This window comes from Rhodanobacter sp. FW106-PBR-R2A-1-15 (genome assembly GCF_058789735.1).
In genome coordinates, this window is the sequence record NZ_JBYTEM010000011.1 from 1 (window position 1) to 54,595 (window position 54,595).

58 protein-coding genes (1 of these 58 cut by a window edge) are annotated in these 54,595 nt (G+C 64.8%); 14 read left to right on the forward strand and 44 right to left on the reverse strand.

The features are described 5' to 3' along the window. Nucleotides 1-85: 85 nt before the first annotated feature. The 23 genes from AC3WTD_RS07725 to AC3WTD_RS07835 all read right to left on the reverse strand — a co-directional run bounded on the left by AC3WTD_RS07725 (nt 86) and on the right by AC3WTD_RS07835 (nt 24,184). A complete protein-coding gene (locus AC3WTD_RS07725; protein ID WP_492613434.1) occupies nt 86-481 on the reverse strand; it encodes a DUF3320 domain-containing protein in 396 nt (131 codons plus the stop codon). A 189-nt stretch (nt 482-670) separates the two neighbouring features. Further along, on the reverse strand, nt 671-1,507 hold the full coding sequence (locus AC3WTD_RS07730; protein ID WP_492613435.1) for a C1 family peptidase: 837 nt from the start codon (nt 1,505-1,507) through the stop codon (nt 671-673). Next, complete coding sequence (locus AC3WTD_RS07735; protein ID WP_492613436.1) at nt 1,504-3,057, reverse strand: HlyD family secretion protein; 1,554 nt, start codon at nt 3,055-3,057, stop codon at nt 1,504-1,506. Before AC3WTD_RS07735 ends, AC3WTD_RS07730 begins: the two co-directional genes overlap by 4 nt. Nucleotides 3,058-3,841: 784 nt before the next feature. After that, the gene (locus AC3WTD_RS07740) at nt 3,842-4,432 is read right to left on the reverse strand and encodes a 2-hydroxychromene-2-carboxylate isomerase (protein WP_027492000.1); all 591 of its coding nucleotides are present in this window, start codon (nt 4,430-4,432) and stop codon (nt 3,842-3,844) included. 257 nt (nt 4,433-4,689) lie between these two features. Further along, entirely contained in the window at nt 4,690-6,048 is a 1,359-nt protein-coding gene (locus AC3WTD_RS07745; RefSeq protein WP_492613437.1) for a DUF1329 domain-containing protein, read from the reverse strand. 46 nt (nt 6,049-6,094) lie between these two features. Then, nucleotides 6,095-8,131, reverse strand: a complete 2,037-nt coding sequence (locus AC3WTD_RS07750; protein WP_492613438.1) for a DUF1302 family protein — start codon at nt 8,129-8,131, stop codon at nt 6,095-6,097. A gap of 70 nt (nt 8,132-8,201) precedes the next feature. Further along, nucleotides 8,202-10,655: an efflux RND transporter permease subunit gene (locus tag AC3WTD_RS07755; RefSeq protein WP_492613439.1), complete on the reverse strand. Its 2,454-nt coding sequence runs from the start codon at nt 10,653-10,655 to the stop codon at nt 8,202-8,204. An 11-nt stretch (nt 10,656-10,666) separates the two neighbouring features. Then, a complete protein-coding gene (locus AC3WTD_RS07760; protein WP_492613440.1) occupies nt 10,667-11,638 on the reverse strand; it encodes a WD40/YVTN/BNR-like repeat-containing protein in 972 nt (323 codons plus the stop codon). Nucleotides 11,639-11,730: 92 nt separating this feature from the next. Then, complete coding sequence (gene dmpG, locus AC3WTD_RS07765) at nt 11,731-12,777, reverse strand: 4-hydroxy-2-oxovalerate aldolase (protein WP_492613441.1); 1,047 nt, start codon at nt 12,775-12,777, stop codon at nt 11,731-11,733. A gap of 10 nt (nt 12,778-12,787) precedes the next feature. Further along, complete coding sequence (locus tag AC3WTD_RS07770; RefSeq protein WP_492613442.1) at nt 12,788-13,693, reverse strand: acetaldehyde dehydrogenase (acetylating); 906 nt, start codon at nt 13,691-13,693, stop codon at nt 12,788-12,790. 21 nt (nt 13,694-13,714) lie between these two features. Beyond that, nucleotides 13,715-14,503 carry a 2-oxo-3-hexenedioate decarboxylase gene (gene dmpH / locus AC3WTD_RS07775; protein WP_492613443.1) on the reverse strand — a complete coding sequence of 263 codons (789 nt, stop codon included), beginning with the start codon at nt 14,501-14,503 and terminating at the stop codon, nt 13,715-13,717. Nucleotides 14,504-14,516: 13 nt separating this feature from the next. Continuing rightward, the gene (gene dmpE / locus AC3WTD_RS07780) at nt 14,517-15,305 is read right to left on the reverse strand and encodes a 2-oxopent-4-enoate hydratase (protein ID WP_492613444.1); all 789 of its coding nucleotides are present in this window, start codon (nt 15,303-15,305) and stop codon (nt 14,517-14,519) included. 4 nt (nt 15,306-15,309) lie between these two features. Continuing rightward, the gene (locus AC3WTD_RS07785) at nt 15,310-16,152 is read right to left on the reverse strand and encodes an alpha/beta fold hydrolase (protein WP_492613445.1); all 843 of its coding nucleotides are present in this window, start codon (nt 16,150-16,152) and stop codon (nt 15,310-15,312) included. A gap of 20 nt (nt 16,153-16,172) precedes the next feature. Further along, nucleotides 16,173-17,630, reverse strand: a complete 1,458-nt coding sequence (locus tag AC3WTD_RS07790) for a 2-hydroxymuconic semialdehyde dehydrogenase (protein WP_492613446.1) — start codon at nt 17,628-17,630, stop codon at nt 16,173-16,175. Further along, nucleotides 17,627-18,103 carry a GlcG/HbpS family heme-binding protein gene (locus AC3WTD_RS07795; RefSeq protein WP_027491991.1) on the reverse strand — a complete coding sequence of 159 codons (477 nt, stop codon included), beginning with the start codon at nt 18,101-18,103 and terminating at the stop codon, nt 17,627-17,629. Before AC3WTD_RS07795 ends, AC3WTD_RS07790 begins: the two co-directional genes overlap by 4 nt. 11 nt (nt 18,104-18,114) lie before the next feature. Continuing rightward, complete coding sequence (locus AC3WTD_RS07800; RefSeq protein ID WP_492613447.1) at nt 18,115-19,050, reverse strand: catechol 2,3-dioxygenase; 936 nt, start codon at nt 19,048-19,050, stop codon at nt 18,115-18,117. 5 nt (nt 19,051-19,055) lie between these two features. Beyond that, nucleotides 19,056-19,481, reverse strand: coding sequence for a 2Fe-2S iron-sulfur cluster-binding protein (locus AC3WTD_RS07805; protein ID WP_492613448.1), 426 nt, complete (start codon nt 19,479-19,481; stop codon nt 19,056-19,058). 9 nt (nt 19,482-19,490) lie between these two features. Beyond that, the gene (locus AC3WTD_RS07810; protein ID WP_492613449.1) at nt 19,491-20,567 is read right to left on the reverse strand and encodes an NADH:ubiquinone reductase (Na(+)-transporting) subunit F; all 1,077 of its coding nucleotides are present in this window, start codon (nt 20,565-20,567) and stop codon (nt 19,491-19,493) included. 11 nt (nt 20,568-20,578) lie between these two features. Beyond that, entirely contained in the window at nt 20,579-20,941 is a 363-nt protein-coding gene (locus AC3WTD_RS07815; RefSeq protein ID WP_492613450.1) for a phenol hydroxylase subunit P4, read from the reverse strand. Nucleotides 20,942-20,975: 34 nt separating this feature from the next. After that, nucleotides 20,976-22,538: an aromatic/alkene/methane monooxygenase hydroxylase/oxygenase subunit alpha gene (locus AC3WTD_RS07820; RefSeq protein ID WP_492613451.1), complete on the reverse strand. Its 1,563-nt coding sequence runs from the start codon at nt 22,536-22,538 to the stop codon at nt 20,976-20,978. Nucleotides 22,539-22,577: 39 nt separating this feature from the next. Next, nucleotides 22,578-22,847 (reverse strand): MmoB/DmpM family protein, encoded by a 270-nt coding sequence (locus AC3WTD_RS07825; protein WP_027491973.1) that lies wholly within the window; start codon nt 22,845-22,847, stop codon nt 22,578-22,580. Beyond that, nucleotides 22,844-23,881 (reverse strand): aromatic/alkene monooxygenase hydroxylase subunit beta, encoded by a 1,038-nt coding sequence (locus AC3WTD_RS07830; RefSeq protein ID WP_492613452.1) that lies wholly within the window; start codon nt 23,879-23,881, stop codon nt 22,844-22,846. Before AC3WTD_RS07830 ends, AC3WTD_RS07825 begins: the two co-directional genes overlap by 4 nt. 45 nt (nt 23,882-23,926) lie before the next feature. Next, entirely contained in the window at nt 23,927-24,184 is a 258-nt protein-coding gene (locus tag AC3WTD_RS07835; RefSeq protein WP_027491971.1) for a phenol hydroxylase subunit, read from the reverse strand. Between AC3WTD_RS07835 and AC3WTD_RS07840 the strand changes: the two genes are divergently transcribed. Next, complete coding sequence (locus AC3WTD_RS07840; protein ID WP_221174180.1) at nt 24,129-26,144, forward strand: sigma-54-dependent Fis family transcriptional regulator; 2,016 nt, start codon at nt 24,129-24,131, stop codon at nt 26,142-26,144. The genes AC3WTD_RS07835 and AC3WTD_RS07840 overlap by 56 nt on opposite strands. 409 nt (nt 26,145-26,553) lie before the next feature. Further along, complete coding sequence (locus AC3WTD_RS07845) at nt 26,554-27,075, forward strand: ester cyclase (protein WP_221174179.1); 522 nt, start codon at nt 26,554-26,556, stop codon at nt 27,073-27,075. A gap of 203 nt (nt 27,076-27,278) precedes the next feature. On the opposite strand, the gene AC3WTD_RS07850 is transcribed toward AC3WTD_RS07845, so the two are convergent. The 3 genes from AC3WTD_RS07850 to AC3WTD_RS07860 are packed head-to-tail and all read right to left on the reverse strand — an operon-like array spanning nt 27,279 to nt 29,587. Next, nucleotides 27,279-27,884 (reverse strand): YncE family protein, encoded by a 606-nt coding sequence (locus tag AC3WTD_RS07850; RefSeq protein WP_492613453.1) that lies wholly within the window; start codon nt 27,882-27,884, stop codon nt 27,279-27,281. Further along, nucleotides 27,818-28,309, reverse strand: coding sequence for a YncE family protein (locus AC3WTD_RS07855; protein WP_492613454.1), 492 nt, complete (start codon nt 28,307-28,309; stop codon nt 27,818-27,820). Before AC3WTD_RS07855 ends, AC3WTD_RS07850 begins: the two co-directional genes overlap by 67 nt. Nucleotides 28,310-28,366: 57 nt before the next feature. Next, the gene (locus AC3WTD_RS07860) at nt 28,367-29,587 is read right to left on the reverse strand and encodes an MFS transporter (protein ID WP_492613455.1); all 1,221 of its coding nucleotides are present in this window, start codon (nt 29,585-29,587) and stop codon (nt 28,367-28,369) included. A gap of 52 nt (nt 29,588-29,639) precedes the next feature. Here AC3WTD_RS07860 and AC3WTD_RS07865 point away from each other — a divergent pair, with 52 nt between their 5' ends. From AC3WTD_RS07865 to AC3WTD_RS07875, 3 genes are all read left to right on the forward strand, one after another. Further along, a complete protein-coding gene (locus AC3WTD_RS07865; protein WP_492613456.1) occupies nt 29,640-30,611 on the forward strand; it encodes a chromate resistance protein ChrB domain-containing protein in 972 nt (323 codons plus the stop codon). Beyond that, nucleotides 30,608-31,534, forward strand: a complete 927-nt coding sequence (locus tag AC3WTD_RS07870) for a DUF1259 domain-containing protein (RefSeq protein WP_492613457.1) — start codon at nt 30,608-30,610, stop codon at nt 31,532-31,534. Before AC3WTD_RS07865 ends, AC3WTD_RS07870 begins: the two co-directional genes overlap by 4 nt. A gap of 181 nt (nt 31,535-31,715) precedes the next feature. Beyond that, nucleotides 31,716-31,874 carry a hypothetical protein gene (locus tag AC3WTD_RS07875; RefSeq protein WP_492613458.1) on the forward strand — a complete coding sequence of 53 codons (159 nt, stop codon included), beginning with the start codon at nt 31,716-31,718 and terminating at the stop codon, nt 31,872-31,874. A gap of 391 nt (nt 31,875-32,265) precedes the next feature. On the opposite strand, the gene AC3WTD_RS07880 is transcribed toward AC3WTD_RS07875, so the two are convergent. The 12 genes from AC3WTD_RS07880 to AC3WTD_RS07935 all read right to left on the reverse strand — a co-directional run bounded on the left by AC3WTD_RS07880 (nt 32,266) and on the right by AC3WTD_RS07935 (nt 43,421). After that, complete coding sequence (locus tag AC3WTD_RS07880) at nt 32,266-32,991, reverse strand: DUF6969 family protein (RefSeq protein WP_492613497.1); 726 nt, start codon at nt 32,989-32,991, stop codon at nt 32,266-32,268. 414 nt (nt 32,992-33,405) lie between these two features. Then, entirely contained in the window at nt 33,406-34,497 is a 1,092-nt protein-coding gene (locus AC3WTD_RS07885) for an inorganic phosphate transporter (protein WP_492613459.1), read from the reverse strand. 85 nt (nt 34,498-34,582) lie between these two features. Next, nucleotides 34,583-35,290: a TIGR04282 family arsenosugar biosynthesis glycosyltransferase gene (locus AC3WTD_RS07890; RefSeq protein WP_037089023.1), complete on the reverse strand. Its 708-nt coding sequence runs from the start codon at nt 35,288-35,290 to the stop codon at nt 34,583-34,585. Beyond that, nucleotides 35,260-35,946: a TIGR04283 family arsenosugar biosynthesis glycosyltransferase gene (locus AC3WTD_RS07895; protein ID WP_037089004.1), complete on the reverse strand. Its 687-nt coding sequence runs from the start codon at nt 35,944-35,946 to the stop codon at nt 35,260-35,262. Before AC3WTD_RS07895 ends, AC3WTD_RS07890 begins: the two co-directional genes overlap by 31 nt. A 1-nt stretch (nt 35,947) precedes the next feature. Further along, on the reverse strand, nt 35,948-37,027 hold the full coding sequence (locus AC3WTD_RS07900; protein ID WP_492613460.1) for a methyltransferase domain-containing protein: 1,080 nt from the start codon (nt 37,025-37,027) through the stop codon (nt 35,948-35,950). Then, nucleotides 37,024-38,004: an arsenosugar biosynthesis radical SAM (seleno)protein ArsS gene (gene arsS / locus AC3WTD_RS07905; RefSeq protein ID WP_492613461.1), complete on the reverse strand. Its 981-nt coding sequence runs from the start codon at nt 38,002-38,004 to the stop codon at nt 37,024-37,026. Before arsS ends, AC3WTD_RS07900 begins: the two co-directional genes overlap by 4 nt. 174 nt (nt 38,005-38,178) lie before the next feature. Then, nucleotides 38,179-40,320, reverse strand: coding sequence for a dihydrolipoyl dehydrogenase family protein (locus AC3WTD_RS07910; protein WP_492613462.1), 2,142 nt, complete (start codon nt 40,318-40,320; stop codon nt 38,179-38,181). Between the two features lie 25 nt (nt 40,321-40,345). Continuing rightward, nucleotides 40,346-40,855 carry an RNA polymerase sigma factor gene (locus AC3WTD_RS07915; RefSeq protein WP_492613463.1) on the reverse strand — a complete coding sequence of 170 codons (510 nt, stop codon included), beginning with the start codon at nt 40,853-40,855 and terminating at the stop codon, nt 40,346-40,348. Between the two features lie 115 nt (nt 40,856-40,970). After that, nucleotides 40,971-41,492, reverse strand: coding sequence for a DoxX family protein (locus tag AC3WTD_RS07920; protein ID WP_492613464.1), 522 nt, complete (start codon nt 41,490-41,492; stop codon nt 40,971-40,973). Beyond that, nucleotides 41,489-42,274: an HvfC/BufC family peptide modification chaperone gene (locus AC3WTD_RS07925; RefSeq protein WP_492613465.1), complete on the reverse strand. Its 786-nt coding sequence runs from the start codon at nt 42,272-42,274 to the stop codon at nt 41,489-41,491. The genes AC3WTD_RS07920 and AC3WTD_RS07925 overlap by 4 nt, the downstream gene beginning before the upstream one ends. Next, on the reverse strand, nt 42,249-43,115 hold the full coding sequence (bufB, locus tag AC3WTD_RS07930; protein WP_492613466.1) for an MNIO family bufferin maturase: 867 nt from the start codon (nt 43,113-43,115) through the stop codon (nt 42,249-42,251). Before bufB ends, AC3WTD_RS07925 begins: the two co-directional genes overlap by 26 nt. A gap of 9 nt (nt 43,116-43,124) precedes the next feature. Beyond that, entirely contained in the window at nt 43,125-43,421 is a 297-nt protein-coding gene (locus AC3WTD_RS07935; protein ID WP_027491753.1) for a BufA1 family periplasmic bufferin-type metallophore, read from the reverse strand. 248 nt (nt 43,422-43,669) lie between these two features. Here AC3WTD_RS07935 and AC3WTD_RS07940 point away from each other — a divergent pair, with 248 nt between their 5' ends. Further along, a complete protein-coding gene (locus tag AC3WTD_RS07940) occupies nt 43,670-44,092 on the forward strand; it encodes a hypothetical protein (protein WP_492613467.1) in 423 nt (140 codons plus the stop codon). A gap of 106 nt (nt 44,093-44,198) precedes the next feature. Here AC3WTD_RS07940 and AC3WTD_RS07945 read toward each other — a convergent pair whose 3' ends face one another. From AC3WTD_RS07945 to AC3WTD_RS07960, 4 genes are all read right to left on the reverse strand, one after another. Beyond that, on the reverse strand, nt 44,199-45,677 hold the full coding sequence (locus tag AC3WTD_RS07945; protein ID WP_037089002.1) for a patatin-like phospholipase family protein: 1,479 nt from the start codon (nt 45,675-45,677) through the stop codon (nt 44,199-44,201). Between the two features lie 25 nt (nt 45,678-45,702). Then, nucleotides 45,703-46,125, reverse strand: a complete 423-nt coding sequence (locus AC3WTD_RS07950) for a DUF427 domain-containing protein (protein ID WP_235642035.1) — start codon at nt 46,123-46,125, stop codon at nt 45,703-45,705. Between the two features lie 216 nt (nt 46,126-46,341). Then, a complete protein-coding gene (locus tag AC3WTD_RS07955) occupies nt 46,342-46,878 on the reverse strand; it encodes a CBS domain-containing protein (RefSeq protein WP_492613468.1) in 537 nt (178 codons plus the stop codon). Between the two features lie 313 nt (nt 46,879-47,191). Further along, nucleotides 47,192-48,046 (reverse strand): AraC family transcriptional regulator, encoded by an 855-nt coding sequence (locus AC3WTD_RS07960; protein WP_027491749.1) that lies wholly within the window; start codon nt 48,044-48,046, stop codon nt 47,192-47,194. Between the two features lie 140 nt (nt 48,047-48,186). Between AC3WTD_RS07960 and AC3WTD_RS07965 the strand changes: the two genes are divergently transcribed. From AC3WTD_RS07965 to AC3WTD_RS08000, 8 genes are all read left to right on the forward strand, one after another. Then, on the forward strand, nt 48,187-48,744 hold the full coding sequence (locus AC3WTD_RS07965; RefSeq protein ID WP_492613469.1) for a carboxymuconolactone decarboxylase family protein: 558 nt from the start codon (nt 48,187-48,189) through the stop codon (nt 48,742-48,744). 169 nt (nt 48,745-48,913) lie between these two features. After that, the gene (locus AC3WTD_RS07970; protein ID WP_027491747.1) at nt 48,914-49,567 is read left to right on the forward strand and encodes a cysteine hydrolase family protein; all 654 of its coding nucleotides are present in this window, start codon (nt 48,914-48,916) and stop codon (nt 49,565-49,567) included. Between the two features lie 355 nt (nt 49,568-49,922). Next, nucleotides 49,923-50,243: an EthD family reductase gene (locus tag AC3WTD_RS07975; RefSeq protein ID WP_027491746.1), complete on the forward strand. Its 321-nt coding sequence runs from the start codon at nt 49,923-49,925 to the stop codon at nt 50,241-50,243. An 83-nt stretch (nt 50,244-50,326) separates the two neighbouring features. Continuing rightward, a complete protein-coding gene (locus AC3WTD_RS07980) occupies nt 50,327-50,764 on the forward strand; it encodes a hypothetical protein (protein WP_027491745.1) in 438 nt (145 codons plus the stop codon). A gap of 33 nt (nt 50,765-50,797) precedes the next feature. Then, nucleotides 50,798-51,511 (forward strand): haloacid dehalogenase type II, encoded by a 714-nt coding sequence (locus AC3WTD_RS07985; RefSeq protein ID WP_492613470.1) that lies wholly within the window; start codon nt 50,798-50,800, stop codon nt 51,509-51,511. Further along, a complete protein-coding gene (locus AC3WTD_RS07990) occupies nt 51,511-52,068 on the forward strand; it encodes a peroxidase-related enzyme (protein ID WP_027491743.1) in 558 nt (185 codons plus the stop codon). Before AC3WTD_RS07985 ends, AC3WTD_RS07990 begins: the two co-directional genes overlap by 1 nt. Before the next feature lie 204 nt (nt 52,069-52,272). Beyond that, a complete protein-coding gene (locus AC3WTD_RS07995) occupies nt 52,273-52,518 on the forward strand; it encodes a hypothetical protein (protein WP_492613471.1) in 246 nt (81 codons plus the stop codon). Between the two features lie 44 nt (nt 52,519-52,562). Then, nucleotides 52,563-53,405 (forward strand): sterol desaturase family protein, encoded by an 843-nt coding sequence (locus tag AC3WTD_RS08000; protein WP_492613472.1) that lies wholly within the window; start codon nt 52,563-52,565, stop codon nt 53,403-53,405. 111 nt (nt 53,406-53,516) lie between these two features. Here the strand turns inward: AC3WTD_RS08000 and AC3WTD_RS08005 are convergent, their stop codons facing one another. After that, nucleotides 53,517-54,512 (reverse strand): NHL repeat-containing protein, encoded by a 996-nt coding sequence (locus AC3WTD_RS08005; RefSeq protein WP_492613473.1) that lies wholly within the window; start codon nt 54,510-54,512, stop codon nt 53,517-53,519. Continuing rightward, nucleotides 54,509-54,595, reverse strand: partial view of a heavy-metal-associated domain-containing protein gene (locus AC3WTD_RS08010; protein ID WP_492613474.1) — the end only. It continues 261 nt past the right edge of the window; only the last 87 of its 348 coding nucleotides appear in the window; its start codon lies off the right edge, out of view — the gene reads right to left on this strand; the stop codon is at nt 54,509-54,511. Before AC3WTD_RS08010 ends, AC3WTD_RS08005 begins: the two co-directional genes overlap by 4 nt.

Consider the following 54,595-nt stretch of genomic DNA (forward strand, 5'->3'; position numbering starts at 1 on the left):
TCCCCGATGGACTCCTGTAAACGTCAAACTTCTACTGCCTCCCCGGCAGAGCCGGGGGGACTCCCTCGTTGGTCTAGTGCGTGAGCTAACTCTCAGCGCCTGAGCCCAGCACCCTCACGAGGCGGCCTCTGGCTGCGGCGGAAAGCCTGCGGATTCCGAAAACCCTCGCAATTTCAACGACGGCATCATTGGTCTGGATTGATCTTGCGGCAGCGACAATTTCCTCAGGCGCCAGCTCCTCGATGAAGCGAACGTCTTCCTCTCGCTCCGGTACACGATAAATATTCCAACGATCAGGATCGTCAGCGGCTAGCCACACGAAATGTCCGTGTTCCGGCTCTGGATCGGGCTGAAAGTGGTAGTGGCGCTCAGCCAAGTCGAGGACACGCTCGCAAATAAGGCGGCCGGACCGTTTGAAACCATGCGCACGTGCGACCCGATCAACAAGCACTTTGTCCAGAATCGGGGCCTCTTGTTCCAAAACTTCGCGGAGCTACTCTGATCCGTGGAGTAAGCCACTCAACCAAATCCTGCGGCCGCCAGTGCTTGGCGGCGCCTGGCCCCAACGAGGGCCGTCCGACGCGTGCGAACCCCGTTCAACCGGCGCACCCTCAGCGTGCGCCTTGCCATCCCAAAGCGTCATTTGGCTACCACTGCTCCGCCGACCACTTCATAACGTCAAAAAGTAAGCGTCAAGTCCTGGCGAGCCGTCGGGTAATGCCATGCCGAATAAGCCACATGTACCGTAGGCTGCGGTGCCGTGGCCCGTTCCGTCCCCCCAATCTGGGCCAAGGCTATTTCGAATTATCCATCCGCTCTCGTTGAAACCAATCACGCAGATGCAATGCAGGTAGCTTTGCTTGTTATTTGGGCTTGGCGAATATGCGGGTGATACTGCCGTCGTGTACCTAAAGAAGTCTTCGCCGATCTGCATGTTTGCAATCAATGGGCCGGATAGCAATTGTTGCTTTGGCGAAACCGTAGCGGTCACTTCGGTGACTGCAGAGAGGTGGCGCGTCACGGTGAATGTGCTACAGGCACCAGGAGAGCATGGATAAGGAGAGGGTCCTGTTGCGTAGCCCTGATCGCGCATCGCGCAGAGCAGTCTTTTTGCATCGACCGGGGTTTGGCAAATGGTTTGGGGATCGGAAACCTCGTCTTGACCTATGCATGTATGGAGGTAACCAGGCGACACGACGATGGGATGGGATGGATCCGCTATTAGAGATGCGATCTGCGCTGCCCCCGAAACGGCGAAACTTGTGCACGTGTAACAGTTTTTCTGGAATTCAACCTCAGGCATCACAATTTTGTCGCGCCAGTCAAATTCTTTGTCTGAAGGGGGATTGATTGCCAGAATGACGCGCGACAAAAATCTCTGCGTCAGAGATCGCTGGACGCGACGCCACTGATGGCGCGGAAAGCTCAAATATGCCTTCTCCAGCGTTTCAGCCCGCTGCTCGACCAATGCGATTTGCGCTGCGGTTGGACGCCCATCCGTTCTCATGGCGAACCTCCCAAAGGAATGATCATTTGGGCCTTGGCCCGTGCGGCCTCAGCATTTATCAGTGCTGATTGCGCATTGATCAACGTGGCTTGGGCGCTTAAAGCACCCGTTTGATTCACAACGGCGGCATTCTGCTGTGCGTTTACTAATGCAGCCTGCGCATTAAGTACCGCCGTTTGCGCCGTGAGTGTACTGGATTGCTGCTGCAGGCCAGAAAGCCCCGCATTTAGCTTGGCGGTTGCGAGCGAATTTTGTGCATTGACGAGAGCCGCGGTGGCAGTCGTTACGTTGGTTTGACTCTGAGCGCTTGAAGTCAGTTGCGCAGAGGACAGCGCTACATTGGCGTTAATTTGGTTCGTTTCCGCCTGAGTCTTCGCTAGTTCGGCCGCCCTTACGCTGGCCGGCAGCGCTGCCAGTTGAGTGGCAGAGTCCTTCAATGATCCCGACAAGGCCGCAGCCGCAGCCACTTTCTCGCTGGTTTCAAGGGTTACCGGATTTCCATTGGCATCCAGCGAAATCGTCACAGACTCCGACCGGAATATGCCGCCTGAAGCAGGAAGCAAAAAGACGGTGCCTAGTTGGAGAACTCGGACATCCGCCACAGTCATCCCGTCGGGGAGTACAGAGCGCGGATCGATCTTATCCGGGCAATTTGCAGCCGCTGTGACAGGGTTATTATTTTCGTCTTTCTTCGTACTGGAAGCACAAATCAATAGACGAGATGGTTGCGCCACTCTAACCGGCAGGCCGTCCTTGACTTGAATACTGGCGCTGGGCGGCGTACTTGGGGGTATCCACAAGCGCGAGGCGGCGTCCCAGGTGTAGAGAGCCAACGCGACGTCAAAAGCATGTTGAAATTTGCTTGCAGCACTTTCCGCCGTCCATTTTTCCCAGACGCTATCTGGTAAGCCGAAGTTGCTTGTCGTGCGAAACTCGTTTCCGCTTAAAGGCCACATCACCACCTGTGTATCAGTCGTGACCTTAAGGTTGTCAGCTAGCGATTTTTTAGCTTTCGTGAGCGTTCGCTGTGCCGCGTCTTGTGCGAAAAGGGCCTTGGCAAGATCTTTCTTTAGGCCTTTCCCTGCAGCATTTTCGGCAGCGAGAAGGTTCACCCTGGCTGTCGCTTCGGCAAGTTGGGCGGAATCGTCGTCCACGACGTCTTGAAGCTTTTTCCCTTTTGGCGGGTAAAGCACGGCAATTGCCTTGGTCACGTCCTTGCTGCAAAGGTCGACTACGGGCTGGGCGGCAGCGGTACCGGTACCGGGCGCCCCTGCCGCAGCGCCTATGGCGATTTGCGCTACCGTGCCAATTACGTTTGAAATCACGGTCGCAGTGGCGTCCGCTGATTGTGCATTCAGGCTGCTGCTGAAGCCGGCGGCCGTCAACGACGAGGAGATGTCAGAGGTCGCAAACCATCCGTTGGATGTAAGCAGATATTGTTGATCAGGATCGAGAATCAGTGAAGACGAAGCGACAGTTTCCACCGTTCCATAAACATTAGGATTACAGCTGGTTATATGGCGAGTAATGGTCAAGGTGAACCGTGTCATCGGGAGATTCCACGGAACACCCTTGCGCAGACCGGGGTTCCCCGATGCCTTTGTGACTTTGATTCCGGCACAACCCGTACAGCCCGCGCCCACGAGCAGACAAAGAGCACTTAAGATTAAGCGCACTGCCCTCTCCTCCAGATGGCGTTAAACAACTTAAGTCTTTCGTAGAAGCTATCTTGGCCCTGGCACCGATTAGGTCGTGAAATAGCTGGTTGGCGTCAGCTAAGACTTGGTACACGCGCCGCGTTCAAAACGACTTTCCACCCCTGATAAGACGCCTTCTACGCGCGAGATAGTGAGCACGTGTCCCGTGAAGACGGAGTGAGGAAGATCCTTCGTCGAGCGCAAAGCCGCAGGCTGGCCGATCCGAGGTCCCGTAGCATTGGGTTCATATCTGTAAGCCATCCGGCAATGACGTGGCATGTCGTCCGCTACCTGCAAAATTCCTTCAATGCTTAGCAGCTTGGCTTCTAACAGATCGTCGTGGGGCTTAGGATCAGCGCTGATCTGCTCTACCCTACCCCCGATAACTTGGCCTAATCGCCCTGCCCCAGTGGCAGATCCCGGCCAGAAGTGGCTGGTTAACGCTTGAGCTGCGTGGCGGCTTAGCCGTCCGCCTCAAGCGCCAAATGGCCCTAAGGCGGTGAAGGCTCCTGGGGGACCACGTGGGAAGCATCAGAAACATATTTCCCAATCTGGGACAAAGCTCATTTCGTGCTTTCTTGTCGCTCCGTGACGCGGTTAGAAATACTGCCACGATACGCATAAGGGGATTGAGGTGTCAGAGGCGGGCCAGGCGCAATTCGGTCAGATGTTCGCGCACGAAATCGATGCGGTCCTGCCCCCAGTAGATTTCCTCGCCGACCATGAAGGTGGGAACCCCGAAAATGCCGTGCTCCTGCGCCCGCCTCCAGTTTTCTTCCAGCACCCCGTAGCGAACCGGATCGTCGGCGGCGGCGGTCGCGGCGCCTCGATCCAGGCCCACACGTTCCGCCACCGCCAGCAATACATCCAGGTCGCCGATGTCCTGGCCTTCGGCCCATTCCGCGCGCATGACCTCGATCACGTAGGGCCGCAACCGCCCCTGTTCCTGTGCAAGCAGGGAAACGGCGCCGGCGCGCGTCGGGTCCGTGGTCCTGGGCGGCGGGTTGTAGGGAATGCCCATCCGCCGGGCAAAGCGGCTGACATCCTGCCGCGCAAGGGGCACTTTGAACTTGGCACGCTCCGGTGGCGACCGGCCGCTCCAGCCGCCCAGCGGGAGCCACACGAGGTTCACATGGAACTCGTCCAGCAAGTCGAACATGCGCTTGGAGGCCAGGTAACAATAGGGGCTGCGAAAGTTGAAGAAAATCTGCAGATCAACCGCTTGCATCGTTCATCTCCATGATGGCCAAACGCTCGGCCAATTGGTGCCCCGGACAGGACGCTTGGACCGGGCTGTGGTGACTTTCGCCCGCACGATCACGTCATCAATGACCGGCCTGCTGCGCGGTGTTGCAGTTATCGCCGGGCAGAACGACCTGTCGACAGCAATCTTCCCGCCGCGCTCAGCCGGTGTGTCAGCGAGCGGAACCGTCCGTCCGGAAAAGGGTGGAGGTCGCACGCGACCTCCACCTCTACCGGATGGTCTCAGTCACCGCCTCCCGAATCACGCATGTTCTGCACCTGGAACAGGCTGGGCGGATTCAGCTTGTACGAGATCTGGCCCTTGAAGTGACCAGTGGTGCAGTGCATCGCCTCCAGGTCGACCATCGAGAACGCGTCGTCGATCGGGATGCCCGAGTGCTTGTTGATCGGCAGGTGGAAGTCCGGGTCGGTCTTGCCGATGATGAAGCTCTTCCACAGATTGCCCTTGCGGTCGTAGATCAGCGTACGCGATAGCGCACCGGTCTGCGCATCCACATAGAACAGGCGTTTGCTGACCGGCGACCCGTTGTTGACCGGCACGGCTTCCAGCTCGTAGGTCTTGCGCAGCTGCCAGGTGATCTCCGGGAAGCAACCGCCCTGGCCGCCGAACGCGACGAACTTGTAGCCGTCCGGCTGCGGGAATTCGTCCGACAGCTTCAGCTCGTTGTGGTAGTACAACGGCATCAGGATGTTCTTGGCGCCCTTGTAGGTCCACTTCATCTCCGCCACGCGGTCGTTGTAGCCCTCGAAGTCCTGGATCATCAGGTCCGAACCGAGGAACGAGTCGGTGGTCTGCCCGGTAGGCAGCCGCCGCACGCGCCGCTGGAAGCCCAGGTAAAGATAGGCATCGTCCTGCTTGCGGTCGTCATCGTAGCGCTGGATCAGCAATTGCGTATTGCGCACGTCGTCCGGACTCAGCACCTTGACGTAGATGCCGCGGTACAGGTCGGAGGGGTTGGGCGTGACTTCCGGAATCGGCGCATCCTCGAACCGGTGCTTGTAGTTGAGGAAGTTGAACTGGAAGTCGATGACGCGCTCCACCTGTCCCGTCTTCATGTTCCGGTATTGCCAGTAGAACGGGTTGATCGTGCCGTTGTCGCCCCAGTTCACCCCATGCAGGAAGTTCCAGGCCAGCTTCAAGCCTGCCTGCGGGTCGTCCAGCGAAGGCTCTTGCGGAAACGGCCGGCCGGAAACGTAGCCTTCGAGCTGCAGCGTCTTGGGATCCAGTTTGACGTTCTTGTAGCTCGCCTTGGTCGCGTCACGGAAGCTCTTGGTCAGCAGTTCCGAGAAGGTCGGCCGGGTTTGCACCTTGTACCAGCCGTTCTTGATGTAGGTGTACATCGCTGGGTCCAGCATGCCCTTGTAGGTTTCGACGTTGTCCTTGTCGATGACCACGCCCGGGGTGTAGCCCGGGAAGGTCGGCATGCCCTTGGCGTAGGGGTTGAACGAGGCATCCACGACCGGATCACCGGTCGGGCTGTTGTTCTCGACGTAGTTGTTGTCCTGCCCGGCAGCGATGGCCGCCACTGACGACAGCGCCAGCAATGCGACGAGCACGGATGCGAGTGGTTTGATGTTCATGGCGCCTCTCCTGGAGATGGTGGTGTTGATGCGCTACGCCTGCCGCTCAGAAGCTGGCGCGCAGCTTCACGAAGAGCTGGTTTTCCTTGCCCGCCGTGCCCAGCGGCCCGGCGCGGAACCGTCCCAGCGGCTCGATGCCGCCCAGGCCGTAGGAGCCGTCGGTGAATGCCTGCGGAGGATTCGCGCTGGTGAACGTGGTGAACGGCGCCCAGGGATTGCACGAGCGGCAATCGTCGAAGTTGTAGCGGCTCAGGTCGTTGTAGTGCAGCAGCGCGCCCGCCGTGATGCTTAGGTGGTTGTTGACTAGCCAGTTCACCGACGGGGAAATGGTCCCGGCGTTCGCCTTCCAGTCATGCGCGAACAGCAACTGCGGGCTGAGGCGGCCATTCATGTAGGTCGGCTTGATCAGCAGGGTGAAGGTGAGGTCGTTCTTCCAGTCGGGGATGCCGGTCGGCCCGAGCGGACTCTGGCCGCGCTGGTAGTCGAAGATGTGCTGGAAGAACAGCTGGGCGGAAATCAGCGTGGCCTGGCGGCCGCTGATGCCGGGGATGAAGGTCAGCCGGTCGATGCCGAGCACCGAACGGAACACCGGGTTGCGGGAGTACAGGTTGGGCCGCAGCGTGTTGGAGAACTCCTCGCCGGTGGTGTACGCGCCCTCGAAGCGCACGGCCGACTTGGCCCACTCCCACTGGTAGTCCAGCGAGCCGCCGATCAGATTGATCCGCGGGAACACCATGTCGAACGCAATCAGGCTCCGCACCGGTATGCCCGGGATAGGCGATCCGGTGTTGCCGGGCTGCCCGGTGAACGCGTTGACCGCTGCGCCGTTGATCGAGTGCAGGCTGGGCAACTGCGAGCGGTAGGTCAGTGCGTTCAGCGAAAAACCCAGCGTGCCGCCCGCCGAGACGCCTTCGAATTTCAGGCCGATCGGCGAGTTCTTCAGCGTCCAAGCCGGCATGTCCACGTTGCGGATGCCGATCTGGTGCGGGCCGAAGTCGGTGGCCGCGTACATACCCGGCGTGCCGGGAGGCACCGGGGCAAAGTTGGAGACGGTGCCGCCGTTGTCCCACAGGTTCTTCATGCCGCGGAAGAAGCAACCGGCATCGAGGATCGCGTTGGGCGTGCCGCACTGGCCGAGGTTGTTGGGGCGGAATTTTTCCATGTTCCAGACCAATTGCAGGTTGGACTCCTGGAACCACTTCGACGCGCCCATGCGGTATTCGACCGTGGCGATGAACATGGGAATGCGCGCATCCTCGAGCTCGTCGTAGATGTTGTTGCGCGAATAGTCCACCGGATTGATCACGTCGAGCACGCGGAACAGGTCCGTCCGCCCCCAGATCACCTGCTGACGACCGACCTTGACGAACACCGACTGCGTCGGCGAGAGCGGGATGTTGCCGCTGGCATAGATCTCGCGCAGGAAGTCGAAGCGATTGTTGAACTCCGGCAGCTCCAGGTCGTGCCTGCTCAGGTTGCCGTAACCGCCGAAGTTGGCGCAGCCGCGTGAATCCACGTTGCAGGGCCGTACCGGCACGCCGAACTCGACGCCGCCGCGCGTGGTCGAGTGCCAACGCTGGCCCAGCACCTGCATGCCCTGGTTGGGGTTGTAGTTGGGCGCATTGGGATTGGTGGAATTGATCCCGAAGGCGTTCGAGGGTGGCAGCCCCAGCGCGGTCGCCTCGGCCTGGTTGATGCCGCCGCCATGCGGAACGAATGCCTGCGAGAGGTTCGGGAACGGGTTGCCGGGGATGCCGGCGAAGACGGGCGACGCTGTATTCTGCAATACGATCGGCCCGCCGGCCTTGTCGCCGTATTCCTTGTCGTTGAGGCGGTAGACACCGTCATAGGTGCCGCGCAAGGTGGCGTGGAATTTCCAGTGATCGGACAATTTCTTGTCCAGGGCGAGCTGGAACGTGTTGCGTTCTTTCGACAACCCCACCGTATTGCCGGTGTAGTCCTGGCCGCGGACCTGGGTTTCGTTCTCGTAATACCCGTGCACGATCCAGCCCGTCGAAGACGACTGCGCACGAACAAGGCACGGCAACGACAACGAGGACACGCCGGCGATCGCAAGGATCATGCTGCTTTGTAAGGCTTTCAATTTCACCTTCATCGGTACCCCCTCCCCCTCATGTAGGTTGGTGTGGACTTCACGCGGTTCTTGATTCCGCGAGCTGCGCCTCCCCGGGCGCCTCCCGCGTGACGCACGTTTCCTGGTCGGCGTGCTGGTGGATCTCCCAATCGCTGGCGCTGGCGTGCGTGACGAAGTGTGGGCGCAACACCAGGCACCAGGCGGGCACGATGAACATCGCCGCCAGCGCATTGAGGACGAGCATGAACGACAGCAACAACGCGGCATCGGACTGGAAGCGCAGGTCCGACATGAATATCCACAGGGCCACACCGGCCACCAGCGTCACCGCGGTGAAACTCACCGCGTAGCCGGTGGTGCTGAACGCCTCGATCACCGCCCGCCGCAGGTCGTGGACGCGGCTCATTTCCTCGCGGATGCGGTCCATGAAATAGACCGCGTAGTCGATGCCCACGCCGACGCCGACGGCAATCACCGGCACTGCATTGACGTCGATGCCGATGTCCTTCCAGCCCATGTAGGCATAGGTCAGCACGGTGGAGAACAGCATCGGCACCACCATAAGTACGCCTGCGTGCAGCGAGCGGTAGTACGCGGTGACCAGCAGGAAGGCGATCAGCATGACCAGCGGGATGATCACCACGTTGTCGCGGTCGATCGCCTGGTTGGCCGCCGCGGTGACGCCGATGATGCCGCCGGCCAGTTCCATCGACAGCCCTTCCACACCCGGCGCGATGGCGGCGATGCTGCGGCGCGCCTGCGCCATCGCGCGGTCGATGGTCACCGCGCGATGGTCCTTGTAATAGAACACCACGTCGGCCTCGTCGCCGGCCGGGTTGACGAACTCCTTCAGCGCACCGGGCACCGGACTCGATGCCATGTACGCGAACATCAGGCCGCCTGCTTCGCGCGCGCCGTGCGGGATCTGCGCCCAGCGCGGATCGTTGTAGTGGGTCAGCCGGTTGACCTGGCGCACTACCAGCGGCAACGCCTTGGTGCCGCCGGTATCCGGGTCGAGCATCATGTCGGCCTGCAGCGACTCGATCGCGTGCATCGCCTGCGGCTGCTTGAGCCCGTTCGGCTTGTCCGTGCGCACCAGCACGTGCAGTTCCTCCGAGCCGGGGAACGCGGTGTTGATCGCCTTGGTCGATAGGTTGTAGTCGTGGTTGCGTTTGAGCAGCGGCGAGCCGGGTTCGGAGTCGCCGATCTGCACATGCGCGGCGTAGTAGCCACCCACCACGAACAGCAGCACCATCACGCCGAGGATCGTCACGGCGCCGCGCTGGTTGCCGCCGGTGCGCGCCATGAAGGCGCCGAGCGCAGCGCGAATCGCGTGGTTCTTGTTCTGCGTCTTGCGCGGCGCGGGCAGCACCGTCAGCGCCAGCGGCACCATGAAGTGCACGGTGAAGATCACCGACATCGCCCAGAACCCGGCCGACAGGCCCAGCTTGTGGTCGAACGGCACCGTCGCCAGCACCAGCACGCCGATGCCCAGCGCATCGACGATGATCGCCAGCGAGCCGGGGCGGAACAGCGCATCGAGCGCGTTGCGCGCCGCCTTGCGGCCGTCGTGCACCAGCTCGAACTCCTCGTAGTAGCGCGCGACCAGCTGCACGCCGTGCGAGGTCGCCCGGGCCGCTATCAGGAACGGGATCGGCATCGCCAGCGGCTCCAGGTTGAAGCCGCACAGCGCCATGAAACCCAGGCCCCAGATCGTCGACAGGCTGATGCCGACCAGCGGCAGCAGCACGCCGTAGAAGCGCCGGAAGTACAGGATCAGCAGCGTCGCCAGCAGCGCCAGCGTACCGAACAGGATCGCGATGATCTGGTCGAGGTAGGTGTAGACGTAGCCGATCAGCACCGGGTTGCCGGTGGTGTGGATGTCGTAGCCCGGGGTCGCCAGGTCGGCGCGCAACTTGACCAGCGCGTCGATGAAGCTGCGGTAGTCGATCTCCCCTTCGGTCAATCGCGCACGGATCAGCGCCGAGCTGAAATCGGGCGAGACCAGCAGGCCGTAGACCTGCGGGTTCTCCACCACGTCCGCCTTGAGCGCCTGCATCGCCGCCGTGCTGGTGGCCGGGTTCTGCGGGTCGTAATACGGCGTGGAGACGATGCTGCCGTCGTTGGCCAGGTGGGTCGAGCGCACCGTGCGGTGGGTCAGGCTGGAAACCTGGTTGTGGTCGACGTGAGGCAGGCTGTCCACGCCCTGGGTGGCCTTGTAGATCAGCGTCAGCGCCTGCGGATTGAAGATGGAGCCATCCCTGGCGTGCACCACCATCACCATCTGGTTGGCGCCGCCGAAGTTCTGCTTGATGCGGTTGTAGGTCTGGATGTACGAGCTGCTTTGCGGCAGCAGGTCGTTGAAGTCGGTGTACATCCGCAGCTTCGGCAGGAAGCTGGCGAACACCGCCGTCACCAGCAGGATCAGGCCGAGTACGATTTTCGGATTGGCAAACAGCCATTGCTCGCCGCGGATCAGGATTCCAGTAATGGCGTCACGGATTTTTTTCATGATGGGCGCCCTCAATCGGCTTGGTGGTTCGGACTGAGCCGATGCAGGTTGTCGCCGCCGGCGACGAATACCCCGCCGGACGGGAGCAGTGTCAGTGCGGTCAGCTCGCCCGAACCCGTACCCGCGTCGCCGGTGTCGACGGCGGTCCAGGCGCCGGCGAGCCAGCGGATCACCCGGCCGTCTGCGCCGACGCCCCAGGCCGCGTCGCCTGCCCCGTTCAAGGCGTAGATCGGCGCCTTCGCCGGGTTGTCGACGGCGATCCAGGTCGCGCCGCCGTCGGACGTGCCGAACAACGCGCCCGCCACGCCACTGACCCAGCCGTGGTCGCGATCGCGGAAATACATCGCGTAGGGATAGAAGTCCGGCGGCAGCGGTGCCGACAGTGCCCAGTGCGCCCCGGCGTCCGAGGTCACCGCCACACTGCCGAACTCGCCGACGGCGATGCCATGCTGCGGATCGGAGAAGTGCACGCTGCTCAGGATGGCATCCTTGTCCAGCGCCGTGGACGCCCAGGTCTTGCCCCGATCCTTGCTCGAAGCGATGCCGGTACGACTGCCCACGACCCATAGCCGATTCGTGCCATCGCAAGTCATGGCGACGGGATCCATCTTGGTGTCGATCGGACGTGCCACCCATTGCCCGCCCTGCTCCACCCACACCCGGCGGTGGAAATCCAGCGCCACCAGCGTGCCGTCGGGACAGGCGCTGACACCGATGATCGACGCCGGCTGCGGCAGTTCGGTGCGCGTCCAGCTCTTGCCCTCGTCCTGGCTGGCGAGCAGCACGCCGCCGAGCGTGCCGGCCAGCAGCCGGCCCTTGGTCGCCGCCACCGCATCGAACTGGTCGGTGCGATGGATCGATTTGGCGCGCTCGGCGGCCACCGCGGGATCGCCGTGGTCGGCCTTGGTGCACGCGGCCAGCGTGACGGCGAGCAGAGCCGTCAGTGCCGCCACGCACAGATGTTTCATCTCGATGAGTTGCATGTTTCCCCGCCCTCGACGTGCGTTGCACGGCGCCCGGTGCGCCCCGTTCCCCCACCCTGGCCTGCGGAGCGGCGGCGCCGCCCCGCGCGCCGCTATGCCGCGGTGCCGGTCTTGCGCACGCCGCGCTCGCGCGCCATGCGGAAGGCGGTGTCCTCGATCATGTCTTCCTGCCCGCCGACCATGCCGCGCCGGCCCATTTCCAGCAGGATTTCCCGCGCCGGCACGCCGTACTTCTCCTCGGCGCGCCAGGCAAAACCGAGGAACGAGCCGTAGACACCGGCGTAGCCCAGAGCCAGCGCATCGCGACCGATGCGCTGCGGCGTTTTCTTCATCGGCACGACCAGGTCTTCGGCGACGTCCTGGATCGCGAACAGATCCACCCCGGTCTCGATGCCCATCAGGTCGCACACGGTCACGAACACTTCCGTCTGCGTGTTGCCCGCGCCCGCACCCAGCCCGGCGCAGGACGCGTCGATGCGGTTGGCACCGGCTTCCACCGCGGCCACGCTGTTGGCCACCCCCATCGAGAGGTTGTTGTGGCCATGGAAGCCCAGCTCGGTTTCCGGGCGCAGCGCATGGCGCAGCGCGCCGATCTTTTCCTGCACCTGCGCCGGCAGCATGTGGCCGGCCGAATCGGTCACGTAGATGCAGTTGGCGCCGTAGCCTTCCATCAGCTTCGCCTGCCCGATCAAGCCCTCGGCCGAGTTCATGTGGCTCATCATCAGGAAGCCGACGGTGTCCATACCCAGCTTGCGCGCCTCGGTGATGTGCTCCTCGGACACGTCCGCCTCGGTGCAGTGCGTGGCTATGTAGATGCTGCGTACACCAAGGTCGTGCGCCTTCTTCAGGTGCGTTACCGTGCCGATGCCCGGCAGCAGCAGCGCGGACACCGTGGCGCGCTTCATCAAGGGGATGACTGTCGACAGGTACTCCTCGTCGGAGTGCTTGCCGAAGCCGTAGTTGACCGAGCCGCCGCCGAGGCCCTCGCCATGGGTGACCTGGATCAGCGGGATGCCGGCCTGGTCCAGCCCGGTGGCCACGGTAGTCATCTGCTCCAGCGTCATCTGGTGGCGCATGGGATGCATGCCGTCGCGCAGGGTGACGTCGTGCAGGGTGATGCGGGTCTTGTTCGAGTTCATGGTGCGGTCCTCAGGCCACTTGCAGGCTCAGCGAGCCATCGAGAATGCGTTCGGCGAACATCTCCGCCGTACGCGTCGCCGCGGCGGTCATGATGTCCAGGTTGCCGGAGTACTTCGGCAGGAAATCGCCCAGCCCCTCGACCTCCAGGTAGATCGAGACGCGGTTGCCTTCGAACACCGGGCCCTGCACGACGCGGTAGCCGGGCAGGTACTTCTGCACCTCGCTCACCATCTGCTGGACCGACTCGGTGATGGCGCGTTCGTCGGGCGCTTCCTCGGTCAGGCAATACACCGTGTCGCGCATGATCAGCGGCGGCTTGGCCGGGTTGAGGATGATGATGGCCTTGCCCTTTTTCGCGCCGCCCACCTGCTCGACGGCGCTGGCCGTGGTGACGGTGAACTCGTCGATGTTGAGCCGCGTGCCGGGGCCGGCCGAACGCGACGACACGGTGGCCACGATCTCGCCATAGGCCACCTTCTGCACCCGCGACACGGCCGCCACCATCGGCACGGTCGCCTGGCCGCCGCAGGTGACCATGTTGAGGTTCATCTCGCGCTGTTCGGTATGCTTCTTGAGGTTGATCGGCGGCACGCAGTAGGGGCCGATCGCCGCCGGCGTGAGGTCGATCATCATCACGCCGAGCGCGGTGAGCTTGTCCGAGTTCGCCTTGTGCGCGTAGGCGCTGGTGGCGTCGAAGGCGATCTGTACGCCGTCGGCCGCAACGTATGGCAGCATGCCGTCGACGCCCTCGGCGGTGGTCTTCAGTCCGAGGTCGCGCGCGCGGGCCAGACCCTCGGAGGCTGGGTCGACGCCGACCATCCAGACCGGCTCCAATACTTCGGAACGGCGCAGTTTGTAGAGCAGGTCGGTGCCGATGTTGCCGGGGCCGATGATGGCGCACTTGATCTTGTTCATTGATCCGATTCCTTGCATGGCTCAAACGAAACGCATCGACACGCTGCCCAGGTCCTGGAAGCGCACGTGGATGGCATCCCCGGCGGCTACCGCAATCGCCTCCGTGGCGCCGCCGCTCATGATGAAAGTGCCGGCCGGCAGCTCTTCGCCGCGGCTGGCCAGATGGTTGGCCAGCGCGGCCACCGCCACCGCCGGATGGCCCAGCACGGCCGCGCCCGCCGCCATCGCCACGACCTCGCCGTTCTTCTCCATGACCAGGCCCAGCGTGCGCAGGTCGAGTCCCTCGACGTCACGCGCGACGCTGCCGACGACGAAGCGGCTGGCGGAGGTGTTGTCGGCGATCACGCTGGCAAGGTCGAAGCGGAAGTTCTCGTAGCGCGAGTCGATGATCTCCACCGCCGCCACCACGAAATCCGTCGCCGCAAGCACCGCGCCGGCATGGCAGCCGGGGCCGCGCAGCTGCTGCTTCAGCACGAAGGCGATCTCGGCCTCGACCTTCGGATGGATCAGCTCCGACACCTTGATCTCGTCGCCGTTGGCGACGCTCATGTAGTCGAACAGCAGGCCGAAGCATGGCGTGGCGACGCCCATCTGCTTCATCTTGGCGCGCGAGGTCAGGCCGGCCTTGTGGCCGGCGACGCGCGCGCCGCGTGCTTCCTTGCGGCTGCGGATCGCCGTCTGGATGGCGTAGGCGTCGTCCCAGTCCAGCGCCGGGTGCGCGTCGGTGATCTTGGCGACGGCGTGCGCATGCAGTTCGGCATCTTCGAGATGCACCGCCAGTTGCTGGATGGTTTGTTGGTCGAGGGTCATGGCGTCGTGCTCATCAGGCGAAGCGCACCGAGCAGCTGCCGAGGCCGCCGACGCTGCAGTGGAAGGAATCGCCGGCCACGACTGGCATCAGCGGCGACTGCGAACCGGACAGGATCACCTCGCCCGCCTTGAGCGGGATGCCGAGCGTACCGAGCGTGTTGGCCAGCCAGACCACCGCGTTGACCGGCGAGCCCTGCACCGCAGCACCGGCGGCGGTCGAGACGATGTCGCCGTTCTTCTCGACCACCATGCCGGCGACCGCGAGATCGAGCCCGCGCAGCGAGCGCGGCGTGCCGCCGAGCACGAATACGCCGCAGGAGGCGTTGTCGGCGACCGTGTCCTGGATCTTGATTTTCCAGTCCTGGATACGCGAATCGACGATCTCGAAACAGGGCAGCACGAAGTCGGTGGCGCGCAGCACGTCGGCGGCGCTGATGCCCGGACCATTGAGATCGGCCTTGAGGATGAACGCCACCTCCGCCTCGGCCTTGGGCGCGATCAGCGTGTCCACCGGGATCGGTTCGCCTTCGCTGTAGACCATGCCCGACAGCAGCTGGCCGAAGTCCGGCTGGTAGACCTGGAGCATGTTCTGCACCGCTTTGGAGGTGACGCCGATCTTCTTGCCGACGACCGTCTCGCCCTGCTTGATGCGGCGCTCGATCATGCGCAGCTGGATGCGGTAGGCGTCGTCGATGTCGATGTCCGGCACGCGGTCGGTCAGCGGCGCCACCGCGCGGCGCGCGACCAGTGCGTCGTACAGCTCGTCGCCGTGCCGGCGAATGTCCCGTGGATTCATGGTCATGGCGTCACGCGGCCTCGTCGAGGAAGTCGGTGACCAGGCGCGCGAACCGTGCCGAGTGCTCGATCTGGGTCCAATGGCCGCACTTGCCGAACACATGCAACTGCGCGTTCGGAATCCAGTCGGCCAGGGTGAGCGAAGTCGCCAGCGGCAGCACCTGGTCCTCGCGGCCGTGGATCACCAGTGTTTCGTGCGGCAGTGCGCGGATGTCCGCCGTCGGCGTGCACAGCGCATCGACTCCGCGCTGGCGCGGCGCCGGGAACATTGCCGAGAACGATTCCTGGAACCCGGGCCGGATGCTGGCGCGGTAGCGTAGCTCGGCCAGTTCGTCGGTGACCAGCGCGCGGTCGTAGGCGAACAGATCCATCATCTTGCGCATGTTCTCGAACGAAGGCTGGTAGCCCCAGACTTCGTCCAGCCCCGGCGTGATTTTGAACGGCACGCCGGCGGCGCCCATCAGCACAAGCCGGCGCACGCGCTCGGGATGGCGGGCGGCCAGCGCCAGTGACAGCGCACCGCCGAAGGAGTTGCCGACCAGGTCCACCTGTGGCAGCTTCAGCGCGTCCATCACGCCGATCGCATGGGTGACCCAGTTGTCCATCGTGTAGTGGTAACCGGCGGGACGGTCGGTGAAACCGAAGCCGACCATGTCCGGCGCAACCACGCGACGGCGCTCGGCGAACGTCGGCATCACCGGCCGCCAGTTCGCGAACGCACTGACGCCGGGGCCGGAGCCGTGGATCAGCAGCAGCGGCACGCCCGCGGCGCTACGGTTGAGGTCGTGGTAGTTGGTGCAGATGCCGGCGGCGACGATGTCCTGGCCGATTTCGGGATTGCTGTGGGCGTTCATGTCGGGTCTCTGGATGGCGGTCAGGCGTACTTGATGCAGACGTTGCGCAGCTCGGTGTAGAACTCCAGCGAGTGCACGCCGCCTTCGCGGCCGATGCCGCTCTGCTTGCTGCCGCCGAACGCGGTGCGCAGGTCGCGCAGGAACCAGCTGTTGATCCAGGTGATGCCGACGTCGATCCGGCTGGCGACGCGATGCGCGCGGCCCAGGTTCCCGGTCCACACCGTGGTGCACAGGCCGTAGGGCGTGTCGTTGGCGAGAGCGACGACTTCGTCCTCGCTGTCGAACGGCGCGATGTGGCAGCACGGGCCGAAGATCTCCTCGCGCACTACCGCCGAGGTCTCGGGCAGTCCGGTCCAGATCGTCGGCTCGATCCACGAGCCATCCTGCAGCGCGGCCGGCATCTTCGGCACGCCGCCGCCGGTGACGATGGTGGCGCCGTCGGCCTTGGCGCTGGCGTAGTAACGCAGCACCTTCTGCTGGTGCTCCTTCGAGATCAGCGGGCCGATGCCGGTGGCCTTGTCGTCGGGCAGGCCGGGTTTCATCGCCTCGGCTTTCTGCTTCAGCGCGGCAACGAACCTGTCGAAGATCGGCCGCTCGACGTAGACGCGCTCGGTGCCCAGGCAGACCTGGCCGCAGTTGACGAAGGCGGCGCGCGCGATGCCGTCCACCGCCGCGTCGAAATCCGCGTCGGCGAACACGATGCCGGCGTTCTTGCCGCCCAGCTCGAACGACACCGGGCGCACGCCTTTCGACGCCGCGGCCATGATTGCCTCGCCGGTGCGCGTCTCGCCGGTGAAGGTGATCGCGTCGACGCCGCGGTGCGTGGTCAGGAACTCGCCGGCCGAATCCGGGCCGAGCCCGTGCACGACGTTGTAGACGCCCTTCGGCACGCCGACCGCGTTCATCACCTCGCCGAGCAGGGTCGCGGTGGCCGGCGTTTCCTCGGACGGTTTGACCACCACCGTGTTGCCGCAGGCCAGCGCGGGGCCGACCTTCCAGGTCATCAGCAACAGCGGCAGGTTCCACGGGCAGACCACCGCGATCACGCCGCGCGGCTTGCGCATGGCGTAGTTCAGCGCAGCGCCACCGTCGGGCGTGGCCATCTCGAACGTTTCCGTCGGCACGTTCTTGATGACGTCGGCGAAGATCTTGAAATTGGCCGCGCCACGCGGGATGTCGATGTGGCTGGCCATGCTGCGCGGCTTGCCGGTGTCGGCGACCTCGGCATCGAGGAAATCGTCGAAGCGGCGGTTGATCTCGTCGGCCACCGCGTACAGCAGCTCGACCCGCTCGGCCAGCTTCAGCGCGCCCCACGGCCCGTGCAGTGCCGCGCGCGCCGCGCGTACCGCCTGGTCCACCTCGGCGCGGCCGGCTTCGTGGACCTGGCCGATCACGCGGTTGTCGACCGGGTTGCGGTTCTCGAACTGGCGCTGCGTGGAGACCCAGCCGCCGTCGATGAAATTCTGGAATTGCTTCATGGCGCGTTCTTCTTCGTTCGGGCTTTTGAGAGATTCATGGGAAGGGCGTCCAGGCCCGCGTGCGCGATCGCCTCGTCCTGCGCCTCGCTACCACCGGAGACGCCGATGCCGCCGATGCGCTGGCCGTCTTCGAGCACTGGCAGGCCGCCGCCGAAGGCGATGAAGCGCGGCCGCAGCACGATGCCCTCGCGCACTGCGGCGGAATGCTCGGCCAGTGCCTGCGGCCAGCGCGAGGTGGGCAGGCCGAAACTCGCGGCGGTGTAGGCCTTGTCGATGGCGATCTCCACCGAGTGCAGCGGCGCGCCAGGCATGCGCAGGAACGCGGCCAGCACGCCGGCCGGATCGACCACCGCCACATTGACGCGTACCCGCATGTCCTGTGCGGCCTGCGCGGCTGCGACGACCAGCGCCTGCGCCGCTGGCCAGTCGATGCAGCGCTGCAACACGCTGCACGACGGCACCGCCTGGGGCATGCCGGCATTCATCAGGTGTAGACCTCGGTGAACGAGGCGACCAGGTCACCGGTGTGGTAGAAGATGCCGCTGCCGAGGCGGTCCTCCGACCACACCGTCACCGGCCGGTCGCGTTGCGCCAGGTAGCCCAGCCCGGCGAAAGTCTCGTTGCGGTTGCCGCTGGGGTCGAAGAAGTAGATGGTCTCGCCGCGCGTGATGCCGTGGCGCGTCGGCGCGACGTCGATGCGCACCTTGTTCTTCGCCATCACGTCGGCGGCCTTCAGCACGTCATGCCAGGAATCCAGGAAGAAGGCGATGTGATGCAGGCCGTTGCGCGGGCCGCCGACGAACGCGATGTCGTGCGGCGTGGTTGAGCAGGCCAGCCAGGTCGCCGCCTGGATGTTCTTGTCCGGCCCCACCAGCACGTGCTCGGTGAGCCAGAAATCCAGCACCTCTTCCATGAAGCGCGTGTTGTCGGCCACCTTGTTGATGCCGGCCTCGGGGTTCAGCTCGCACATCAGCAAGGTGTGGTCCAGCCAGTGCACGCCGGCACCACGCAGCGAGTCCGGCCACGGGTCGGGATTCAGCGAGCCGACATCGGTGCCGAGCTGCTCCTTGCTGGCGAACAGCCGCATTTCGTGGCCGCTGGGCAGGTGGAACTGCAGCATGCGGCCGGTATCCGGCAGGCTGCCCGCCGGCAGCATGGTGGCCTTGATGCCCCAGGCTTCGATCTTCGGCTGCAAGGCGTCCAGGTCGCTCTCGGCACGCACCTTGTACGCCACGTGGTCGAGCCCGGCACGGTCGGATGCAGTGAGCACCAGCGAGTACTTGTCCCACTCGTCCCAGCACTTGAGATAGACGCGCCCGGCGGCGTCCTTCATCGTCACCCTCAACCCCAGCACGTTGCCGTAGTGCTGCAGAGCGGCGTCCATGTCCATCACCCTGATGCTGGCGTGGCCTATGCGCATGACACTCATCGTTCGTCTCTCCCATGGTCGTTTCGTGTGGGTGCCTGCACGGCGATGCACCCTGCTGCTGTACGGGTAAGGTTTCGGTGCAACTTGCCGACGACGTCGAGGATCACGTCGGTCTCCGGCGCCATGCGGCAGGCCAGCGTGTAGCCCGTCGCTTCCTCTTCCGCGCTCACGTGCGCGCGGCTGATCGCGCCCAGCTGGTGCACGCGCCCGCGGGTCACACGCACCTTGCACACGCCACAGCCACCGTTGGTGCAGCCCACCGGGATGCCCTTGCGGCCGAGCCGCAACATGCCGCACAACAGGCTCTCGTCGTGCCGGCAGAGATAGCTTTCGCCGCTGCAGGCGACGGTCACCGTCAGCTGCAGCGACGACGCGGGGGCGTCGCCGCACTGGTTTCCGTAGGTTGCCGCATCGGTTCGCATCGGCATCTCCTACAAGGCCCGGAACAGTGGGCTGCGCCGCGCCGACGCGGCGGCATCGGCGGCGGTGATGAATTTCTCGGTGTAGATGTCGCGCTCGAACAAGCGGCCCTGCATCAGCGTCGCGATGCAGGCCTCGATCATCGGCGGCGGGCCGCACAGGTAGGCCTGGTGGCCGCGGAAATCCGCGCTGGCGCCGCCGTCCTGGCTGAAGCGCCGCTTCAACTCTTCATGCACGAACCCCCGTGCACCAGTCCACGGATCGTCGTCGGCAAGGTTGGACAGCACCGGCACGTAGTGCAGCCGAGGATGCCTGCACGCGAGCTGCTCGAAGTGGTCGGCGAAATACAGCTCGCCGCGGTCGCGCGCACCCTGGAACAACCAGATGTCGTGTGCGAAATCTTCGGCCAGCAGGTCGGCCAGCATCGACTTCGGGCTGGAAAGCCCCGAGCCGCCGGCCAGCAGGATCACCGGCAAGCCGGCTGACTTGCGCACGAAGAATCGGCCCATCGGCACGGTCAGATGCAGCCGGTCGCCAGCCTTCAACGTATCGTGCAGCCAGCTCGTGGCGGCACCGCCTGGCACCTTGCGCACGTGCAGCTCGATCAAATCCTCGCCTGGCGCATTGGCCAGCGAAAACGCACGCGGCCCATCGACGCCCGGCAGGTGAAGGTTGAGGTATTGGCCAGCCTGGAATGACACGCTCCGGTCCGGACGCAGCCAGATGCCCTTGACGGTGGGCGTCAGGTCCTCGATCCGCACCACCTCGGCCTGGCGATCCTCCAGCGGCAGGTACAGCGCATCCGGGTCCTCGTCGACATCCGCCTCGATCACCGCGTCGTCGTGCAGGGTCGCGCAGCAGGCCAGCGCCTGGCTCTCCTCCCGCTCGAAATCCATCAGCGCGAACGGACTGGCGTTGCCGTGCTCGAACTCACCCTGCACGACCTGCACCTTGCAGGTGCCGCAAAGCCCGTGGCAGCACGCATGCGGCAACCACACGCCCTGCCGCAGGCAGGCATCCAGGATGGTCTGGTCCTGCTCGACCTCCACGGTCTGCCCCAAAGGCTCGATGGTGAGCTGGTAGGCCATGCCGAGGCTCCTTACGTACCGCTGCCGGCGATGCCGGTCAGCCCCGGTGTGCGAAATTGCACCAGCGATTTGTGCACCAGGCCGTTGTCCGCCAGGCTCTTGGTCGGATCGGGCATCCAAGCGTCCTGGCCGTGCTGCCACTGCACTTTTTTCCAGTCGATCCGGACGAAGTCCGGATGTGAGCCGTACAGACCGGGCAGTACCTCGTCGCGCAAGACGGCAAAGCGCATGTCGGGCGACACCGGAATGCAGAACGGTGCGCAGAACATCAGGTGATCCCGCCAGTGGAGATAGAGCAGGCGGTTGCCGTGGAAGTTTTCCTCGGCGTCGCGGGGAACGCCGGTATAGTCGGGTGAGAGTGCCTGGACGGCCATGCGCGAATCTCCTCGGAAAGTTGAGCGGTCTGCCTCAATCGGTGGTGCGGGTGCCGGTCCAGCGATCCCAGTTGGCCTTGTCGGGCGACAGGTCGTGGTCGCCGTTGTCCACCCCGGGCGCAAAGTGGTACCAGGTCAGTACCTCCGGCACGGTGGCGCCGCCGCAGTTGCCCTGGAAGATCTGGTGTACCGGCAGCCACGCCTGCACGTACTTCTCCGGCTCGTAGTCGAAGATGTCCTTGCAGCCGTCCGAACAGAAGTGGTATTTGGCGCCCTTGTAGTCGCTCTCGCGGAAGCAGATGCGTGTCGGGTCCGTGTCGACCTCGGTGAACAACATCGGGACCTGGCAGGTCTGGCACAGCATCGGGAGCCCGGGGCTGAACCAGCGCTCGCCTTTCTTCGCCAGGCCGTCCCAGTGCTCGAAGCGCGGGCGATAAAACTTGTCGAAGGTGTCGGGATATTTCTCCGCGAGCCACTCCTTCTCGCCGTCGCCGGGTATCCAGGTGTGGAAGGCCGCAGCATGGGAAAAGTTGTAGAACGTGCTCCAGACCTGGTGCGACAGGTGCGCCTTTTCCTTCTGCGCCACCTCGTGGTACTTCGGCATGCGTACCCCGTAGCGGGACAGATCCTCGAACAGCGCGCCGCCGTTCTTCTCGAAGTAGATCTCCCAGGCCTCGGACCAGGACATCACGCGCTTGGGCAGCATGTAATCCATCATCATCGCCACCAGCGCCAGCAGCCGGTAGCCGCGCCAGAACCACTTGTCGATCCAGCGCTGCACGATGGGCAGGTTGGCGGGATCCTGCTCCAGCAGGAACTTCACGATCTCCAACCCCAGCGTCATGTGGCGCGACTCGTCCGACTGCGCGGAGAAACCGAACGTCACCGTGGCCATGTCGCCGTTGAACGCGGCGCCCGACATGAAGGGCATGAACAAGAGGTTGGTCAGTATGTATTCGAACGAGAAGGAGATCGCCGTGACGAACTCGAATGGACCGGCCGTCATGGCGTCCTCGAAATAGGACTTGGGCACCGACAGGTACCAGACGCGGTCGTACATGTGGATGTTATCGTGCAGGCCACTGAAGAACTTGTTGTAGTGGCTGATGGTGTGGACCTGCGTCTGCGCATGGCGCAGTTCGTCGATCGCCTGCATCTGGCAGGCGACCCGCGCACCGACCCCGCGCAAGTTGCGACCGGCCATGGCATAGCCGCGGCTGGCGGCTATTTCCAGTGGCGACACACCCTGGAAGAACAGCTTCAGTGCATTGATGTAGCGTGCATCGGTGACGTTGAGATGGCCGTTGTTCTGCTGGAAGGCATCGATGATGGCGTAGAGCTTGCGTTCCTTTTCGCCCTGGAACTTCCAATAGGCATCCATGGTGAGCCGGAACGGGTCCTGCCAGCCTTCCCAATCGTGGATCTTGATGCCCTCGAACTTGTCGAACGGAAAGACCTTGTCCATCGGCTGGTAGGTGGTGTCCCAGCCAAGGTCGCGCGTCATCAGGCTGTAGCGCTCTTTCAGGCCCACTTTGCGTGGGGCAGCCTTGGCGTTGTCTGCGCCTTTCGCCACGATATCGGAGGCTCGCTTGTTCATGGTTCTCTCGTCGGTACGGAGTGTGGTGTGGGTACCGCGTCAGCCGCGGACCAGACAGAATTCGTCGTCGCTTTCGTCGATGTTTCCCGACAGCGAGATCAGGCTGAGGTGCAGTTCCTGCAGGTCCCAGTCGCGACCCAGGCGTTGGCCCACGGACTCGCGCCGCACGACCAGCCGTCCCGGCGCATCGATCTTCACCATGGCGGGGAAATCCGAACGTGTGGCCGCAGGGTTGTCATCGAGGATCGCATCGATGATGGCGCGGGCCTCGTCGCTGGTTTGCAGGGCGATGAAGACGTTGTTGTTCATGGCTTCCTCCCGGTCGGGTCGGACGGCGACGAAGTATTCACGGCGATGCCGACCCGCCCGGCGCGGGCGACAAGGTCACCGACGGCTTCGGCGATGACGGCCTCAGCCTGGTCGCCGAACGCCGCCGTCGCCCATGGCCAGAAGGCATCGACCCATGCTGGCAACCAGTGCTCGATCCATTGCTTGAGCAGCACCGCATTGGCCTCCGACTCGGCGACCGCAGTGCGCAGGCTGGCATCCACCCAGCGGACGCTTTCCTCATACCAGCTCTGGGCGAACTCCGTGGACAGGGCGTAGCCACTGGCCGCTTGCGGTGCGAGCACCTGCTCCAGGCGGCTCATGGCCAGCGGATACACCAGGCCATCGAAGAGGAAATTCTGCACCAGCAGCACTTCGAACCAGTCCGCGGTGACGAACAGCTTTTCCATGCAGGCGCGCACGCCCTGCCAGCATGGGTCGCCCAGCCAGTCCTGCCGGGCCTGGTCGAGTACGGCGGTGTCGTTGCCGTCCAGCAGCAGGCCAATCCGGGTCAGGTACTGCGCCAGGCCAAGACGATCCATGGTGTGGAATTGCGCGGCCTGCGTGATGGCCGCACCGTAGCCATAGGCCACCACAGTGCAGTTGTTCATGTTGGCGCCCCACTCGTAGTGGCGCAGCGGCACCAGCAGGCGGGTCAGACGCGCGCGGTCGGCTTCCGCGGCATCGCGCAGCATCCTGCGGCGGTCGACGAACTCGAAGTTGCTCTCCTGCACTTCCTGCTGCCTGGCCCGCGCCTGGACATACACGCCGTAGTAGTAGTGGCGGGGATCGCGGAAGGCATACCAGTCATCCATCACGATGGCGGTGCGGCGCACGTCGTACAGGTCGTACTGGGGCTGCCAAAGCGGCCTGTAGTGGAAATTGGCCGTTGACTGCAGGTCGAACGTCGCCTCCTGGTAACGCGTGGCCGGCTTGTCAGCCCCGAACCGGCGCGCTATTTGCGAGAACGTCTGCCGGATTGGCCGGATATCACTTGTCTTGATGTCGACCTGCATGAAAAGCTCCTGTGATTGTGTGTCGGTGGCGCCGGTCGAACCGGCTCAGCTCTCGACGTCGGGTTTGCCGTAACGCCATTTCAGCCGCTCGGCGTCCACGGCTGCGCACTCCGGGTCTGACAGGAAACGGCTGTGATGCCGGGCACAGAACTCGCGAAACTGCTCGGGCCGCATTACCAGCTCCACGGTCAAATCCGGATCGCCCAGGGAAAACTCGAACTGCACGAAGCGCTGCCCGATGCCCCCGGTGACGCGCACCGTCGTCGCGGGTTGGCGAAATGCCGGCTGGGTTGATGCATTCATCAGCTGCTCCTGTTGCGCAGGCGGAACGCCTTGGCAGTCCCTAAACGCAATCGCCGTGCCAAGCCTTCACGAACGGCTTCACAGCGCGCTTTGCGCCGGCCAAGCCGCGAACGGTGCCGGGCTGCGTTTGCGCAAATGGTCAATTGATGCGCCGCAGCTTGATGATTTGCGCATGCTGCAGTGCAATCAAACTGTGCTAGGCCCTGCCGAACGGCCTGCAACGCCCGAAAGACGGGCGGCGTGCCACCGGCCCACCTCTTCCGTGGCGGCTCCGATGCCAGCGATTTCTGTTCAGAACGACCTGCTCGACTCGCTCCGATCGCTGATTCGTTTTGAATCGTCGAGCGGGCTCATCTGGCTCGACCAGCACCGCATGATGTTGTTGCACACCGGCGCGCTCGGCGCGTTGCGGCGCGAGCTGCTGGAAAGCTTGGGCGAGCAGCGCGCGCGTGGTTTGCTGCTGCGCATGGGCTTCGTTTCCGGCCAGCGCGATGCGCAGCTGGCGCGCAAGTTGCGCCCAGACCTGGTCGATCAGGTCGAGAGCTTCGCCACCGGGCCGCTGCTGCATTCCTTGGAGGGCGTCGTCAAGGTCGTCAAGGTCAAGCAGGATATCGACATCCAGCGCGGTCGCTATTACGGCGAATACCTGTGGCAGAACTCCTGGGAATGCGAATCACACGTGCGCGAGTCCGGCTATTCGGACGATCCGGAATGCTGGTCGCAGATCGGTTATGCCTCGGGCTATACCAGCGCCTTCATGAACCGCTTCATCGTGTTCAAGGAAGTGGAGTGCACGGCGCAAGGCGACCCCTGCTGTCGCATCGTCGGCAAGCCGGCCGAGGAATGGCACGATCCCGACTACCTGCAGTACTTCCGCCCCGATTCGATCGCGCACGAATTGCTCGACCTGCAGATGGAGGTCGAGCACCTGCGCTCATCCATCGCCCGCCCGCGCTACGATGGCCCGCTGGTGGGCGCATCGTCGAAGTTCCTCGACGCGATGGCCCTGCTCCGCAACGCCACACCCAGCCAGATCAGCGTGCTGCTGCTGGGTGAGACGGGCGTGGGCAAGGAGATTTTCGCGCACTGGCTGCATGACAATGGGCCGCGCGCGGCGCAGCCGTTCGTCGCGGTCAACTGCGGCGCGATACCCGATAACCTGATCGAGGCGGAGCTGTTCGGCGTCGAGAAGGGCGCCTATACCGATGCGCAGAGCAGCCGCGCCGGCCGCTTCGAGCGCGCCGACGGCGGCACGCTGTTCCTCGACGAGGTCGGCGATCTGCCGCCCAGCGCGCAGGTCAAGCTGCTGCGTGCGCTGCAATCCGGCGAGATCGAGCGACTGGGCGGGGAACGGGTCAAGGTCGTCAACGTCCGCGTCGTCGCCGCCACCAACGTCGACCTGCTCAAGGCCGTACAGGAGGGACGCTTCCGTGCCGACCTGTATTACCGACTGGCCACCTTTCCCATCACCATTCCGCCGCTGCGCGAACGCCGCGTGGACATCCCGCTGCTGGCGGAGCGCTTCATCGAGAAATTTTCCCGCCCTGTGGGCAAGCAGATCCGCGGCCTGAGCGACCGCGCGATGCAGTCCCTGGTCGATTACGCCTGGCCGGGCAACATCCGCGAACTGGAGAACGTCATCGAGCGCGGTGTGCTGTTGACGCCGGACAACTCGGCGATCGACCAGCACCATCTTTTCCCGCACGCTGGCTCGATGCCCGCGCAGCACCTGCAGGCATCCGGCGCGATCGGCACCGATACCCCCCGCCATGCCGACACGCTGGCCGAGCGCGTGCTGGAATCCGGCATCGGGCTGGAGGAACTGGAAGACGGCCTGCTGCAGATGGCGGTGGAACGCTCGGGCGGCAACTTGACCCGCGCCGCGAAACTGCTCGGCATCAGCCGCGCAAAACTCGCCTATCGGATCAAATGCATGCGAGATATAGACAAGGGGGATTGAACCGAGCGACCAAGTGGATGAAATTTGAGCGTAGCTTGTAGCCATCCCGGTCGGTACCAGTCGAACTTGTCCGCCGCGCGAAACCATAGGCGGCGGAATACAGAATCCGACGTCGTCACTAGGGGCGTGATCGCCGCGCGCATCACCCTACCCCCGATAACGCGCCCTAATCGCGCGCCCTACGTCAGCTCCCGGCCAACTGCCGACATCAGCATAGTCACGCGAACGGCAGCCATTCGGGTTGGAGCGGATCTTCGGGGCGCTCTGTCATGGGCCAGCTTGAGGTCCGAAATCGTCTCGTTCTTTCGAATGCTTGCCTGCGCTCCGAATCGTCGTGAATCACGACCAAGGGTGGCGCCATGGTTGCTGGTTATGCGCGGCCTTCGCCGCCACGATCCATGCGGGCAGCATGATCGACAACACCAGCAACGGCACGGTCACGGGTACCAAGGCCACACGGGTCGGCGACTACGGCAGTTCCTGTGGTTGCCGTTTGGCAATGCGGGGCGGCAGGACGTTGTTGTGGCATTTTGCCGGTGCTACGGTTCGGGAGTCTGATTCGCAGCCAGAACAGGAGAGGCCCATGCAAGGCGACGCGGTTAAACGTAATCTGAAGGGCATGGATGATCTCGACTTCACCGGATGGAACAACGGCGACTGGACCGGAGTGTTCGCCCATCACCACACCGACGATGTTCTGGTGGACTGGAAGGGTCAGGCTCCGACTCGCGGGATTCAGCAGCATATCGACGCCATGAAAGCGTATGTCGAATCGGCGGGTGGCACGCCACCGCAGATAACCTCCCATCCGATTGCTTTCGGATCCGGTGAGTGGACTTGCGTCGTCGGCGAGTTCGAAGGCGGAGGACGCATGGTAACCGTCGCCAAGTGGCGCGACGGCGCCATTGCTGAAGAGTACATCTGGGCTTAGAAGGCCTCGATAGAGTTGAGCGGTAACCGAGACCGCCTTCAGGCCGTCGGAATCGGGCACGCATTGAGATTGGTCGAGCCGGTGTGGGTCGAGGACCTCCCTTTGTTGCGTGCCCTCCATGCGCCTGAGCAACCGTACTGGGCGGCGGTATCCAGAGCATGGGTTTCACGCGCTTTCGGTCGCCGACTCCGGGGTGAACCAACCTACAGCTGTGGTCGCGTGATTCGCAGCTTGGACTTGCCCCACATGGGCTTCAACGGGAAATAGGCCTGGTGCGTGGTGCCATCCACGGCGACGACGTGGGCATTCGGGCCGAGCATCGCGGTAGCGAGCGGTCGAACGGCCTGCCCGGTGACTTGGAGGATCGACACCTCGCCGGATTCACCGGCCACGTAGAGCCAGCCTAGCGAGGCATCGAAAGCCAGGACATCCGGATCATCGGCAACGTCGAAGGTGGCCTGCACCTTTTGACTGGTCAGGTCCAGCACCAGCAACTTGCTGTTGTCCTCACAGGCGATGAAAGCCAGACGTGAGGCGCCATCGATGTAGAGGCCGTGATTGCCGACGGCTCCGGGAAGGCTGATCCGGCTGATCACCCTGTCGGTAGCTGGGTCGATTTCCACCAGCTGCTTGCGGGTCTGCGCGTTCGCGAAGATGTGCCGGGTGACCGGATCGTACTGGGTGTTGCCCACCTCGCCGCCCAGCGGGATCGTGGCCACCCGGGCGTTCGATCGCACGTCGATCACGGTATCGGTGCCGCCGTGTTCGTCGGAGACATACAGCTTGTGCACGTCCGGGGCATAGGCCATGCCGTCCGGATAATCCCCGCCGGCGTGCGCGCAATGATCTTGAAGGTTTTGGCGTCGATGGCGACCACTTCATCGGCGCCGGTCGCCGAGGCGTATACCCGATCCAGCTCCGGCACATACAGCACACCGTGGACGGAGCTGACGTCGGGAATGGTCGCCACCACCTTGCGCTGGGCGGTGTCGAACACGACGACGGCGCTGTCGCCCAGATGCGCCAGGAAAAGAAGATGGCTTCGTTGGTCGAGGCTGGCGTAGTCCCAGCGCGTGGCTCTGCCGGGCAATAGCACCTCCGCGAGCGTGGTCAGCGGCAACCGGCTACCCGGACTGTTCGCCCCGCTGCACGCGGGCGTGGTTACCAACAGTGATGCAAAGGCCACCAAGGCCATCAGGCCTCGACAGAGGGTGCGGTCTGCCTTGAGGTTCATGTGCCGGCACGCGTGTCCAAAGCACACATGCTACGCGCTACGTATGCTGCCATGACGTCACCGTTCTTCCGGTGGCTTGAGGTGCCGGAACTGCGCCAGTAACAGCAGGTCGTAGAGGATCTTGAGTGAGCCGCAGATCAGCAGCGGCCAGGCGAAAGACGAAGCTGCGAACAGCGCACCCGCCAGCGCAGGACTCGCGGAGGAAGCCAAGCTACGCGGCACCGAAGTGAAACTGGCGGCAGCGCTGCGCTCCGCCTCGGTCACCACGGCCATCACGTAGGACGAGCGCGTCGGCACATCCATCTGCGACAGCGCGGCGCGTACCAGCAGCCATGCCAGCGCCGACGCAAGCGACGGGGCGAAAGCCGCGAGCATCAGCGCGATGCTGGAGGGGATGTGCGTGAATACCATCGTGTTGACCAGGCCGATGCGTCGCGACAGTCGCGCGGCCACCGGATACGACAGCGCGGACAGCAATCCCGTGCCGAAAAAGAACACACCGGCCGCCGTCAGCGAGAGATGGAACCGCTGGAACAACCACAAGGCGAGCAGTGACTGCACGACGAATCCGCCGGCGAAGGCGTCCAGGCTGAACAGGGCCGCGAGCTTCATGACGATGCCGCGCGAAGGGCCAAGTGCACTCACCGGGATGGCCGCTCCATCGACGGCATGCCGGGGAAGGCGCGTATAGAGGTATCGCCCCGCCACTCCCAGCAAGGCGTACAGCACGAACATGGCCCGCATCGCGGTCGACCGGTCCACGCCGAGCGACGTCGCCAGTTCAGGGGCTCCGGCGATCAGCGCACCCACGGCCGCGGCCAAGGCGCCGGCCACGCTGTAGCGCGCGAACATCCGGGTGCGGTCCTGATCGCCGGCTTCGCGTGCCAGTGCGGCATGCTCCAACGGTACGAACACGCTGACGTTGCCTGCGGACGGGTTGATCGTGCCGGCGAAGGCGACGATCAACAGAACGCCGTAATCACGAAAGATGGCGAACGCCAGCCCGCTGGCGACCATCAGTCCGGCGGCGAACAGCAATAGCCGGCGGACTCCGTAGCGTGCACCCAGCCACCCGGCCGCGAAGGTCAGGCACGCCGAACCGAGCAGCGAGGCAGTGGCCAGTACGCCGACCGCGAACGGCGAGAAACCCAGCGCCAGCAGATAGGCCGGCAGCAGGATCGCGACGAAGCTGTCGCCAAAATCGCGTAATGCGCGGGCGGCAAACAAGCCATGTAGCGGATCGAACGTCCGCCGTGAGGATGCGGCCACTAAATTCATAGGCAGATCCGAGTTCTTGTAGATGTTATTACATTGATGTAGCGTACGCTACATGAAAACAAATCCATCGCCTTGGCTGATGCTGGTGGTATCGCTGCCGGGACGCAGCCAGACACCACGCATGCGGCTGTGGCGTGCGCTCAAAGGAGCCGGCGCCGAGGCGCTGCGCGACGGGGTGTATGTGCTGCCGGACAACGCATCGGCCCGGGACCTTTTCCAAGCCCAGGCCGAGGAGGTCATGCGTATCGGTGGGATCGCCCAGATCGTGCCGTTCCATGCGACCGATGCCACTCAGGAAGCCCAGCTGCGAGGCGCATTTGACCGATCGGCGCTCTACGCCGAAGGGCTGCAGCAGTTGTCCATGGTGATGGTCGAGCTGCCCGGTCTGGCGGAGAGCGAGGCGCGCCGACGGCTGGCGGCGGCTCGCCGTGCGGTGGAGGGCGTCGTTGCCGTCGATTTCTTCCCCGGGAAGGCGCGGGATCACGCCGAAACCGCCTTGCGCGATGCCGAGCAGACCCTCAACGGCCAGTTCGCGCAGGACGAACCTCACACTGCACATGGGCTGATTGCCCGTCGGAACGCCGCCGAGTACCGCGGTCGCCTCTGGGCCACCCGCAAACACCTGTGGATCGATCGGGTGGCTGCGGCCTGGCTGATCCGGCGTTTCATCGATCCGGATGCCCGCTTCCTCTGGCTGGACCAGCCCGCGGATTGTCCAGCGGACGCCCTGGGCTTCGATTTCGACGGTGCCACGTTCACGCACGTCGGTGCCCGGGTGAGTTTCGAAGTCCTGGCGACCAGTTTCGACCTGGATCGCAATGCCGGCCTGGCTCGTCTGGGTCGCCTGATCCACTACCTCGACATCGGCGGCGTGCCGGTCGCCGATGCCGCCGGCTTTGCCAGTGTCATGGCCGGTGCGCGAAGCCGTCGCGGCAACGACGACGACGGCTTGCTGCAGGACATGGCCATCGTGCTCGACTGTTTGTACGCCGCCTACCTCGACCCACCCGGAGAATCGCCATGAACGCCCGCGTTTTCCGCCCCTGCCTGCGCCCGCTTTGCCTCGCGCTGATCGCGCTCAGCCTGACCGCGGCAGCCCTGCCCTCTGTCGCCACGACCCTGGATCCCGCCACGATCGGCAAGGCCGCCGGCGTCGACGCCAAGGCGCAGCCCGATGGTGCCATCAAGATCGGCTGGAGTCGCTCGGACGTACCGGTGACTGTCGACGGCATGCGCCTGTCGCCGGCCGCCGGCCTCGGCTCCTGGGCGTCCTTCACCGCGATGGGTGATCAGGCCATGGTCATAGGGGACACTGTCGTCTTCCAGGACGAGGTCGATGTCGCCATGGATGCCGCCTTCGCACACGGCCTGAGCGTCACCGGGCTGCACAACCATTTCTTCTACGACCAGCCGAAGGTGTACTTCATGCACCTCGGTGGCGAGGGTTCACCGACGCAGCTGGCCGCTGGCGTCAAAGCGGTGTGGGATGCGGTGAAAGCGGTACGCGCAACCCATCCTCAGCCGGCGCAAGGGTTCGGCGGCGCCACACCGTCTCCGGGCAAATTGAATGCGACATCGATCGCCACGATCATCGGGCACCCTGCACCGGTCACCGATGGGGTGGCCAAGGTCACCATCGCACGAGAGGGACAGATGCACGGACAACCCATTGGCGCATCCATGGGGTTGACCACCTGGGCCGCGTTTAGCGGTAGCGATGAGCTGGCGTCCATCGATGGCGATTTCATCATGCGCGCCGACGAGGCGCGTCCGGTATTGCAGGCACTGCGCAAGGACGGCATCCACATCGTGGCCCTGCACAACCACATGATGGATGAGAATCCGAACTACTACTTCACCCACTTCTGGGGCAAGGGCAAAGCCGCCAACCTCGCGCACGGATTCCGTGCGGCACTGAATGCCCAGGTCGCCAGCGCGAAGCACTGACCATCACGCCCAAGGAGCACCATGCGGAGTGCGTCGCTGCAGCTTGCGATCGGGGTGGCCATGATGACGGCCACCACGGCAACGCGGGCGCACACGCAGAACGCCCTCGTCAGTACCGGCTTCACCCGCCGAGATCCGCGCGCTGCGGGTTCCTGACAGCACCATCCACCTGGATGGTGCTTTGGACGAACCCGCCTGGGCATCCACGTTCGTTATGGTGCTGACCCAACAGGACCCGCATGCGGGCGAACCCACGGCCTACCACACCGAGGTGCGGCTGCTGGCAGCATCGCGAAAGAAGCTCAGCAGCACCCGCCTGCCCCGCAAGGCGTCGAGATGAATCGGGTGCGCCGTGGATGCCCTGCGTTCGAAATTCCGGTACAGGCGCCGGGGTCCTGATGCGCATGTCGCTCTCCAAGTCGCCCTCCGGGCGACCGGTGCGGTCCAAAGGCGTCAATTTGAAGAGACTGCAAATTCCCAGTTGGATTCATGCGCCGATCCGGGTATTCGCGGAAGCCACTCCTTCCCTGCTCCTCGACAACGTTCTCCAATCATTTCGTTCGACATGGGTCCGGGACGTTTCAGAGACGGTTTTTGGGCCGCTCGCGGTAGTCATGCGCAAGCCAGGTCGTGCAGAGACCGTTCCAGCGCCATGTCTGCCTGCTTCCTGTGGAGCGACGCGCCCGGGTCTTGAGCAGCACGATGTCAAAAGACGAATCTGGGGTACTGGCTCACAACACGATGGTCATTTCCGACAGGAGCTCCAGGTTCTGATCCGCCACTACGCCATGTGCCGGCCTGCTGGACAAGGTGGCATCGCGCGCCGCCATGACTTCGTGAATCTCGCTGGCACACAGCGCGACCACGCTCTCCAGTACGGCGTCGATGCTGGCGTGGCCGGTGTCCAGGCGCATCCGGGCCAGCAGCCGTTCGGTACTCGCGGCGCTCAGCATCAGGTCGCCGGTAACCCAGCTGTTGACGGTGAACAGACTGGTTGGCACGCCCTTGGCGCTCATGCCTATGCCCAGCAGGTGCCGGGTGGTGACCGATGCCTGCGGATCGCCGGTCAACGCGGCGAAGGCCTTTTCCGCGCCCGACCGGAGCCGCCTTGCCCACAGCGGACGGCGGGCAAACAGATGGAAGTGACCGTGCTCGGTGGTGCCGGGTCGATCTTCGGGTGAGTGCGAGTGGTAGAACCACTGGTAGCCACTGACTCGATCGATCGCATCGTTTTCGGGATAGTGCTGCCATTGTCGCGGGAGCTTGCCCGCAAGCAGGCCTTGCAACAAATGCTCGCCGCGCGCCGCCAGGACGGCGTAGGTTTCCAGCAAGCGCCGGCCGGCGGCATCGGCGTCGGTACCGCCAACGGGGCCCCGATGCCGCCGGCCAGGCGCCGGTGCCATCAGTGCTGGGCAGCGCACTTGGGAGCGCACTTCGCTCCGCACTTGGGTGCACATTTGGGTGCGCACTTGCTGGCGCCACACTTCGCCTTCATGTGCCGGTGCGGGTGCTTCTTGGCAGCGCACTTGCCTGCCGCACACTTGGCGCCGCACTTGGTCATGCTCGTCGCCGGCCCGCACTTGGCCTGGGCGCCGCTCGTGTCCGCGGCAGCTGCGGGGAGGGCAACGATGGCAGCGGTCAACGCGGCGAGCGAGGCGAGTTTCACGGAAGCTTTCATGGGGTTCTCCAATGCAGGTGAAAGGCAGAAGTACGGGTAGAGACGCAGGGTCTCGACAACAGAGAGGCCGCCGGCGAACGAAAGGATTCAGGAAACCGATGCGGCGAAGCGTGCCCACCCGTATCGCAGGCAGGAGGCCGGCGCGAGCGGCGGAAAATCATCGTCCAGGCCGTGGGCTCGGCTTCGCCACCGCTCAACCGAGCCACAAATACAGCAGCGCGCCGAACATCGCGCCGACGGGCACGGTGATCAACCACGAAAGGACGATGGCGGTCATCACGGGGCGATCCACGCCGGCACCATTGCTGATGCCGCTACCGGCGAGTGCGCCGACCGACACATGGGTCGTGGACACCGGCAATCCGCTGAATGACGCCGTGCCGACCAGCAGACTGGTGGTCAGGCCGGCGGCCAGCGCCCCGCCGGCATCGAGCCGCGTGATCCTGTCGCTCATGGTGCGGGCGACACGGGCCGCCCCCAACAGGCCGCCGACGAGCATCGCCAGGCCGACCGCCAGCGCCGAGGCGTTACCGTCCAGCGCGGCGACCGGCAGCAGCAGCGCCGCGATCTTGGGTGTGTCGTTCAGGCCCCTGGCGAAACTGACCGCACCGCCGGAGAGATACAGCAGGCCATCCACCAGGCCACGGGCATCGGGCCGCCACACCCGCCGGGCCCCGACGCTTTCGCACTCGGCCACGGTACCGGCGAGAGCCACCGGCATGCCCGTACGCAGCATCAGTCCGTCCGCAGAGACCTGCACCGCACTCACCGTGCACTCGCACTCCGGCTCGCGCTCTGCTCGGGCGGTCAGCCGGCGCAGCCACGGCGCCAGCAGGTAGGCCGGCAGGACCGCAATGACGGGAGTCGCCAGCAGCGGCAGCAGGAAGCTGTGTCCCAGCGTGCCGAATTTCACCGCCGAGCCGACCGCCATCAGGCCGACACCGCTCATCGCGCCGACCAGCGCGTGGGTGGTCGAGATCGGCTGCCCACGCCAGGCGGCCAGCGCGACCGTGATACCGGCGCCGCCGGCGACCGCCAGCGCAAACGGTAGCTGTGCCGCGACCTCGGCCGGCACCAGGCCGGCACCCGTGAACGCCTTCAGCAGCGCACGCGCGAGGAACACCGAGGACAACGATCCGGCCAGGGTGGTGATGCTCGCCCAGCCCAGGCTGGTCCAGTAACCGGCGCGGCGACTGCCGTACAGGACGGCCACGCCCTTGAAATTATCGTTGGCGCCGTTGGTGGCGGCGAGGAACAGCACGGTCAGTACGAGCAGGGTTTCCATCGGGCATCCCGGGTAGCGTCACGCGAAGACGAAGCTGTAAGGCACAAGGCCACATGCCATAGAGCCATCCGGGTGGCAAAACGATTCAGGCGGTTGGAAATTCTGCAAGTTGCCGCTGCATCCAATCCGCCAGCGCACGCTGCGCCGGCAAGGCCTCCGGCAGCCGGCCAAGCGCGCCCAGCACCCGCGGCAGATCGTCGGCGTTGTCGACATCGGCGAGCACGGGCAGATCGGCGATGCTTCCCGTCGCTGGCAGTGCCCTGCGCAACGCCAGGCAGGTGTCGCCCTGCGAATAGCGCACCGACTGCCAGATCGCCAGCGGCACCGGCGTGTTGGCGCCGAACAACCAGAAGCCACCATCGGTGGCGGGACCGAACACGAACGCCACCGGGGGCTCGGCCAGTGCCTGCGCGGCCTGGGCCAGTTGCCCCGACGTGAGCTGCGGCACGTCCGCGCCCACCAGCAGCACGCTGTCGTGCCGGCTCAACAGGGTCTCGAGGACGTGATGCATGCGCGTGCCCAGATCGCCCTCCCCTTGCCAGATCGTGGGAAAGTCCGGCCATGCTGCGTGTGCCGCGTCGTCGGCCTCGGCTACCGCCCAGTAAGGCGTGATGAGCGGCCGGGCCGACTCGGCCACCGCCGCCACGGCAGCGCTGGCCAGCCGATGGAAGTTGAGCGCGGCGCGTTCGCCGATAACGGCTGCCAGCCGCGTCTTCAGCGGCGAATGACCCGGAGTCTTGACGAAAATGGCCAGCGCGGTCGTCATGCCCTCGTCCGCCGCGTGGCGCGCCATGCCGGCCACGCCTGTGCCGCGGTCAGTCGCCAGTGCCTGAGCGTGGTACTCAACCAGCCGTGTCGCGCATATTTGCGCGCACTGGTCTCCAGCACGGCGGGAATGCGCCGCAGCGGCAACCCTGCATGTCTTGCGGCCCATACCAGCAGGTGGTCCTCGCCGTAACGCGCCTGCTCGTCGAAGCCGTGCAGCGCCGCGAAGCAATGCCTGGGCAACAGCAGTCCCTGATCGCCGAACGGCAGCCCCAGCCAGCGCGCGCGCCAGTTGGCACCGGCCGCGTTCAACGCCGTCCAGCGCGGGCCATCGCCACGAAAGGCGAGCGTGAACCAACCTAGCGCCTCGGCGCGCTGCCCGATGAAGTGCTGTAATTCATGCAGGGTGCCGGGACGCAAGCGCGAGTCGGCGTGCAGGAACCACAACCAGTCGCCCGTAGCCAGGCCGGCGCCGAGATTCTGCTGGCGGGCACGGCCGGCCTCGCTGCGGCACTGCCGATAGTGCAGCTGCGCGGGCCACGTCGTCAGTGGCGGCCGCGACTCGTCATCGGCGCACACCACGATCACCTCGCTGCCGCTCGGCAAGTCCGCCAGCTGCCGCAGCAGCTCGGGCCATTCGGTTTCGCCGGGCGCCAGCGGCACGATCACCGACAACGAGGTCATGTCAGCAACAGCCGGACGAACAGCTGGCCGCGGTGCCGGTCGATGCGGCGGGCGCGCAATCGAACAGGCCGAAATGCTGCCGCTTGTCGCCGTCGATGCGGAAATGCGCGGCATAGCGGCTGCCCGAGAGCATGTCGGCGGTGTTTCCGCAGACCCGCACCGGGCGGCCGCTCTCGAACAGGTGATGGTCGTCCAGCGCGAAGCGGTGCGGGTGCCCGGGCAAGCTGCCCAGGTAGGTCGCGACCTGGCCGTAATCCTCGCAGCGATCCTCCAGCGGCAGATTGAATGCGCGCCAGGTGATCGACTCGAAGTTCGCAAAGCCGATACGTTGCTCGATCGCCGCATCGGTCAGCGCAATCGGGCTGCGTGCGCACACGCGCGCATCGGCCACGCCCAGTTCACCGAGCAGCCGGCGGAAATCCTCCACGTACAGCGCGCCGGCCAGGCACTCGCCCAGCAACACCGGGTCGGCCAACAGCTCGCGTGGCAGCCGGCGGTCGCTGAACACGTCGGAGAAATACAGCTCGCCACCGGGCTTGAGCACACGGCATATTTCGGCGAACGCACGATGCTTGTCCGGCACCAGGTTGAGCACGCAGTTGGACACCACGACGTCGACGGAGCCATCGGCGATGCCCAGCGCCGCCAGGTCCGCAAGATCGCCCAGCTGCAGGGTGACATTGCTGCGCGCATGGCCGAAGGCCTGCGCATGCCAGGCGCGATGGCGCTCGGCCACCGCCAGCTGCTGCTCGGTCATGTCGACGCCGATCACCCGCCCCTGCTCGCCTACCAGCTTCGACAGCAGATAGACGTCCCGCCCGCTGCCGCAGCCTAGGTCGAGCACGGTGGCGCCTTCCACCGCCGGCGGCAGCGGCGAGCCGCAGCCGTAGAAGCGTTCGCGCACCTCCGGGTGCAACTGGGCAAGGATCGAACGCAGCTTTTCCGGCATCGCTTCCAGGCTGCAGCATGCCGTGGTGCGCAGGTCGCGGCTCGACTGCAGGGTTTCGCCGTAGTAGCTGCGCACGGCGGATTGCTGCTCTTCCGCGCGGGCGACGAGGTCTTGTTCCAGGTTCATGCTCATGTCAACGACCCTCCACAGGAGCTGCCCGCCCCGGCGGTACAGCCATAGCAATGATTGGCGAACGCAATCGGGCCGTACCCGACGTCCGCCAGGGCGTCGATTTCCCACAAACTGCGTCGGCGGCCGCCCAGCGGCAGCCCCAGCGCCTGGTTGAAATCGCAGTCGAAGAGTTCGCCATCCCAGCTCACCGACAGCAGGTTGCGGCACATCACACCCAGCGCCGCCCGCGGATTGAACGCATCGAGCAGGGTCTGCATGTAGCGCTCGTAGCGGCCCTCGCGCTCGAGCAGGTGCAGGAAGCGCTTGATCGGCATGTTGGTGATGGTGAACAGGTGGTTAAACACGATGCCGAAGTGTTCGGCCAGTTCGCGCCGGTAGGTCGCCTCCAGCGCCGCCTGGGCCGGCGGCAGCGTGGCGCCCAGCGGGTTGTAGACCAGGTCCAGTTCCAGCCCGGAGCCGGCGCGGCCGTAGCCGAGCGCATTGAGCCGATGAAGGGCGCGCAGGCTGGGATCGAAAACGTGCTGCCCGCGCTGCTTCTCCACGTTGGCCTTGCTGTAGCAAGGCAGCGAGGCGACCACCTTGACGCCCTGCGCGGCCAGGAACTCGGCGGTGCCCTCCTGTCCCGGACGGAACAGCACGGTCAGGTTGCAGCGGTCGATGACGGTCTTGCCCAGCGCACGCGATGCCCGCACCAGGGTGCGGAAATGCGGATTGAGTTCCGGCGCGCCGCCGGTCAGGTCCACCGTATGCACGCCCGGAGCATTCGCCAGCAGTTCCAGGATGCGTTCCACCGTGGCCGCCTGCATGATCTCGGTGCGCCCGGGGCCGGCCTCCACGTGGCAATGCTGGCAGGCCAGGTCGCACAGCTTGCCGACGTTGACCTGCAGGATCTCCGTCGGCGTGCGCGGCAAGGCGAGCCCATGCTCGCGCAGAGAGCGGGCGAACGATGGTGCGGCGAAAGATGGCACGGCGTTCATGGCAGCATGTCCTGGCGATGTTGGCGGCGCTGGCGCACCTGTGCGGACCGGTCCGGGCGCCCCGGCAGCAGAGCCTCCACAGTACGCCGTGATCCTTCGCATACCGGTCGCACGGCAAGTATGCGGCACCCGGCCCTCTGTCCTGGCATGAAATCGTGATTCCTCATGCCGTCCTCACTTCCGCCGCCAGGCGTGATAGCGGGCCAGCCAGCGCAGCACTCGTTCGGGCGCATGGGCCTTCTTCCAGTTCCCCGCCGCGTACTTGTTGGCTTCGGCCCAGGTCGGATACGCGTGGATGGTGCCAAGGATCTTGTTGAGTCCCAGCCCATGGCGCATCGCCAGCACGAACTCGGCCAGCATTTCGCCTGCATGCTGGCCCACGATGGTCGCGCCCAGGATGCGATCCTTGCCCGGCGCGGTCAGCACTTTCACGAAGCCATGCGCCTGATCCTCGGTGATCGCCCGGTCCAGGTCGTCCAGTTCATAGCGCGTGGTCTCGAACGCAATGCCCCGCGCCTGCGCCTCGCGCTCGTTGAGGCCGACGCGCGCCACCTCCGGATCGACGAAGGTCACCGCAGGAATCACCGCGTAGTCGACGCGAAAACGCCAGATCGAGCCGAACAGCGCATTGACGGCGACGTACCACGCCTGGTGGGCGGCGACGTGAGTGAACTGGTAGGGCCCGGCGACGTCGCCGCAGGCATAGATGTTCGGGTACAGCGTGGCCATCCAGGCATCCGTATCCACCGTCCTGGTCACGGGGATGCCCAGTTCCTCCAGCCCGAAGCCGGCGACGCGGGGCTTGCGCCCGACCGCCACCAGCAGGGTGTCGAAGGGGATTCTTGCGCGCCGGCCCTGGTGGTCGCAGACCAGCGCGTATTGCCCGCCGTCGCGTTCGACCGCCAAGGCGCGGCAGTCCGTACGCACGTCCACGCCATCGGCCGACAGGCGCGCCCGCACGAAGGCGGATACCTCGTCATCCTCGCGCACCAGCAGGCGTCCGTGGCTCTGTACCTGGACGACCTGCGTACCGAGTCGGGCAAATGCCTGCGCAAGCTCGCAGCCGATCGGGCCGCCACCCAGTACCAGCAGGCGCCCGGGCGGGTCCTGCAGCTGCCACAGCGTCTCGGAGGTAAGGTAGCCCGCTTCGGCCAGCCCCGGCAGATCCGGCACCATGGGTTCGGCACCGGTGGCGATCACGATGGCGCGCGTGGTGACAGGCCTGCCGTCGATCTCGACCGCCCACGGCGACACGATGCGTGCATGGCCATGCTGCACGTCCGCGCCCAGCCCGCGGTAGCGTTCCACCGAGTCGTGCGGCGCCACGGCCTGCACGGCGCGCCGCACGCTGTCCATCACGGCGCGGAAATCGACCCTGACATCGCCGGCATCCACCCCGACGCGGGTCGCGCCCCGCGCCTGCGCCGCCAGCCGGGCCGCGTGGATCAGCGCCTTCGATGGCACGCAGCCGGTATTGAGACAGTCGCCGCCCATGGCGTCGCTTTCCACCAGGGTAACCTTTGCCCGCACGGCGGCGGCGATGTAGGCGCTGACCAGTCCCGCCGAACCGGCGCCGATCACTACCAGGTTCCGATCGAAGTGCTTCGGCGCCGGCCAGCCTGCATAGAGACGCCGCTGCTTCACCCACGCCACGCTCCCGCGCGCCAGCCATGGGAACACCCCCAGCAGGACGAGTGAGCCGGCGATCCGGGGCGAGACGATGCCCGACAACGAGTGCAGGCGGGCCAGCTGGGTGCCGGCATTCACGAACACCACGGTCGCCGCCAGCATGCCGAGCTGGCTGACCCAGTAGAACGCGCGTATCGGCAACCGGGTCAGCCCCATCAGCAGGTTCACCACGAAGAACGGGATCACCGGAACCAGCCGTAGCGTGAACAGGTACAGGGCGCCTTCGCGACGGATGCCCTCGTCGACCGCGTGCAGGCGCTGGCCGAAGCGCCGCTGCACCATGTCGCGAAAGACGAACCGGCTGGCCAGGAACGCCAGCGTCGCGCCGATGCTGGAGGCAAACGACACCAGCAGCGTACCTTCCAGCAGGCCGAACATCGCGCCGCCCGCCAGGGTCAGCAAGGTGGCCACCGGCAGCGACAACGCGGTGACCGCCACATACAGCAGGAAAAACCCACCGCCGAGCAGCCACGGATGGGTCTGCCGGAAAGCGTCCAGCGCGAGCAGGTGCGCCTTCAGCGCCGCGAGCGTGAACTGGTGCTGCCAGCCCAGCGCGAAGAACACGGCGACCGCACCGGACAGGCCGATGACGATCAGCCAGCGGAGGATCGTGGAGCGATTTTTCATGCGTACGGAATCCGGTCGGCGGCGCTCAGTCCCTGAGATATTCCTGGACCATCTGGCGGCCACGATGGATGCGGCTCTTGACCGCCTCCCGCGTCAGCAGGAGCTGGCCGGCGATCTCGCTGATCGAGTACTCCTCGAAATCGCGAAGAATGATCGCCTCCCGGTATTTTTCCGGCAACGACTGGATGGCGGCGGCCAGGTCCGAGCGCAGATCGAGGTGCTCGACATAGACAAAAATGGCGTGATCCGGCTCCGGCAACGCGACCTGCCCGCGCATCGCGCGCAGCAGGCGGTGGCATTCGTGGCGCACGATCGAGAAGGCCCAGGCGGGAAACGAGGCGAGTGTGCGCAGCGTGCCGAGCCGGCGGTAGATCAGCAGCAACGACTCCTGTACTGCATCGTCCGGGTCCACGCTGCTGGCGCATTGCGACTGGGCGATGCGCCGCAGGTCGGGGCGGCAGGCGGTCAGCAGCCGTTCGACGGCAGCGAGGTCGCCCTGCCGCGCGGATTCCAGGAGGATCGGGTCATGTCGCATGGGTGAACCTTTGCGTGGTTGCTCGATGGTGCAAACGGTGGAGATTCCTGTTCTCTCACCCCATAGAGGACACCGGCGCATCAAAGGATTCAAGCGGATTGACCGGCACGACCGGCTACCCTGCCCGTACCGCGGTATCCGCGCCATCGCCGCGCCGCGCCGCGGGCCGGAGTCGTTCGAGGATACGATCGAGCGAGAACGGGCCCGGACCCCAGGCGATCACCGCCAGCAGCATCATCGCCCAGACCTTGTGGTCGCTGAAATCGTTGCCGACCAGGCCGGCCCAGAAACCGTGCGGCCACAGATCCGGGTAGGAAACGACGGCCATGATGTTGTAGATGAACAGGAACCCCGCGGTCAGCCGTCCGCCCAGCCCCAGCAGCAGGAACCACGGCGCGACCAGCTCGATCCAGGTGCCGAGAAACGCCGCGGCGTCGCCGGACAGCAGGGGTACGTGGTATTCGTTGTTGAACAGGTAGGACGTACCCGCCGGGTCGTCGAGCTTCACCACGCCGGCGCGCCAGAACGCCAGTGCCACCCACACCCGGAACAGCAACAGCACCACCGGCCCCAGGCTCGACAGCGCCGCTGCCAGCTGCCGGTAATAGCCACTCGTGCGCCACAGCAGCTTGTTCATGTGCAGCCCTCTTGGTTGTTGAACGCCACGACCAGGCCCTGCACGAGCAGGTCCCGCAGACAGGGTTGAAGATCGAAAGCGGCATCCAGGTCCGCGGCCGCCCGATGGGCCGCAGCCACGTCGCCGCCCGCGGCCAGCACCTCGATGCAGCGGAACGTGGCGGGGTCAACCGCAGCCATGGCTACCTCGCCACCGTCACGCCACAACAGCACGCTCTCGCCTCCTCGATCGGGACGCGGAGCGGGCCCGACGGGCGACTGGCACCACTGCCACAGCGTGAGCACGGCCCAGCGGCTGTGCAGCCGATGCAGGCTCGGATGCAGGCGCAGGTGCAGCCGGTGCGGTTCCACCGCAGCCGCGTCGGCGGCGGCCCGGGCGTCGGCAGGCGTCGCATCCGGCGCCAGCACGGTCAGCTGGCGCAACCAGTCCAGCCTCGCGATGTCCGCCAGATAGCCCAGCGAGCGGGCCTGCGGCATCGCCTCGATAAACCCGGGCAGCGCGCCGCCGAAGGACTGCAGGTTGCCGCAGGTCGAGGGATGCTGCTGCTGGTAACGCGCCGCCATCGCCTCGAAGAAATCCTCGCCCACCAGCGCATGCACGGTGGGGAAAGTGTCGTGCAGGGCCGCCTTGAGGGTAGCGGCCACCGCGTTGCGGTAGATGCGCAGCCGTACCGCCGGATCCAGCCCTGCGCCGTCGACCCATGCCGCCACGTCGTCGCCGCGGCCCAGCACGGCCGCGGCAAAGCCCTGCTGCAGTTCATGCAATCGCGGTGCGGCAGGCATGCAGCTCCTCCTCGGCACGGGCGGCTTCGGCCAGCAGCACCTCCAGTTCGGGAATGTCCTGGTCCCATTCGATCAGGGTCGGCTGCGGTCCGCACAGTTCCAGCGCCTCGCGATAGAGCGCCCATACCTCGTCGGCGACGGGACGGCTGTGGCTGTCGATCAGCAGCGGCACCGGCAACCGGTCTTTGCGCAGAAACCCGGCCAGATGGATCTCGCGCACCGAGGCATGCGGCATGGCGCGCAGGTACTCGCCCGGGTCGAAACCGTGATTGACGCTGTTGACGTAAACATTGTTCACGTCCAACAGCAGGCCGCAGCCGCTGCGGCGTACCAGCTCGGCGACGAAGGCCGACTCCGGCATGTCGGCGTGGCGGAAGCTGAGATAGCTCGAGACGTTCTCGACCAGGAACTCGCGCCCCAGTGCGTCCTGTACCTGCTGCACGCGCGAGACCATCAGGTCCAGCGCTTCCGCCGTATACGGCAGGGGCAGCAGGTCGTTCAGGTGGACGCCGCCGATCGCAGCCCAGCAGATGTGGTCCGAGACGAGCGCGGGCTGATAGCGGTCGACCAGCCGCCGCAGGCTGGCCAGATGTCCAACGTCAAGCGCGTCGGAAGAGCCCAGTGACAGGCCGACACCGTGCAGACTCAGGGGATAGTCCGCGCGGATACACTCCAGCGCCGCATGCATCGGACCGCCGGCGGCGAAATAGTTCTCGCTATGCACTTCGAACCACGGCACCGGTGGCCGCTCCTGCAGCACCCGGGCGATGTGCGGCGCACGCAAGCCAATCCCGGCCTCTGCCGGGATCGGGCGCTGCGCCTGTGGCAGCAGGCAGCTCATGGTCTTGGCTCAGGCCTTGTCCGCCGGAGTGGTGGAACCGCCGTCGATCTTCTCGCACAGGCCGGCCGGCACGGCCACGAATGCATTAGCGTCGCGTGCCTTGCTGTCCTGGCCGGCGCACGAATGCCCCGGCGACTTGCAGTCGTTCTTGTGCGCCGCGTTGATGCCGTAGCACTTGACCATCGCCATCTTGCCGCTCTTCATGTCGTTCGCGCCGTTCGGCGCCGGGCTGGCGGTGGCGACCGACGCCACGCCGAGGGTCAGCGCGCCGGCCAGAGCGACCTTGAGCAGGTTGTCGTAGTTCATGATGGGTATCTCCATAAGGTGAGCCGGGGCGTCCGGCACCTCATAGAGCCGCCCGGGAGGCCAAAGGATTCACCATACGGGTGTGCTGCAGGCGACCCATCAAGCCGATGAGGCAGCAAGGCGGCGGGTGTCGACTGCGTCGCCACGGCAACAGCATCCGTCGGCAGGCAACGGACTGGTGCGGACGCTGACCTGCGGCCGCTGTGTACCGATTGCAACGTGGCCCTCGATGGCGTCAAGCTGCACGAATGAATCACAGGTCGGCAAAAATCTGGCGCTCGTATCGCAGCCTGCCCCGCTGGGTACAGGTCTGGGTGGGCTTCGTGCTGATACCGGTCAACGTGTTGCCGTTCCTTCTGCTGGACACCTGGAGCGGCCGTGCAGGCGCCGCGGCCGCCCTCTTTGTGGTGGCTACCAACCTGCCGATCATGTGGCTCGCTGGCGGCATGAGCCGGGCGATGTCGCTGCCGCACCTGTTGGCCTGGGTTCCGCTGGAAATCGCGTTGGCTCTGCGCCTATCCGGTGCCGCCGGCAATCTGCCGCCGTCAACGGCCGAAATGGCGCTCGCGATCGCATTGTTGCTCGTCAACGGCATCTCGCTGGCGTTCGACGCGCTCGACTCGTGGCGCTGGTTGCGAGGACGGCGCGACGTACCCGGAACTGCAGCCTGAGTCTGCCGTGGCGGGGAACGACATCAGCCTCGTACCGCCACTGACGACCGATGCGAGCTGGCTTCCCGCCATCCATGGGTGGACGCGCATTCAATCGCCGGCAGGATCATCGCCGTCCAACCCCAGCCGGCTCTGCAGCAGTCGTGGCATGTGGATCCACCAGGGCAGACTGCTCATCGCGCAGCTCGCGCAGGAAGCTCTGAAACTCCGGCGCCTGAGTCAGCAAGCGCCCGGCCAGCGCACGCAGCGCATCGACCTGATCGCGGCGCAGGTGAAATGCCGTCGGCATCGCATTGAATCGCTGCCGTTCGGCACCGTCCTTGATCTGGCCGAAGGTCAGCACGGCAAAGTTCACGTCCACCGTGGGGTCTCCCGCCGGACGCAGCGCATTGACGTGGCGTGCCCACATCAGGAAGCCGTTTTTCGCCAGCGCCGCGGTCTCGTTGTTGAGTATGCCCAGTGAAGCGTCGAACGAGGCGCGCAAGATATCGATCGTTCCCGGAGCGCGCCCCCGTTCGGACCATGGGTAGGGCGCATAGACCTGGGCATTGGCGACGATGACCAGCACATGCCGCACACGGCGTAGCTGTTCCGGGGTGAAGGCACCGGCCATGTCCGGCACGTTGCCGTACTGCGCCACCGGACTCATCATCGAACCGCGTACGCCGAGGTTGTCGGTGATGCCGCCGTCGACCAGGCGCAGGACCGGCATCCGTTCCGGGTCGTCATAACGTGACAATGCGAGCGCCACGGCATGGCGGCGTGACAGCAGGTCATCGTGCGCCAGCGACTGCGCCACCCACGGCTGGTGTCGTTGCGGGCAATCGGGATAGTTGCGCAGTGCGATCGGCGCGAACAGCCCCGGCACGGCAGCCGATGCCATCACCGCGTTGGCCACCGGATAGGTCGACAGATCCGAGCAGAGAAAATCGAACTGCTGCTGGATGAAGGAAAACGTGGTGGCGTTGTTCAGGTCACTGGCGTTGAGAATGACCATCGGCAGGCCCGCCGGCGACATGTCGGCGAATGTTTTGCCCTCCAGCAACGTCCGGTCGAGATAGGCGGCGACCAGATCGCTGCGGTTGTAGTGGCGACCGGCAATCGACAACAGATGATCCGGGCGTCCCAGCAGGCCCAGCAGCTCGCCTTGCCAGTCGCGATAGAGGAAGCGGGTCCGGAAGTCACCGAAAATGCGGTCGCCAAATAGGCCGTAATACGCCGCGGTGTAGCTGCCGCCGGAAACCGAGGTGACCACGTCGACCAGATCAAGCAATCGCGTCGGCTGGCCGCCTGACGGGACTTCGGTGTCGCGCAGCTTTTCCAGCACACCGTAACTGAAGGCAGCCGCGCGGGTGCCTCCGCCGGAAAACGCCAGCACGACGAAGGTATCGCGGGGAGCGTGCGGGAATCGCGTCTTGAATTCGTAGCGATCCTCCACCCCGGCCGGCTTGATCCGGGTATTCCAGGTCCGCGTGGCGCAACCGGCAAGCGCGCACAGCGCGAGGCCAAGCAGCAGGCATGGCCAGCTGCGTGGCAGACGACGGGACGCAGGCGTCACGGCCTTGTCCTGCGTTGCGGTGGGCATGGTTCGTCCCCGGCCCGGATGGCTTTCAGGGGCGAACCATGACACCGTGCCAGAACGCGACGTGCCCACGGATTTCCGCCGCTTCCGGCTTGGGTTCCGGGTAGTACCACGCCGCGGCGGGATTGACCTCGTCGTTGACCACTACATCGAAATAGCTGGCCGTGCCCTTCCATGGACACATCGAATGCCGGGTGCTGTCGCGCAGGTGCTCGCGCCTGAGCGATTCTGGCGGAAAATAGTGATTGCCCTCGATCACGATCGTGTGATCGCTTTCGGCGATCACAATGCCTTGCCACATGGCGCGCATGGGTCTCTCCTCGTTGCGGTTTGTCGGAAAAGAAATCGAACCGATGCCACTGCCGCCCGCGCGGGCCGGCTCATTCGCGATCAGGGTGCGATGATCGGCCCGCACATCGCCGAGGATGCATCCGACTCCCGGAGCGATCACTGGTCATGTCTCCACACGTACACGCCCGATAGATGCGCCTCCCCGGTCGAAGGATTCATCAGGGTCACGCTTCATGACAGGGCCGTAGCAGCAACGGCTTGGGCCGGCTATCCACGTTTCATCGCGACACAGGCAACACGATGTCCGCCACCAGCTCGACGAATTTTCCCGGTGCCGGTACAACCTCTATGACCGGCCGCGGCATGCGATGCCGGCTCATACCGGGAGCCGCGGAAACATGGATGCTTCCATCTCGGTCCGGACCATGGAAGCGAGCACCGGCGAGATGCCGAGGCGCCGTTCGATCTCGGTGCGCGAGATCAATCCGCGTATCTCGTCACGTTCATCGTCCTGGCGCTCGGTGATCAGGAGATGGGTCTGTCTGGTTTCACGAAAGGTTTCCAGGATGTCGCCTGTCCGCGCTTTGCGGATGTCGTCGATCCGCAGGGTCGGCAAACTCTCCACCATGGTCATGATGTCGGCCACCTCGATGTCCTGGTGTCGGCATTTCGGGTGGGTACAGTCGGAACCGCGCAGGAACTGCAGCGGTTTCTGGCCCTGGATGTCGTAGGCCGTGATCAGCCCGAGCATGCTTTCGCCTGCCATCACCAGCAGGGTGCGCACGTGCGCATCGATCATGCGCTGGAGTGCCTCTTCGATACTTCGTTCGGGTTCGACCGTTACCGGACAGACTCGATGGAAATCCACCATGACCGCCAGCGCGGGATCCTCGTCTTTCAGCGAGGATTCCACGAGATGGGGGTGCCTACGTACAAACGTGGGAAGGCGGCTGAGATGGGTAACGACTGAGCGAAACGGCATGGGGATCACCTCGACTCGGTGGGGTCGAAACCCACGCGGGACCGTAGTGCAGAACCAACCTGCGTCAATGGTATGCGCAGCTTCGGAGATCAACGGCCCGTGAGGGGTGAAGACGCGCGCGGCAGTTCGGGTAGGCTCGAAATCCATGGTCAGGAACGCGGGGCAATAACCATGAACTTCCCGCTGCCGCGCGACGCCCTCACCCGATAGAGCTGCCGAACCACCAAAAGGATTCGGCAAGGTTTCAACGCGATCGCGAAACACCCGGCGAGTATCCATGGAGGCGCTTGAAGGCGCGGCTGAAGGCTGCCTCCGTCGCATAGCCGGCGATCACCGCCGCTTCGGCCACGCTGACGCCGCGCTCGGCCAGCGCCGACTTCGCCTGCTGCATGCGCAGGCCGGTGACGTACCCCATCGGGGTGGCTCCGGTCGAATGGGCAAATCGCCGGGCGAACGCCGCCCGCGACAGATGCACCCGGTCGGCGAGCATCGCCACCGTCCAGGGCTGCTGCGGATCCTGATGGATGGCCAGCAACGCCGGGCCGAGATGCGGGTCGAAAATCGCGGTCAGCAGCCCCTGCGCGACCGTGCCGGCGGCCAGGCATTGGCGCAGCGCATACATGAACAGCGCATCGGAAAGCTTGTCCATCAACGCCATGGCGCCGGGACCGTTCGACTCGGCTTCGGCGACGATCAATTGCAGCAGGGCCGCCGGCGCGCCGGAGTCCCCGCCGCCCGGCTGCGGATCGTGCCGAAGCAGCAGCTGCGCCGGCAGCGAAGCCAGCAGCACTTCCGACAACGGCGAGTCGAACTCGAAGTAGCCGCACAGCAGCAGCGTGGGAACGTCGCCGTCGGCGCCCAGCGACGCGATCAGGCAATGGTCCACCGGGCGGTTGAACAGTACCGCGTCGCCGGCCCGGAGCAGGATGTCGCCGGCATGGCCGTCATACCGCATCACGCAGCGACCGGTCGCCACCAGGTGGAACATCGCCTTGCGCTCGTATTCACCATCGACCACCCACTGCCCGCAATGCGTGGTCCGATGGAACACACGCGTCTGCAGGCGGAGGTGCCGCATCAATTCACTCAGTTCGTCCACGAAGGCTCCCGATCAAGACGCGGAGACAAGCATGCGCGCGTTGCAGACATGGTTGCGCGGGCGGTCTAGGGCCACAGTATGCCCATGGCCGCTTTGCCATTCGACCGGCCATCCATCAACCCATCAGTGGAGTATGAACCATGAGCGAATTCACCTTGCAGACCCCCGACTCCGCCCCGGAAGCAGCACGCCCACTGCTGCGGGGCACACGCGACAAGATGGGCTTCGTGCCCAACCTGTATGCCAACCTCGCCAACGCGCCGGCAGCGCTGGAAGCCTACTTCGGCCTTTCCGCCCAGTTCGACAAAACTTCGTTCAACCCGGTGGAACGCCAGGTGGTACTGCTGGCCGCCAGCGTGGAAAACAATTGTGAGTTCTGCGTCGCCGCCCATTCACTGATCGCCCGCAAGGTGGCCAAGGCTCCCGATGCCGTCGTCGACGCGTTGCGCAGCGGCACCACCCTGCCCGACGCCCGACTGGAAGCCCTGGCCACGTTCACCCGCCGCATGGTGAAGGAGCGTGGCGAGGTGGCCGGAGCGCCGCTGCAGGCCTTCCTCAAGGCCGGATTCACCCACCAGCAGGCGCTGGAAGTCGTGCTGGGCGTGACGATGAAGACGCTCAGCAACTACGCCAACCACCTGACCGAAACCCAGACCAACGAGCAGTTCGCCAGCGAGGCATGGAAGCGCCAGGCATGACGTTTTCGGCAGGGTCGCAGGGACTGAAGCATCCGGCCCGCAACATACCCCCCATCATCAGGACATCAGGTTCATGCATTACATGCAAAAGACTCTCGCACTTCTTGCGGCATCCGTGGGTATCGGTTTCGCAGCCGGCCCCGCCCATGCACAACTTCCCAAGACCACCATGCAGGTCGACCACGCCAACACCGCGCTGGTCGTGATTGACCCGCAGGTCGACTTTCTCAGCCCCAAGGGCGTGACCTGGGGGCTGGTCGGCAAGAGCGTCGTGGCCAACCACACCGTTGAAAACCTCGACACCTTGTTCAAGGCAGCGAAGGACAGCAACATGCAGGTCGTCATTTCGCCCCACTACTACTATCCGTGGGACCACGGCTGGAAGTTCGGCGGCCCGCTTGAAGTGGCGATGCACAAGATCGGCATGTTCGACCGCAAGGGACCCCTGAGCCTCGACGGGTTCGAGAACTCCGGCGCCGACTGGATGCCGCAGTACAAGAAGTACATCAATGACGGCAAGACCATCGTCACCAGTCCGCACAAGGTCTATGGCCCACAGACGAACGATCTGGCGCTGCAGCTTCGCAAGCACGGCATTTCGAAGGTGATACTCGCCGGCATGTCGGCCAACCTCTGTGTCGAAAGCCACCTGAGGGAACTGCTGGAGCAGGGTTTCGAAGTCGAAGTGGTGAAGGACGCCACCGCTGCCGCGCAATTGCCGGGGCTCGACGGCTACGCCGCCGCTTTGACGAACTTCCAGATGATCGCAAATGACGTGGTGACCACCCAGGAAGCGAAGGACGCCATCCTCGCCACCAGGTAACCCCCTTCGACCGGGCGGCCCTTCCAGGAAGGAAGAGCCGCCCGGACCGAATGGCGCTTACTCAAGCCCCGTTCGTCCCCGGATCAAGTCCGGGGCAGGCTCTGAGCGTAGGCCGAAGGCCGAAGTCGAAGGACACGCCGGCGATGGGGCGGCCCTGGTCTGGCGGCGCTTCGACTCCGCCCGCTGCGCGGGCTACGCTCAGCGAGAACGGGGCTTAAGTAAGTGCCATTCCCGCCCGGATCGAATGCATCGAACACAAGCAGGACCGGCCCGCCTGCATTCGAACGGAGGCAAGGCGTACCGACAGATTCCCTGGCGCGCGCAAAGTGCGCCCCCAACCATGAGCAGGAAAATCATGATCAAGATCAGTGTGATGTACCCCCATGCCCCGGAAGCCCGGTTCGACCATGCGTACTACCGTGACACGCACATGCCGCTTGTGAAGCGACGCATGGGCGACAGCTGCCGGTACTACTCGATCGACAAGGGACTGGCCGGCGGAGCCCCCGGGGCGGCACCGACCTATATCGGCGTGAGCCATATTTTCTGTGACTCGGTGGAAGCCTTCCAGAACGGTTTCGGACCGCACACCGCCGAACTCATGGCCGACCTCCCCAATTTCACGGACATCACGCCGGTCATACAGACCAGCGAGGTCATGGTCGAGCGCGGCTGACCGGCCTTGCGTCGTCAATGCATCCATTCGGCGAAAGGATGACCGTTAGTCTGTCGCCCTCGCCTTCCCCGGAGATCCATCCCATGAATTCATCAAAACGGCTGGGTTGGGCACTGCTTGGACTGCGCCTGTCGATCTTTCTCGTGATGCTGATGTGGACGCTGGACAAATTCATCCGGCCCGAACACAGCGCTGGCGTATTCAGCCATTTTTACGCCGTCACCGGCCTCGGCCAGGGTGCCTTCGTCGTGATCGGGGCCATGGAGCTGGTACTTCTGCTGGCCTTTGTTGCCGGGCTCGCACGGCGTTACACCTACGGCGCGGTGTTGCTCCTGCATGCCGTCTCGACACTGTCCGCCTGGCATCAATACGCGCACCCCTATGAAGGCACCAATCTGATGTTCTTCGCCGCCTGGCCCATGCTTGCCGGATGCGCGGCGCTCTATCTGTTGCGCGATGCCGACACCATGACGATCGACGGCCGCAGACAAGCCGCGCGCGGCAACCCGGGCCATTCCTGAACATCCTGGACAAACTGAAGGAGGCACGGCCACATGACACGCCCCGAAATCGCGGTATTCGACGCCTACGGCACCCTGTTCGATGTGCACTCGGCGGTAGCCCGGCTGGCCGATCGCATGGGCCCGGAGGCCGAAGACATATCCGAGCGATGGCGACAGAAGCAGCTTGAATACACCTGGACCCGCAGCCTGATGCAGCGCTACGCGGATTTCTGGCAGGTAACCGGAGAAGCACTGGATTACGCCCTGGCCGCAGCGGGCCGCCGTGATGACGCCCTGCGCTCGGCGCTGCTGGACGCCTACCGCGAGCTGGACGCCTACCCCGAGGTACCTCGCGCCCTGGCTGGATACCGCGCAGCGGGGATGCGCGTTGCCGTGTTTTCCAACGCCACCCGTTCGATGCTGCAGACGGCGCTGGCCGCCGCGCATCTCGGCGACCTCGTCGACGTGGTGTATTCCGTGCACGAACTGCAGGTGTTCAAGCCCGATGTCCGCGTCTACGCGGCGGCGGCCGACGCATTCGGCGTCGCACCATCGGCCATCGCCTTTCATTCATCCAACGCCTGGGATGTCGCCGGCGCGGCTTCCTCAAACTGGCAGGCGTTGTGGATCAACCGGACCGGGCGCCCACAGGAATACCCGTGGGTCCCGGCCCCCGCCGTACCTGACCTCGTCCAGGCATTGCGGCACGTCGTGGGACCGGCGCCAGTTGCCGGCATCAACGACATCCGGGGAGGAGTCGATTGATGGGCTGGATCAGCGAAATCCCGGACAGCGAGGCACGCGGCCCGCTGCGTGACATCTACGGCACCATCAAGAAGCAACGCGGCAAGGTGGCGCGCATTCTCAGCGTGCACAGCCTCGACCCGGACGCCCTGCAGCACCATCTCGACCTGTACCTGCACCTGATGTTCTCCCCCGGTCCATTGAGCCGGCGCGAGCGCGAGGCCATCGCGGTGGTGGTCTCCACCGCCAACGGTTGCACCTATTGCGTGGCGCATCATCTGGAGGCGCTGCAACGCCATGAAAAGGATGCGGCCGTGCTGGCCGCCGTGCGCACGGCACCCGACCAGCTCGCCGACTTGCGGCTGCGTGCGATGCTGCTGTACGCGCGAAAGCTCACCGCCGCCCCGTCGACGATGGACCAGGCGCAGGTGACGGCATTGCGCACGGAAGGGCTCACCGACGGGGATATCCTGCGCATCAACCTGGTCACCGCCTATTTCAACTTCGTCAACCGCATCGCACTGGGCCTTGGCGTGGAAGCCGACTCGGAAGAGATCACCGGCTATGCCGACGAATGAAGCGGTTCCCGTCCATACCGGCCCCGGGGCCGGACAAGACACGCCACCCCGTGCTTGCCACGCGACGTCATGCTCGGTGGTAGGGTTGCCTGCGCGGGTGGTTCCGGCGCGGATAATGCGGCGTTCCCGCCCTGCACGCCATCGCCCGCTTCACGATCTGATGCCGGCTCCCGTTCCATGCCGGCTTGCCGGAAAGACCATGACATGCTGACGTTGCGCCACATCCTGGGGGTGATGTTCCACCCTCCTCATCTGAAACGGACCTGCCTGGTGGCGCTGTTGGTGGGCGTGTGGCTGAGCGCGTTCAACCTCGGTGGCCAGCTGCTGGCTGGACCGTGGAACGCGCAGCTGGCGATCAAGATCGCCATGAATCTGCTGACCCCGTTCGCGGTCGCCAATCTCGGACTGATATCTCGCCAGGCCGGTTCGGAATCGGACAAGGCTGGGTGATGTCCTCGACGATCGATCCGGCCTCCTGACCAGGGCATCCGACGATGGCCCCGTTTCTGCTTGCCCACGAACCCGCGATCCGGTTCGGTGCCTTCGCCGGCATCTTCGCCGTGATGGCGCTGTGGGAAGTGCTGGCGCCCCGGCGGCGCCAGACGATTGGTCGATGGCGGCGCTGGCCTGGCAATCTCGGCATCGTCGTGCTCGATAGCGTACTGGTGCGTTTGCTCTTTCCCACCGCCGCCGTCGGCGTGGCGCTCTACGCCGAGACCCATGGGTGGGGACTGTTGCATGTGCTGAAAGCACCAAACTGGCTGGCGCTTGGCGCATCGGTACTCCTGCTCGATCTAGCCATCTATCTGCAGCACGTGTTGTTCCACGCGGTGCCAGTCTTGTGGCGGCTGCACCGGATGCATCACACCGACCTCGAATTCGATCTGACCACCGGCGCACGCTTCCATCCGCTGGAGATCCTGCTGTCGCTGGGCATCAAGCTGGGCGTCATCGTGGCCTTGGGCTCACCCGCGACGGCCGTGCTGGTTTTCGAGGTGCTGCTGAACGCCACTTCGATGTTCAACCACGGCAATGTCCGCCTGCCGATGCCGCTGGACCGCCTGCTGCGCCGGATCCTCGTCACGCCGGACATGCATCGCGTGCATCACTCCTGGCATCCGGACGAGACCAACGCCAACTTCGGCTTCAACCTGCCCTGGTGGGATCGCCTGTTCGGCACCTATCGTGCGCAGCCACGCGACGGCCACCTCAACATGACCATCGGCATCCAACAGTTCCGCGACCCACGCGAGCTGCGCCTGGATCGGATGCTGTGGCAGCCGTTTCGCGTCGACCAACGCACTGACCAGGACGGCCGCCCATCATCCGGTGTCTGACCATGGCGGGCTGCGCGTCCCTTGATCGGTACTTGTCTGCGCCAGAGTCCAGAGCAGCCCTGACTTTGCTTGTAGCCGCCTTTCATGAGAGGGCACAAACACACTATCGGTTTACCGGGATGATGCCGACTTCCACACCTCGACCGAGTTGTCCGCAAGATTGGTAGCGTAGACCGTGCCATCCTCTGCCACCGCCACCCCGGTTTCGGTGAAGCCCGGAATCCGATGGGGCGTTCCGAAGGCGGTCAAGAAGCGACCCTTGGCGCTGAATTTCTGGATGCGGTTGTTTTCCTCGTCGGCCACAAACACATTGCCATCAGGGCCGATGGCAATGGCGGTCGGCGTCCTGAACCAGCCATGGAGCGAGCCGAGGATATTGATGAACGCAGGAAGGTGTAGCCCCATAGGGCCGCCCCACATCCGGAGGAATCGCCCATCGGGGCCAAACATCTGGATGCGATCGTTGTAGCCATCCGTGACATAGATATGGCCACGCCTGTCGGTGGTCACGTCGGTGGGATAGTTGAATGCGCCTGCGGACACATAGCCCTTCTTCCCGGTGGTGCCCCACTGACGCACGAACGTGCCATTGGAACGCAACTCCTGGATACGCTGGTTGTAGAAATCCGCCACCACGAGATTCCCGTTGGGCAACACGGCAACCCCCGAGGGTGCCTTGAACTCGCCTGGTCCTGAACCGCCGTGGCCGATGACCTCAAGCAACGCGCCGCTGGTCGAAAATACCTTGATGTCGTCGTTCCAGTAGTCCGCAACATACAGTTTGCCGCTGGCCACGGTGAGGTTCATGGGCCGACCCAACCCGGCAGCACCGGTGGCTGGATGATCGATGGCGCGAAGAAACCGGCCGTTGCGGTCGAAGACCTGGATGCGATGATTGCGCGAGTCGGCAACAAAAACCCTGCCCTCGGCCAGCGTAATGCCAACCGGATCCTGGAATTGACCCGGCTTCGATCCGGCACCGCCCCAAATCATCACCCGCCGGTAGGGCGGCTCTTTGCAACCGGGCACCCAGAGCAGCCCGCCTGTTCCAGCGATCAGCAACAGGGCGGCCACAACGCCGAGTAACCCGTACAGCATGCGTTTCATGGCTTGGCTCCAGCGGGACGATTGACTACAGCTTTCAGTTGAAAACCGGCCTTGTGCACCACTTGCGCCAGCTGCGCGTCGGT

Excerpts from the sequence above, each read along its gene's own strand:
- AC3WTD_RS07730 (WP_492613435.1), bottom strand. The coding sequence starts at position 1,507 with ATGAGAACGGATGGGCGTCCAACCGCAGCGCAAATCGCATTGGTCGAG.
- AC3WTD_RS07735 (WP_492613436.1), bottom strand. The coding sequence starts at position 3,057 with ATGACACGGTTCACCTTGACCATTACTCGCCATATAACCAGCTGTAAT.
- AC3WTD_RS07740 (WP_027492000.1), bottom strand. The coding sequence starts at position 4,432 with ATGCAAGCGGTTGATCTGCAGATTTTCTTCAACTTTCGCAGCCCCTAT.
- AC3WTD_RS07745 (WP_492613437.1), bottom strand. The coding sequence starts at position 6,048 with ATGAACATCAAACCACTCGCATCCGTGCTCGTCGCATTGCTGGCGCTG.
- AC3WTD_RS07750 (WP_492613438.1), bottom strand. The coding sequence starts at position 8,131 with ATGATCCTTGCGATCGCCGGCGTGTCCTCGTTGTCGTTGCCGTGCCTT.
- AC3WTD_RS07755 (WP_492613439.1), bottom strand. The coding sequence starts at position 10,655 with ATGAAAAAAATCCGTGACGCCATTACTGGAATCCTGATCCGCGGCGAG.
- AC3WTD_RS07760 (WP_492613440.1), bottom strand. The coding sequence starts at position 11,638 with ATGCAACTCATCGAGATGAAACATCTGTGCGTGGCGGCACTGACGGCT.
- dmpG (WP_492613441.1), bottom strand. The coding sequence starts at position 12,777 with ATGAACTCGAACAAGACCCGCATCACCCTGCACGACGTCACCCTGCGC.
- AC3WTD_RS07770 (WP_492613442.1), bottom strand. The coding sequence starts at position 13,693 with ATGAACAAGATCAAGTGCGCCATCATCGGCCCCGGCAACATCGGCACC.
- dmpH (WP_492613443.1), bottom strand. The coding sequence starts at position 14,503 with ATGACCCTCGACCAACAAACCATCCAGCAACTGGCGGTGCATCTCGAA.
- dmpE (WP_492613444.1), bottom strand. The coding sequence starts at position 15,305 with ATGACCATGAATCCACGGGACATTCGCCGGCACGGCGACGAGCTGTAC.
- AC3WTD_RS07785 (WP_492613445.1), bottom strand. The coding sequence starts at position 16,152 with ATGAACGCCCACAGCAATCCCGAAATCGGCCAGGACATCGTCGCCGCC.
- AC3WTD_RS07790 (WP_492613446.1), bottom strand. The coding sequence starts at position 17,630 with ATGAAGCAATTCCAGAATTTCATCGACGGCGGCTGGGTCTCCACGCAG.
- AC3WTD_RS07795 (WP_027491991.1), bottom strand. The coding sequence starts at position 18,103 with ATGCCCCAGGCGGTGCCGTCGTGCAGCGTGTTGCAGCGCTGCATCGAC.
- AC3WTD_RS07800 (WP_492613447.1), bottom strand. The coding sequence starts at position 19,050 with ATGCGCATAGGCCACGCCAGCATCAGGGTGATGGACATGGACGCCGCT.
- AC3WTD_RS07805 (WP_492613448.1), bottom strand. The coding sequence starts at position 19,481 with ATGCGAACCGATGCGGCAACCTACGGAAACCAGTGCGGCGACGCCCCC.
- AC3WTD_RS07810 (WP_492613449.1), bottom strand. The coding sequence starts at position 20,567 with ATGGCCTACCAGCTCACCATCGAGCCTTTGGGGCAGACCGTGGAGGTC.
- AC3WTD_RS07815 (WP_492613450.1), bottom strand. The coding sequence starts at position 20,941 with ATGGCCGTCCAGGCACTCTCACCCGACTATACCGGCGTTCCCCGCGAC.
- AC3WTD_RS07820 (WP_492613451.1), bottom strand. The coding sequence starts at position 22,538 with ATGAACAAGCGAGCCTCCGATATCGTGGCGAAAGGCGCAGACAACGCC.
- AC3WTD_RS07825 (WP_027491973.1), bottom strand. The coding sequence starts at position 22,847 with ATGAACAACAACGTCTTCATCGCCCTGCAAACCAGCGACGAGGCCCGC.
- AC3WTD_RS07830 (WP_492613452.1), bottom strand. The coding sequence starts at position 23,881 with ATGCAGGTCGACATCAAGACAAGTGATATCCGGCCAATCCGGCAGACG.
- AC3WTD_RS07835 (WP_027491971.1), bottom strand. The coding sequence starts at position 24,184 with ATGAATGCATCAACCCAGCCGGCATTTCGCCAACCCGCGACGACGGTG.
- AC3WTD_RS07845 (WP_221174179.1), top strand. The coding sequence starts at position 26,554 with ATGATCGACAACACCAGCAACGGCACGGTCACGGGTACCAAGGCCACA.
- AC3WTD_RS07850 (WP_492613453.1), bottom strand. The coding sequence starts at position 27,884 with ATGGCCTATGCCCCGGACGTGCACAAGCTGTATGTCTCCGACGAACAC.
- AC3WTD_RS07855 (WP_492613454.1), bottom strand. The coding sequence starts at position 28,309 with ATGAACCTCAAGGCAGACCGCACCCTCTGTCGAGGCCTGATGGCCTTG.
- AC3WTD_RS07860 (WP_492613455.1), bottom strand. The coding sequence starts at position 29,587 with ATGAATTTAGTGGCCGCATCCTCACGGCGGACGTTCGATCCGCTACAT.
- AC3WTD_RS07865 (WP_492613456.1), top strand. The coding sequence starts at position 29,640 with ATGAAAACAAATCCATCGCCTTGGCTGATGCTGGTGGTATCGCTGCCG.
- AC3WTD_RS07870 (WP_492613457.1), top strand. The coding sequence starts at position 30,608 with ATGAACGCCCGCGTTTTCCGCCCCTGCCTGCGCCCGCTTTGCCTCGCG.
- AC3WTD_RS07880 (WP_492613497.1), bottom strand. The coding sequence starts at position 32,991 with ATGTGCACCCAAGTGCGGAGCGAAGTGCGCTCCCAAGTGCGCTGCCCA.
- AC3WTD_RS07885 (WP_492613459.1), bottom strand. The coding sequence starts at position 34,497 with ATGGAAACCCTGCTCGTACTGACCGTGCTGTTCCTCGCCGCCACCAAC.
- AC3WTD_RS07890 (WP_037089023.1), bottom strand. The coding sequence starts at position 35,290 with ATGGCGCGCCACGCGGCGGACGAGGGCATGACGACCGCGCTGGCCATT.
- AC3WTD_RS07895 (WP_037089004.1), bottom strand. The coding sequence starts at position 35,946 with ATGACCTCGTTGTCGGTGATCGTGCCGCTGGCGCCCGGCGAAACCGAA.
- AC3WTD_RS07900 (WP_492613460.1), bottom strand. The coding sequence starts at position 37,027 with ATGAGCATGAACCTGGAACAAGACCTCGTCGCCCGCGCGGAAGAGCAG.
- arsS (WP_492613461.1), bottom strand. The coding sequence starts at position 38,004 with ATGAACGCCGTGCCATCTTTCGCCGCACCATCGTTCGCCCGCTCTCTG.
- AC3WTD_RS07910 (WP_492613462.1), bottom strand. The coding sequence starts at position 40,320 with ATGAAAAATCGCTCCACGATCCTCCGCTGGCTGATCGTCATCGGCCTG.
- AC3WTD_RS07915 (WP_492613463.1), bottom strand. The coding sequence starts at position 40,855 with ATGCGACATGACCCGATCCTCCTGGAATCCGCGCGGCAGGGCGACCTC.
- AC3WTD_RS07920 (WP_492613464.1), bottom strand. The coding sequence starts at position 41,492 with ATGAACAAGCTGCTGTGGCGCACGAGTGGCTATTACCGGCAGCTGGCA.
- AC3WTD_RS07925 (WP_492613465.1), bottom strand. The coding sequence starts at position 42,274 with ATGCCTGCCGCACCGCGATTGCATGAACTGCAGCAGGGCTTTGCCGCG.
- bufB (WP_492613466.1), bottom strand. The coding sequence starts at position 43,115 with ATGAGCTGCCTGCTGCCACAGGCGCAGCGCCCGATCCCGGCAGAGGCC.
- AC3WTD_RS07935 (WP_027491753.1), bottom strand. The coding sequence starts at position 43,421 with ATGAACTACGACAACCTGCTCAAGGTCGCTCTGGCCGGCGCGCTGACC.
- AC3WTD_RS07940 (WP_492613467.1), top strand. The coding sequence starts at position 43,670 with ATGAATCACAGGTCGGCAAAAATCTGGCGCTCGTATCGCAGCCTGCCC.
- AC3WTD_RS07945 (WP_037089002.1), bottom strand. The coding sequence starts at position 45,677 with ATGCCCACCGCAACGCAGGACAAGGCCGTGACGCCTGCGTCCCGTCGT.
- AC3WTD_RS07965 (WP_492613469.1), top strand. The coding sequence starts at position 48,187 with ATGAGCGAATTCACCTTGCAGACCCCCGACTCCGCCCCGGAAGCAGCA.
- AC3WTD_RS07970 (WP_027491747.1), top strand. The coding sequence starts at position 48,914 with ATGCAGGTCGACCACGCCAACACCGCGCTGGTCGTGATTGACCCGCAG.
- AC3WTD_RS07975 (WP_027491746.1), top strand. The coding sequence starts at position 49,923 with ATGATCAAGATCAGTGTGATGTACCCCCATGCCCCGGAAGCCCGGTTC.
- AC3WTD_RS07980 (WP_027491745.1), top strand. The coding sequence starts at position 50,327 with ATGAATTCATCAAAACGGCTGGGTTGGGCACTGCTTGGACTGCGCCTG.
- AC3WTD_RS07985 (WP_492613470.1), top strand. The coding sequence starts at position 50,798 with ATGACACGCCCCGAAATCGCGGTATTCGACGCCTACGGCACCCTGTTC.
- AC3WTD_RS07990 (WP_027491743.1), top strand. The coding sequence starts at position 51,511 with ATGGGCTGGATCAGCGAAATCCCGGACAGCGAGGCACGCGGCCCGCTG.
- AC3WTD_RS07995 (WP_492613471.1), top strand. The coding sequence starts at position 52,273 with ATGCTGACGTTGCGCCACATCCTGGGGGTGATGTTCCACCCTCCTCAT.
- AC3WTD_RS08000 (WP_492613472.1), top strand. The coding sequence starts at position 52,563 with ATGGCCCCGTTTCTGCTTGCCCACGAACCCGCGATCCGGTTCGGTGCC.
- AC3WTD_RS08005 (WP_492613473.1), bottom strand. The coding sequence starts at position 54,512 with ATGAAACGCATGCTGTACGGGTTACTCGGCGTTGTGGCCGCCCTGTTG.